The organism is Bacillus sp. BACIII (genome assembly GCF_057836745.1).
On record NZ_CM174437.1, the window covers coordinates 2,736,287 to 2,793,957 of the forward strand.

General features: G+C 44.2%; 51 protein-coding genes, 5 tRNA genes and 3 pseudogenes (2 of these 59 running past the window's edge). 21 read left to right on the top strand and 38 right to left on the bottom strand.

Going from position 1 to position 57,671, the window contains the following annotated elements; translation table 11 throughout:
- The 6 genes from ACXN9U_RS13240 to ACXN9U_RS13265 form a co-directional block, all read right to left on the bottom strand.
- Positions 1 to 746 carry the 5' portion of a phosphatidylserine decarboxylase gene (locus tag ACXN9U_RS13240; RefSeq protein ID WP_489201772.1) on the bottom strand. 70 nt of this gene lie to the left of the window's left edge, so 746 of the gene's 816 nt are visible here — the first part of the coding sequence; its start codon is at positions 744 to 746; the stop codon falls past the left edge of the window.
- A complete protein-coding gene (locus ACXN9U_RS13245; protein ID WP_489201773.1) occupies positions 739 to 1,227 on the bottom strand; it encodes a DedA family protein in 489 nt (162 codons plus the stop codon). The genes ACXN9U_RS13240 and ACXN9U_RS13245 overlap by 8 nt, the downstream gene beginning before the upstream one ends.
- Positions 1,218 to 1,751 carry a CDP-diacylglycerol--serine O-phosphatidyltransferase gene (gene pssA / locus ACXN9U_RS13250; protein ID WP_060963694.1) on the bottom strand — a complete coding sequence of 178 codons (534 nt, stop codon included), beginning with the start codon at positions 1,749 to 1,751 and terminating at the stop codon, positions 1,218 to 1,220. The genes ACXN9U_RS13245 and pssA overlap by 10 nt, the downstream gene beginning before the upstream one ends.
- Positions 1,752 to 2,229: 478 nt before the next feature.
- Complete coding sequence (purT, locus tag ACXN9U_RS13255; protein WP_489201774.1) at positions 2,230 to 3,384, bottom strand: phosphoribosylglycinamide formyltransferase 2; 1,155 nt, start codon at positions 3,382 to 3,384, stop codon at positions 2,230 to 2,232.
- An 82-nt stretch (positions 3,385 to 3,466) separates the two neighbouring features.
- A complete protein-coding gene (locus ACXN9U_RS13260; protein WP_489201775.1) occupies positions 3,467 to 4,534 on the bottom strand; it encodes an iron-containing alcohol dehydrogenase family protein in 1,068 nt (355 codons plus the stop codon).
- Positions 4,535 to 4,606: 72 nt separating this feature from the next.
- A complete protein-coding gene (locus tag ACXN9U_RS13265) occupies positions 4,607 to 5,077 on the bottom strand; it encodes a helix-turn-helix transcriptional regulator (protein ID WP_016936884.1) in 471 nt (156 codons plus the stop codon).
- 191 nt (positions 5,078 to 5,268) lie between these two features.
- On the opposite strand from ACXN9U_RS13265, the gene ACXN9U_RS13270 reads away from it, so the two are divergent.
- From ACXN9U_RS13270 to hpaB, 6 genes and pseudogenes are all read left to right on the top strand, one after another.
- Positions 5,269 to 7,305 (top strand): T7SS effector LXG polymorphic toxin, encoded by a 2,037-nt coding sequence (locus ACXN9U_RS13270; RefSeq protein ID WP_489201776.1) that lies wholly within the window; start codon positions 5,269 to 5,271, stop codon positions 7,303 to 7,305.
- 13 nt (positions 7,306 to 7,318) lie between these two features.
- Positions 7,319 to 7,702 carry a hypothetical protein gene (locus ACXN9U_RS13275; protein ID WP_060963698.1) on the top strand — a complete coding sequence of 128 codons (384 nt, stop codon included), beginning with the start codon at positions 7,319 to 7,321 and terminating at the stop codon, positions 7,700 to 7,702.
- Positions 7,703 to 7,759: 57 nt separating this feature from the next.
- Positions 7,760 to 8,035, top strand: a pseudogene (locus tag ACXN9U_RS13280) (AraC family ligand binding domain-containing protein); the annotation flags it as partial.
- Positions 8,036 to 8,295: 260 nt separating this feature from the next.
- Complete coding sequence (locus ACXN9U_RS13285) at positions 8,296 to 10,470, top strand: glycoside hydrolase domain-containing protein (protein ID WP_060963699.1); 2,175 nt, start codon at positions 8,296 to 8,298, stop codon at positions 10,468 to 10,470.
- Between the two features lie 72 nt (positions 10,471 to 10,542).
- On the top strand, positions 10,543 to 10,968 hold the full coding sequence (locus ACXN9U_RS13290; RefSeq protein ID WP_045926326.1) for a hypothetical protein: 426 nt from the start codon (positions 10,543 to 10,545) through the stop codon (positions 10,966 to 10,968).
- A 149-nt stretch (positions 10,969 to 11,117) separates the two neighbouring features.
- Entirely contained in the window at positions 11,118 to 12,563 is a 1,446-nt protein-coding gene (gene hpaB / locus ACXN9U_RS13295) for a 4-hydroxyphenylacetate 3-monooxygenase, oxygenase component (protein ID WP_489201777.1), read from the top strand.
- A gap of 54 nt (positions 12,564 to 12,617) precedes the next feature.
- Here the strand turns inward: hpaB and ACXN9U_RS13300 are convergent, their stop codons facing one another.
- Complete coding sequence (locus ACXN9U_RS13300) at positions 12,618 to 12,860, bottom strand: DUF2651 family protein (RefSeq protein WP_060963701.1); 243 nt, start codon at positions 12,858 to 12,860, stop codon at positions 12,618 to 12,620.
- Between the two features lie 335 nt (positions 12,861 to 13,195).
- Between ACXN9U_RS13300 and glpT the strand changes: the two genes are divergently transcribed.
- A complete protein-coding gene (glpT, locus tag ACXN9U_RS13305) occupies positions 13,196 to 14,530 on the top strand; it encodes a glycerol-3-phosphate transporter (protein ID WP_016936892.1) in 1,335 nt (444 codons plus the stop codon).
- A 96-nt stretch (positions 14,531 to 14,626) separates the two neighbouring features.
- Positions 14,627 to 15,514 carry a glycerophosphodiester phosphodiesterase gene (locus ACXN9U_RS13310; RefSeq protein ID WP_489201778.1) on the top strand — a complete coding sequence of 296 codons (888 nt, stop codon included), beginning with the start codon at positions 14,627 to 14,629 and terminating at the stop codon, positions 15,512 to 15,514.
- A 179-nt stretch (positions 15,515 to 15,693) separates the two neighbouring features.
- Here ACXN9U_RS13310 and ACXN9U_RS13315 read toward each other — a convergent pair whose 3' ends face one another.
- The 4 genes from ACXN9U_RS13315 to aimA form a co-directional block, all read right to left on the bottom strand.
- Positions 15,694 to 15,942, bottom strand: a complete 249-nt coding sequence (locus ACXN9U_RS13315) for a DUF2651 family protein (RefSeq protein ID WP_060963703.1) — start codon at positions 15,940 to 15,942, stop codon at positions 15,694 to 15,696.
- A 71-nt stretch (positions 15,943 to 16,013) separates the two neighbouring features.
- Complete coding sequence (locus ACXN9U_RS13320; RefSeq protein WP_060963704.1) at positions 16,014 to 17,216, bottom strand: hypothetical protein; 1,203 nt, start codon at positions 17,214 to 17,216, stop codon at positions 16,014 to 16,016.
- 64 nt (positions 17,217 to 17,280) lie between these two features.
- On the bottom strand, positions 17,281 to 18,021 hold the full coding sequence (locus ACXN9U_RS13325; RefSeq protein ID WP_060963705.1) for a hypothetical protein: 741 nt from the start codon (positions 18,019 to 18,021) through the stop codon (positions 17,281 to 17,283).
- Positions 18,022 to 18,445: 424 nt separating this feature from the next.
- Positions 18,446 to 20,065 carry a glutamate/serine transporter AimA gene (gene aimA, locus ACXN9U_RS13330; protein ID WP_045926328.1) on the bottom strand — a complete coding sequence of 540 codons (1,620 nt, stop codon included), beginning with the start codon at positions 20,063 to 20,065 and terminating at the stop codon, positions 18,446 to 18,448.
- 185 nt (positions 20,066 to 20,250) lie between these two features.
- On the opposite strand from aimA, the gene ACXN9U_RS13335 reads away from it, so the two are divergent.
- Complete coding sequence (locus ACXN9U_RS13335) at positions 20,251 to 20,511, top strand: hypothetical protein (protein ID WP_016936895.1); 261 nt, start codon at positions 20,251 to 20,253, stop codon at positions 20,509 to 20,511.
- A 43-nt stretch (positions 20,512 to 20,554) separates the two neighbouring features.
- On the opposite strand, the pseudogene ACXN9U_RS13340 reads toward ACXN9U_RS13335, so the two are convergent.
- The 12 genes and pseudogenes from ACXN9U_RS13340 to ACXN9U_RS13395 form a co-directional block, all read right to left on the bottom strand.
- A pseudogene (locus ACXN9U_RS13340) lies at positions 20,555 to 21,254 on the bottom strand (YqeB family protein).
- 106 nt (positions 21,255 to 21,360) lie between these two features.
- Complete coding sequence (locus ACXN9U_RS13345) at positions 21,361 to 21,609, bottom strand: sigma-G-dependent sporulation-specific acid-soluble spore protein CsgA (protein WP_029575245.1); 249 nt, start codon at positions 21,607 to 21,609, stop codon at positions 21,361 to 21,363.
- Between the two features lie 75 nt (positions 21,610 to 21,684).
- Positions 21,685 to 22,161 carry a DUF4879 domain-containing protein gene (locus tag ACXN9U_RS13350; RefSeq protein ID WP_060963707.1) on the bottom strand — a complete coding sequence of 159 codons (477 nt, stop codon included), beginning with the start codon at positions 22,159 to 22,161 and terminating at the stop codon, positions 21,685 to 21,687.
- 105 nt (positions 22,162 to 22,266) lie between these two features.
- A complete protein-coding gene (locus tag ACXN9U_RS13355) occupies positions 22,267 to 22,446 on the bottom strand; it encodes a hypothetical protein (protein WP_060963708.1) in 180 nt (59 codons plus the stop codon).
- A 13-nt stretch (positions 22,447 to 22,459) separates the two neighbouring features.
- Positions 22,460 to 23,602, bottom strand: coding sequence for an ABC transporter permease (locus tag ACXN9U_RS13360; RefSeq protein ID WP_489201779.1), 1,143 nt, complete (start codon positions 23,600 to 23,602; stop codon positions 22,460 to 22,462).
- Positions 23,599 to 24,786: an ABC transporter permease gene (locus tag ACXN9U_RS13365; protein WP_489201780.1), complete on the bottom strand. Its 1,188-nt coding sequence runs from the start codon at positions 24,784 to 24,786 to the stop codon at positions 23,599 to 23,601. The genes ACXN9U_RS13360 and ACXN9U_RS13365 overlap by 4 nt, the downstream gene beginning before the upstream one ends.
- On the bottom strand, positions 24,783 to 25,730 hold the full coding sequence (locus tag ACXN9U_RS13370) for an ABC transporter ATP-binding protein (RefSeq protein ID WP_489201781.1): 948 nt from the start codon (positions 25,728 to 25,730) through the stop codon (positions 24,783 to 24,785). The genes ACXN9U_RS13365 and ACXN9U_RS13370 overlap by 4 nt, the downstream gene beginning before the upstream one ends.
- A gap of 138 nt (positions 25,731 to 25,868) precedes the next feature.
- Complete coding sequence (locus ACXN9U_RS13375) at positions 25,869 to 26,513, bottom strand: response regulator transcription factor (RefSeq protein WP_438421114.1); 645 nt, start codon at positions 26,511 to 26,513, stop codon at positions 25,869 to 25,871.
- Positions 26,514 to 26,517: 4 nt separating this feature from the next.
- Positions 26,518 to 27,648 (bottom strand): sensor histidine kinase, encoded by a 1,131-nt coding sequence (locus tag ACXN9U_RS13380; protein WP_489201782.1) that lies wholly within the window; start codon positions 27,646 to 27,648, stop codon positions 26,518 to 26,520.
- A gap of 10 nt (positions 27,649 to 27,658) precedes the next feature.
- Positions 27,659 to 28,372, bottom strand: coding sequence for a YjjG family noncanonical pyrimidine nucleotidase (locus ACXN9U_RS13385; protein ID WP_489201783.1), 714 nt, complete (start codon positions 28,370 to 28,372; stop codon positions 27,659 to 27,661).
- Between the two features lie 92 nt (positions 28,373 to 28,464).
- Positions 28,465 to 29,850, bottom strand: coding sequence for an amino acid permease (locus ACXN9U_RS13390; protein WP_016936906.1), 1,386 nt, complete (start codon positions 29,848 to 29,850; stop codon positions 28,465 to 28,467).
- 422 nt (positions 29,851 to 30,272) lie between these two features.
- Positions 30,273 to 30,704 (bottom strand): MarR family winged helix-turn-helix transcriptional regulator, encoded by a 432-nt coding sequence (locus tag ACXN9U_RS13395; RefSeq protein WP_016936907.1) that lies wholly within the window; start codon positions 30,702 to 30,704, stop codon positions 30,273 to 30,275.
- Between the two features lie 194 nt (positions 30,705 to 30,898).
- Here ACXN9U_RS13395 and ACXN9U_RS13400 point away from each other — a divergent pair, with 194 nt between their 5' ends.
- The 3 genes from ACXN9U_RS13400 (at position 30,899) to ACXN9U_RS13410 (ending at position 32,920) form a co-directional block, all read left to right on the top strand.
- Positions 30,899 to 31,303 (top strand): CidA/LrgA family holin-like protein, encoded by a 405-nt coding sequence (locus tag ACXN9U_RS13400; protein WP_060963715.1) that lies wholly within the window; start codon positions 30,899 to 30,901, stop codon positions 31,301 to 31,303.
- Entirely contained in the window at positions 31,273 to 31,965 is a 693-nt protein-coding gene (locus ACXN9U_RS13405) for an LrgB family protein (protein ID WP_016936909.1), read from the top strand. The genes ACXN9U_RS13400 and ACXN9U_RS13405 overlap by 31 nt, the downstream gene beginning before the upstream one ends.
- A 112-nt stretch (positions 31,966 to 32,077) precedes the next feature.
- Positions 32,078 to 32,920, top strand: coding sequence for an aldo/keto reductase (locus ACXN9U_RS13410; protein WP_489201784.1), 843 nt, complete (start codon positions 32,078 to 32,080; stop codon positions 32,918 to 32,920).
- A 51-nt stretch (positions 32,921 to 32,971) separates the two neighbouring features.
- On the opposite strand, the gene ACXN9U_RS13415 is transcribed toward ACXN9U_RS13410, so the two are convergent.
- Complete coding sequence (locus ACXN9U_RS13415; protein WP_489201785.1) at positions 32,972 to 34,138, bottom strand: DUF4885 family protein; 1,167 nt, start codon at positions 34,136 to 34,138, stop codon at positions 32,972 to 32,974.
- Positions 34,139 to 34,271: 133 nt separating this feature from the next.
- Here ACXN9U_RS13415 and ACXN9U_RS13420 point away from each other — a divergent pair, with 133 nt between their 5' ends.
- Entirely contained in the window at positions 34,272 to 35,138 is an 867-nt protein-coding gene (locus tag ACXN9U_RS13420; protein WP_060963718.1) for a hypothetical protein, read from the top strand.
- A gap of 76 nt (positions 35,139 to 35,214) precedes the next feature.
- Here ACXN9U_RS13420 and ACXN9U_RS13425 read toward each other — a convergent pair whose 3' ends face one another.
- From ACXN9U_RS13425 to ACXN9U_RS13490, 14 genes are all read right to left on the bottom strand, one after another.
- Entirely contained in the window at positions 35,215 to 35,877 is a 663-nt protein-coding gene (locus ACXN9U_RS13425; RefSeq protein WP_489201786.1) for an ABC-2 transporter permease, read from the bottom strand.
- Positions 35,855 to 36,727 (bottom strand): ABC transporter ATP-binding protein, encoded by an 873-nt coding sequence (locus tag ACXN9U_RS13430; protein ID WP_489201787.1) that lies wholly within the window; start codon positions 36,725 to 36,727, stop codon positions 35,855 to 35,857. The genes ACXN9U_RS13425 and ACXN9U_RS13430 overlap by 23 nt, the downstream gene beginning before the upstream one ends.
- Before the next feature lie 472 nt (positions 36,728 to 37,199).
- Positions 37,200 to 40,163: an SIR2 family protein gene (locus ACXN9U_RS13435; protein WP_489201788.1), complete on the bottom strand. Its 2,964-nt coding sequence runs from the start codon at positions 40,161 to 40,163 to the stop codon at positions 37,200 to 37,202.
- A gap of 751 nt (positions 40,164 to 40,914) precedes the next feature.
- On the bottom strand, positions 40,915 to 42,717 hold the full coding sequence (glmS, locus tag ACXN9U_RS13440; protein ID WP_316100973.1) for a glutamine--fructose-6-phosphate transaminase (isomerizing): 1,803 nt from the start codon (positions 42,715 to 42,717) through the stop codon (positions 40,915 to 40,917).
- A 431-nt stretch (positions 42,718 to 43,148) separates the two neighbouring features.
- The gene (glmM, locus tag ACXN9U_RS13445) at positions 43,149 to 44,495 is read right to left on the bottom strand and encodes a phosphoglucosamine mutase (protein WP_016936920.1); all 1,347 of its coding nucleotides are present in this window, start codon (positions 44,493 to 44,495) and stop codon (positions 43,149 to 43,151) included.
- Positions 44,496 to 44,512: 17 nt separating this feature from the next.
- Positions 44,513 to 45,952 carry a CdaA regulatory protein CdaR gene (gene cdaR / locus ACXN9U_RS13450; RefSeq protein ID WP_489201789.1) on the bottom strand — a complete coding sequence of 480 codons (1,440 nt, stop codon included), beginning with the start codon at positions 45,950 to 45,952 and terminating at the stop codon, positions 44,513 to 44,515.
- Positions 45,945 to 46,766, bottom strand: coding sequence for a diadenylate cyclase CdaA (cdaA, locus tag ACXN9U_RS13455; RefSeq protein WP_003156763.1), 822 nt, complete (start codon positions 46,764 to 46,766; stop codon positions 45,945 to 45,947). The genes cdaR and cdaA overlap by 8 nt, the downstream gene beginning before the upstream one ends.
- 174 nt (positions 46,767 to 46,940) lie before the next feature.
- Complete coding sequence (rsiW, locus tag ACXN9U_RS13460; protein ID WP_489201790.1) at positions 46,941 to 47,558, bottom strand: anti-sigma-W factor RsiW; 618 nt, start codon at positions 47,556 to 47,558, stop codon at positions 46,941 to 46,943.
- Between the two features lie 13 nt (positions 47,559 to 47,571).
- The gene (sigW, locus tag ACXN9U_RS13465; RefSeq protein ID WP_003156766.1) at positions 47,572 to 48,135 is read right to left on the bottom strand and encodes an RNA polymerase sigma factor SigW; all 564 of its coding nucleotides are present in this window, start codon (positions 48,133 to 48,135) and stop codon (positions 47,572 to 47,574) included.
- Positions 48,136 to 48,365: 230 nt separating this feature from the next.
- Positions 48,366 to 48,437, bottom strand: a tRNA-Gln gene (locus ACXN9U_RS13470).
- A gap of 4 nt (positions 48,438 to 48,441) precedes the next feature.
- Positions 48,442 to 48,526, bottom strand: a tRNA-Tyr gene (locus tag ACXN9U_RS13475).
- Between the two features lie 18 nt (positions 48,527 to 48,544).
- Positions 48,545 to 48,617: transfer RNA gene (locus ACXN9U_RS13480), tRNA-Thr, on the bottom strand.
- 5 nt (positions 48,618 to 48,622) lie between these two features.
- A tRNA-Val gene (locus ACXN9U_RS13485) sits at positions 48,623 to 48,698 on the bottom strand.
- Positions 48,699 to 48,701: 3 nt separating this feature from the next.
- Positions 48,702 to 48,773: transfer RNA gene (locus tag ACXN9U_RS13490), tRNA-Glu, on the bottom strand.
- A gap of 180 nt (positions 48,774 to 48,953) precedes the next feature.
- Here ACXN9U_RS13490 and ACXN9U_RS13495 point away from each other — a divergent pair.
- The 8 genes and pseudogenes from ACXN9U_RS13495 to btr form a co-directional block, all read left to right on the top strand.
- Positions 48,954 to 49,406, top strand: a complete 453-nt coding sequence (locus ACXN9U_RS13495) for a 2-thiouracil desulfurase family protein (protein ID WP_045926346.1) — start codon at positions 48,954 to 48,956, stop codon at positions 49,404 to 49,406.
- Between the two features lie 17 nt (positions 49,407 to 49,423).
- Entirely contained in the window at positions 49,424 to 49,900 is a 477-nt protein-coding gene (locus tag ACXN9U_RS13500; protein WP_016936924.1) for a GNAT family N-acetyltransferase, read from the top strand.
- Between the two features lie 79 nt (positions 49,901 to 49,979).
- Positions 49,980 to 50,909 carry an N-acetylmuramic acid 6-phosphate etherase gene (murQ, locus tag ACXN9U_RS13505; RefSeq protein WP_489201791.1) on the top strand — a complete coding sequence of 310 codons (930 nt, stop codon included), beginning with the start codon at positions 49,980 to 49,982 and terminating at the stop codon, positions 50,907 to 50,909.
- 138 nt (positions 50,910 to 51,047) lie between these two features.
- Positions 51,048 to 52,415, top strand: a complete 1,368-nt coding sequence (locus tag ACXN9U_RS13510; RefSeq protein ID WP_489201792.1) for a PTS transporter subunit EIIC — start codon at positions 51,048 to 51,050, stop codon at positions 52,413 to 52,415.
- 18 nt (positions 52,416 to 52,433) lie between these two features.
- Entirely contained in the window at positions 52,434 to 53,717 is a 1,284-nt protein-coding gene (gene pbp4b, locus ACXN9U_RS13515) for a penicillin binding protein PBP4B (protein WP_489201793.1), read from the top strand.
- A gap of 46 nt (positions 53,718 to 53,763) precedes the next feature.
- Positions 53,764 to 55,677, top strand: coding sequence for a glycoside hydrolase family 3 protein (locus ACXN9U_RS13520; RefSeq protein ID WP_489201794.1), 1,914 nt, complete (start codon positions 53,764 to 53,766; stop codon positions 55,675 to 55,677).
- Between the two features lie 15 nt (positions 55,678 to 55,692).
- Complete coding sequence (locus tag ACXN9U_RS13525; protein WP_489201795.1) at positions 55,693 to 56,937, top strand: exo-beta-N-acetylmuramidase NamZ family protein; 1,245 nt, start codon at positions 55,693 to 55,695, stop codon at positions 56,935 to 56,937.
- A gap of 137 nt (positions 56,938 to 57,074) precedes the next feature.
- Positions 57,075 to 57,671 (top strand): annotated as a pseudogene (btr, locus tag ACXN9U_RS13530) (bacillibactin transport transcriptional regulator Btr); it runs 1,000 nt beyond the window's last position.

The following is a 57,671-nucleotide window of genomic DNA, read 5'->3' on the forward strand; positions in this document are numbered from 1 at the left end:
TCAATGAGGTTATCCGAAGGGGTAAACATATCCTTCTCGAATACTAAAATAACGGTCGATCCAAATGAAAAATAGCCCAGCTCTTCACCCGTTTCAAGCCTGTTTCCGGTGTTTGTCTGAACGATGGAATTAATATTCATCGCACCTACCGGAATCATGAGCATCTGCCGGTCACCACGGGTGAGCTCGTACACATAACGGTAATTTTTTGAGAGCACGTCTTTCCCGTACTTCAATCCCATCGTATTGACAGGATACGAGCGTTTCCCCAGCTCGGCCAGCTTCTCATACGTGCAGCTGATGGGGGAATGGAAGCGGTGGTAATGTCTCGGGCTCAGATAAAGCACGGCAAAACGGCCGCCGTTGTATTTGTGATCGGCGTTTTTAAACCCCGTCAGTTCAGCGAACGAATAATCCTTCCCTTTTACCATGAAGGTTTGATTCGGATTAATCATGCCTACCGTCTGAACGACGCCGTCAACAGGACTGACGATGGCGTTCTTCTCTGTTGCCACGGGGCGGAGATTCAAATTAATATCACGAATGAAAAATGATGCCAGTGAATCAAAGTCAGAGGCTGTGCGTTCCGTTTCATTCCAGTTGATGCGATAGTGTTTGGAAAACAGCGGAATCATCGGCTTGCTCAGTTTCGATTCACAGAAGTTTTTAATGAGATGGGACGTCAATGGATTATTAGTCAGTTCAATCAATGAACGATAAAGAACTTTAGCTGCAGTATTAAACATTGATTACTCCTATGAATTTTCCTATAGTAATAAAAATAAAACACCATAAAAACGCTCCGATGGCGGCGAAGCATAAGTAGGTTTTGAAATCCATTCTGCCGATTCCGGAAAAGTAGCAGGTCACGTGTCTGATGCCTGGGATGAAATAACCTAAAATAATGGTGTACGGCCCGTACTTTTTCATCCACCTGTCTACTTTCTCCATCCTCTTTTCCTTCAGGCCGACCCATTTCCCGAACTTATTAATAAACGGCCGGCCGGCTTTTCTGCCGATGAAGTAGCTGATAATCATCCCCACGAGAGCTCCGATAAAGCTGATCAGAATGGAGAGCTCGTAATTCAGCACTTTTATATGGGCGAAGTAGCCCACAAGCGTCATCATGACTTCATCCGGAATAGGCAATCCGATAATACCGAGTGTCAGCATGAGAAAAATCGCGATATATCCGTAATCGGAAATTAATTGCTGAACTAATTCCATCTTCTGCTCTCCAGGTTTTCAGGCGCCTGTTTTTTAAAGTGGGGAAATTTAAGATTGCTGACCATTAAATAACTGAGCGCTATCGTTCCCGCCCCCAGAAGAAAAGCGTTATTGATGAAGCTCAAAATGACAAGACACATCCCCGCAAACGGAATCGGCATCCCGATAAACGTCGGCAGCTTGCTTTGTCCGATATTAAATCTCGAGAGCCGGATCATCCCACAGATGCTGTAGGAAAGCGCGATTAAAATTCCGACGAACGGAATCGTATATAGTGAAACACTGTAAGCGAGCATGGACGGCGCTACGCCGAACGTCACGAGATCTGCAAAAGAGTCAAGCTCCCTTCCCATCTCCGATACCGCGTTCAGCTTACGGGCGGCCAAACCGTCAAAAAAATCAAGAAACATCCCGGTGAAAATAAAGATCACCGCGGAGTGAATATTATGATACAAAAGGGAATGAATCGATAGAAGCCCGCAAATAAAATTTCCAATTGTAATCATACTAGGTATATAATTCACAGTTTACACAAACCTCCAATTAAAACCATATCAAATCGGACTGCGTATGCATAAAGACTCCATTTTACGGAAACATAAAATGAAATTCTTTCAATGCTATCATTCAAATTCTTTTATTATACAGCATTTGGTGTTATTTGAACAATCTAATCTGGTGATTTTTGTTTTTTCGCCGTTCATATTAAGGTAAGCAATCGGGGTTATCTCTATTCTGGATTACCCTGTTTAAATATTTCATGCTGATGATACGGTCTGTCCGCGCTTCACGAATGAAAAGCCGTATGATGTATAGTTATTTCCTTCTCCGTTAAATGAGAACATGACATATAACGATTGCGGACATAAAAAGTTTCATGAATTGAAAAGCCGGCACAAAACGGCCTCATACATTATCTCACAACCCCGTTTTCCAGTATATAGTCTGCCCACACAAAAAAGGCGCCTTACCATTACGGTAAAAACGCCTCTTAAGATAGGTTTATGTAACAGATAAATAACTGAGTGCTTCGGCCGCTCTTTCTCTCGCCTCTTCAGCCGTCTCGGCTGCAGAAAGCGCAACCGCCATACGGCGTCCGGCTTTCGTGACGGGTTTTCCGAATATGCGGACCTGAGTGCTTTTTACCGCCAACGCCTTCTCCACACCTTCAACCGCGTAATCAGCAAGCTCTTTGGGCGCCTTCAGCGGATGGCTTGCCCCCGGCGACAGCTGTGTGATTTCCGGAATCGGGAACCCCATTATCGCACGGACATGCAGCGCGAACTCTGACAAATTTTGCGTCACAAGTGTGACGAGCCCCGTATCATGCGGACGGGGAGACACTTCGCTGAAATATACCTTATCTCCAGTAAGGAAAAGCTCAACTCCGAACAAACCGTATCCGCCGAGCTCGTCCGTGATGCTTTTCGCAATATGTTTCGCCTCTTCAATCTGCTGTTCTGTCATATGATGAGGCTGCCACGATTCAATATAGTCACCGTCTTTTTGTTCATGTCCGATCGGTGCGCAAAAGGATGTACCGTTCGCCGCGCGCACTGTCAAAAGAGTGATTTCGGATTCAAACGGAATGAATTCCTCAACGATGACCCGGCCGTTTTTCACCCGGCCGCCTTCCATCGCCATATTCCAGCAGCTTTCCAGCCCGGAAGCCGAGCGGCACACGCTTTGCCCTTTTCCGGAAGAGCTCATCAGCGGCTTCACCACGCACGGAAAGCCGATTGTTTCCGCCGCTTCTTTAAATTCTTCATATGTATTCGCAAATTCATAGCCGGCAGTCGGAAGGTGCAGCTTCTCTGCCGCAAGCCGTCTGATGCCTTCACGGTCCATCGTCAGCTTCGCCGCACGCGCATTCGGGATGACGTGAAAGCCTTCTTCCTCAAGCTTCAGCAGCTCATCCGTCGCAATGGCTTCCACTTCCGGTACGATCAAGTCCGGTTTTTCTTTTTCAATGACTTCTCTGACCTGCGCTTTATCGAGCATATCGATGACATAGCTTTTGTGCGCGGTCTGCATGGCAGGGGCATGCTCATAGCTGTCAACGGCTACAGTGACAACCCCGAGCCGTTGCGCTTCAATGACGACTTCTTTCCCCAGCTCGCCTGATCCCAATAACAACACCTTTTTCGCCTGATACATGTCCTTTGGCCCCTCCCTTTCTATACCTCCCTCATTATAACGGAAATATTCAAAAAATAAAGACAAGACAGATAACCAAGCTCTATCCTGTCTTTTGCGCTGATTCGAGCGATTCAATCGCCGCTGACACGTCCTTCTCGCCATATTGCCCCATTAAGCATAACGATTCTTCCGCCCGGCAGGCGTGAGAAGAGATGCGGCGCTTGGCTTCCTCATGCATGTCACGGATGCCGAGATCTTGGAGACTGACGGGAAATCCGAGCCGGCGGTAAAACGGAAGCAGCTCTTCAATCTCATGTCTCCGATTCTCAAGCGCAAGCTGCACCAATATGCCGTAAGCAACCTTCTGGCCGTGCAGCACCTGATGTGTCTCCTGAATAAAGCTGAGTCCGTTGTGCACCGCATGCGCCCCTGCCATCCTGCACAAACGGCCCCCATAGCCGCCGACCGTTCCCGCGAGCATAATAATCGTTTCCGCCGTCTGGATGAACGGTACTGACAGCTCGCCTTTCTCCATGCTTCCGACGGCTGCTTCACTGTAACGCAATAACAGATCACGGATATATTCCGCCTGTCTCAGCCCCGCCTGAGCCATCAGCGGCGCCGTCCCCGTATTTCTGATGACCGCTTCGGCCTCATACCATTTCGCCAGCGTATCACCGATCCCGCTTTTCATATATTCAATGGGAGAGGAAAGCAAAAACAGCGGATCAACAATCGTCAAGTAGCTTGAACGCTTATGATAATCCACTCTGATAAAATTGCCGCTCTCATCATATATGACACTTAACGGCGTACTTGCCGCACACGTTCCCGCGATGGAAGGAACCATCACAGCCTCAATATCAAGCCGGTCTGCCGCCGCTTTTGCCAAATCCAACATCGTGCCGCCTCCGATACCGATGATCACATCCGCATTTTTCGCCTGCTCACAGACCTTACGCACCGCCTCAGGTGAACAGTATCCTTTATGCTGAATCACATCCCAGGAAGAACCGCCGCCGTAATCGGAGAACGCCTGATAGGATTTAATTCCGGTCACAATCACGGGTTTTCTGAATGTCTCCAGCAGCCCCGGAAGCTCTTTTGCAATTCCTTCCTTACATATATATTGATTCGGGCCGCTTCGCACGATATCTTCAGGCTTCATTCGAATCTCTCCTCTGGCTGGAATTTATATATATTTTCTCACTTGTCAGAAAATACATCAACCGGAGGTGCGTCAGCGCTTCGCTTCCTCCGCCTCCAAAAACAGCTCATCAAGCCGCTCCAAAGCCTCTGCCTTTTCAAAACTGCTGAACCACAGATCATCATAAGAATCCAGGATGCGGTAATGGTGGGAAATCAAATGCTGCTGCAAGCGGAACTCACCTTTTTTCTCGATGGTTTTCCACCACACCTTGCCGCCCATCGTCTTCCCCTTCGGCCTGTCAATTGTGCGATGGGCAACCGCTTCAATGACCTCCAGCGGATCATCTCCTAATACGGATTGCAGTGTTTCACTTGATCTAAAAAGCGCGCAAACCGCCACAACATGCGGCCATTCCGCAAGCGCCCGCCCTTTCTCAATCTGCACCAGCGCCTTTTTGGAAAGACCGATCACATCCGCCATTTTCTCTTGCGTATAGCCTCTCTCCGACCGGATTTTCTTCAGCTGGACCGAGACAAGCTCAGTCATATAATCTTGATCCATCTCAACCTCCATATTTATCAATATAGCCATTTTACACCGCGTGACGCCATTTTTATATCGGAACATTTTTAAATGAATCAAAAGAATCGGTAAAAAAGTACCATTTTCCTCTTTTTCTCAATTCACGAACAGAAATTGGCATCTTCATGGTAAAATACGGTCGGAGAAAATCAGGCGAAAGGACACTGTAGATGAAATTACTCGAAACCAATACCCTCATTCAATCAGCAAACAGCCGTCTGAAAGCTTATCAAAAAACGAAGGATGACATGATTGCTTTAAAACAGCAGTTTCACGGCATTGCAAATACGGACGCCATGTCAGGGAAAGGCGCGGACGCCATTCAAGCCTTCTATACTGAACAGGCCGCCGGAACAGAGCTTTGGCTTGATCTCTGCGACATGAAAATTACTTTTTTCAAAAGCATCCCAAGAGAAATAGAACAGGCGGGCTTCGGCCGGCATGACTTGCTGGAAGAATCGTTCCTTGATAGTGAGCTTAAGCATGCCGGGCAAAGAGCTTACCATATCATTGATGGCCAGCACGATGAGATCAGCCGAATTTTAGGATCAATTGACGACATTTTGTCCTTATCACCGTTTGACAAATCTTCGGTTACCGGCAAACTTGATGCCGCCGATCACAAAAAACGGCAAACGGCAGAACACTTACATAAACTCGACGCAAAACTGGTTCACGAGTACGCTCAATCTGAAGCGCTTGAACACGAAGTTGAAGCCTTCTTCCGGACGCTGGCCGACTTAACAAGTAAAGCAGGCGGTCCGCAATCTTTTAACGCCAAAGCATTTCACGATACTGACGTATATAAAAGAAAAGACAGCATACAAAAACAAGCCCATCAATACATCAAAATGAAACAGCAGGAAGAAACCGCCTTTTTACAGAAAAAACTGGACCGTATTTCTGACCCGGATGAATATGTAAACATTGCAGAAAAACTCGGGGCTGACAACATGAGCGCCGAACAATTACAATATTACTCAAGCCTCGTCCAGCTAAAAGCCATGCGCCAAGCCGGACAAATGCTCGTCGACGGGGCAAAAGGCATTACGCTGGGGATATGGGATGCAGGAAAAGACGCCGTCATCGGCGCTTACGATTTCGCAATCTGGCTGCAAAGAGCACAAGGACACGCAGGAACAATAGAACAGGCCAAAGCCGGACAAGAACTCATCGGCGCCATTTACAATGCACCGGAAACATTCGATTATATGGTTCAATCCTTCAAAACTTCATGGAATGAAAACATCATTCACGGTGACACCTACAGCCGCACCCACTATATCGCTTACGCTGCTGTCTCCCTCTTAGGAGCAAAAGGCGCCGGAGAAGTCACCGGGGTGACAAGGGCCGGGAGATTTGTGACGAAGGAAGCGAAGACGTTTATTGCGGATCAGAAAAAAGCAGCAGCTGGAATTTACGCAAAAGGAAAAAGCTCGATTTCTCAACCCTGGAAGCCTGCGATTGATGTGAAGCAGGAAAATGTTGTGAGGATTGATCGCGGCGATACTGTCAAAAGAGTTATCCAAACGGACAAGGAAACTAAAATTAAAAAAGGGAACTTTAGTTTTGAGCAAACAAAAGAGTTAACTGGTTTTAGCGATAATATATCAAAACATTTAGAGAAGCATGGCCTTGATCTTGAGAACTTTCATGAATTACGGTTAAAACCAGTATCTGAATTATCAAGTACAGAAATAAAAGTAATGAAAGAGATACGCGATGCCGTGCCTCTGATTAACAAAGATACATTGTTACAAAAAACAATTCCGATACAAGATGTTGAAAACTATTTATCTGGGAAGTACACAGAAATCGGCGGTTATGTTGCTAAGGCAGAGGATGTAGCAAATATACGGATGTATGATGATGTAGTTGAGTCTTCACGTTTAGATTATGCTTTTCCTGACGGGACAAGACCTTATCCTGAAGGCGGAGATTCCTACGCTATGATACGCTTTAAAACTTCTAATCCTGAAGAAATTGAAATTCCATACGGCAAGCAATTCGGAGGAAGCAATAATGATGGTCCTCCTTGTACACAAAATGGATTTACTGGAGCCAGAAATGGAAAAATCATTCCCGAGTGGGTGTTTACTAGGAGAATGAAACCGAAAGCGGGATCTGAGCTATACAAAGTAATAAATGGGCAAGAACAATTAGTAGGTATATTTGACGGGAAAAAATTTATTAAATTATCCAATTAAAAAGGTGATTAAATTGATAAAAAACGGAAATTACTGCATTTTCAAAGGCGAAGAATACGAAATGACAGAAGATATGGATGGTAATCTATTAATCTTAACGGACAATCCTTTATCAATTAAAGAAGGTTTTATAGATAGATTTAATTCAAAAGTTTTTAGTAAAATAGTGACTCCTCATGAAATAACCAATTGTTATAGTATAAGGACCAAGGGAAAATTAGATGGAAAGGTTGTGAATATTTCCAAAGAAACGACCGATCAATATTATATAGGGACTTCAGATTCAATAATTGCTCAAGAATTAGGATTAGAGCAAACTGATAAATATTATTATGATAAATGGATTCCTAAGGATCAAGTAGAAGTTTTCGAGGAAAAAATTGATATTAAGTTTTAAAAAATATCCCTCATGTTACACGTATCACATCAACCACCATTCGACAGAAGGCGCCCGATGCAAAACGAAACACGCTCACTATGTTTAAAGCCTTAATATTAAGGTATATCGCTTTAAAGGTATTAGGCAAAACCGAATCATTTTCATAACCATTAAGTCATCGTTTTTTTGAAAAGAGTCAGCGCCTGCTGTTTTGCCAAGGTTAGAAGTTTATCATCAGCCTCGGTGATCTTTTGCTTATTAAGCCTAGGGACACGCATTGCTGTGAGCAAATTGACGGGGCGGACGCTGGATTATCAGTGCATTAATGTAATACCGGAAAAAATGAAAGAACGATGAAGGAAATGACGAGGCAAACAATATGCTGAACTTCACTCAGCATATGTTATAGCAGGTGGGCCTGACACCGAAACAATAACTGAAAACGTGTAAATAAAGTAAGCGATTCCGATTGATGCAGGATCGCTTACTGCCTTTTTTGAAAATGTCTCCTATGCCCGCCCTAACGTTCCGAAGTTTCAGAGGCGCAGACAAGCTGTCATACGTTTGCCATCTATAAATGAACGCACACTACACGTAATGGAGGGATTGCAATGGACGAAATGGTCCTGGAAACACAGCAATGGCTGAATGAGACGTACAAAGGCAGACACGGGTACAACAAAGTGCCGGAAAACGGAAAAACGGGCTGGGATACTATTTACGGACTGACACGGGCGCTTCAAATCGAGCTTGGTATTTCTGAACCTGCCGATAACTTCGGACCGACGACACAAAGATTGTTTAAACCGTTGAAAAAGCAGGCTCCCGATTCTAAGCCGACAAACATGAATTACATTCTGCAAGGGGCGCTTTGGTGTAAAGGATTTAACCCGGGCGGATTTTCTGGCGTTTTCTATGAAAATACCGAAAGTGCTGTAAAAGAGTTTCAAAAAGCGGCCGGGCTCACTAACCAAGACGGCATCGTCACGGCACTCATTATGAAAGCCTTGCTGGATATGAGCGCTTTTCGGTTAGTAGCGGGAGGAGACAAAAGAATCCGCCAAATCCAGCAGAACCTGAACCGGGATTACAATGACTACATCGGCTTGATGCCTTGTGACGGCTTATATGCCCGCGATACAAACAAGGCTCTCATTTATGCCCTCCAAAAAGAAGAAGGCATGAGCACAAGCGTCGCCAATGGATTTTTCGGGAACGGAACGACCAGCTTATGTCCTACCTTGACTCCCGGCGATTCACGGACAGGCTTTGTTTTGATTGTTCAATACGCGCTTTACTGTAATGGGAAATCATTTGACCCCGGTGAATTCGACGGAAAATACGGCGTCAGCGTTGTATCGGCAGTGAAAGCTTTCCAAGAGTTTATGTGCCTGCCGCAAACAGGTTATGCGGACATGCCGACGATTAAAGCTTTATTATCAAGCTCAGGCGACACAACGCGGGCTGCTTCGGCTTGTGACACTGCTGCAATTATAACGGCAGATACGGCTGAAACTTTGCGTGAGAATGGCTATAAAATCGTGGGAAGATATTTGACCGGGAATGTGCGGACAAGCAGCGGACTGACATCGAAGGCCTTGACGTCAAAAGAGCTTTCCACTATTTTCGATGCCGGCTTAAGCGTTTTTCCGATTTATCAGGACGGCGGCTATGAATCTTCTTATTTTGTAAAAGATCAAGGAACGAGAGATGCTTACAGCGCTGCATCAGCCGCCCGAAGATTAGGTTTTCCGTCAGGCACGACCATCTACTTTGCCGTCGATTTCGATGCGTATGATTATGAAGTCACAGATAAAATCATCCCTTACTTTCAAGAAATCAAGTCAGCTTTTATGAAAATGCAGGCGTTTTCAACTGCGCCGAAATATGAAATCGGGGTATACGGACCGAGAAACATTTGTATCCGGACGGCAGAAGCAGGTCTGACCAAATATAGCTTTACAGCTAACATGTCGACCGGATTCAGCGGCAACCTCGGATACCCGATGCCGAAAAACTGGGCTTTTGATCAATTTTATGAAGGAACGATCGGAAGCGGAGCGGGAAAAGTCGCCATTGACAAAGACGGTTACTCCGGAAAAGACTCAGGTGTAAGCAGCGTCCATCCGCCTTCTGATCCTGTGTATGACGCAAGACTGCGTACACTGACGGACATTTTAACAACCATTCCCGCTTTAGAAAATGTACCGAATCTTGCGAATGCCATGTTTGAATTCGACAAGACTGAAACCATTTATGCATCACCTGAAATGGATATTCTATTATCAACTTCACTTTTGGCAACAGTGCCGAGTGAAGGTTCTCCCAACACAGTTACCATTACAAATGGCAAACCGGGAGCTTATATTACCGGTCTGATGGGAGATTCACAAGTCTCTTTTACAGCATCACAAATTGATTCCTATCAAAACCTGCTTAACAGTCTGAGCTTGTCAGTCCGCAACGGTTATTTAGAAGTATACGTCAATCCGGCTGCGGGATCGCTGAATATCCAATTTAAAATCTATACACCTGATATTCCGGTCGGTGACAGTGCTACAACTGGACTAACAACGACCATTACATTTAAAATAAAACAAAAGAGCTTCAGGCTGCCGGATTCCGAAGAGGTTTACTCTCCGGATTGGGATTCTGTCGTGAATACCATGGCCATTGCAGGCGCAGGAATTATTGTTATTGTAGGTATCGGTGCTTTAGTCGTTTTAGCGCCTGAATTAGGGGGAGCTGCAGCCTTGTTCAGCACGGTTTTATCACTATTTCTATAATTGAACAGGCAGCTCCTTGCTCCGGGAATGCTCAATGAGTATTCTTGGAGTTATTTTTTAAGGAGGATTCATATGAAGATTGACATGCAGACATACAAGGAAACCGTTCAAAAAATAGAAAGCGATTTGCTTCCGCGAAGTCAAAATGACAAAGAACTGCTTACATATTTAACGACACAAGATTCGCTCACACTCAATCAAATGAAGATGTGTTTCACTGAACCGCAGCTCACCTTCAACCATACAGTCAAGATTGTATGCACAGTCACTTTCATCACGTTATATATCTTTTTTTTCAGCACTCATTTTAATGATTTGATTGAAATGGCGCTGCAAATGGTTTTTGGTCTGGCCGGCCTTGTTTGGATTTTTGCCGTATTTCCGTTTTCAAGGAAAATCCAAGTGTCTGACCGTTTCAGACAAAAATCTGAAAACACCCGTATTACCGGAATGATAGACTTCGTCCTCGAACAAAGATACAAAGACATGATCAGTTAAAAAACCCCTCCGCTTAAGGGGTTTTTTATTATGCAATCCTTTCATCCCCTTGCCAAAAAAGGCTCTTCCCCACTGGAAATAACCGGAACACCCAATTTCATTCTCAATATAATGTGGTAGTGGATCTGTAAAGAAAGAAGGGCTACATGATGGGTATCATTAATGGCAAAATGTATATTGACCGATTGAACCAGCTTAAAAATGAGATTTGGCTTGACGGCGAAAAGATCGAGGGACTTATTTCTGAACATCCCGCATTTAAGGGCCTTCTGGAAACGAAGCGCTCTCTTTATGATTTGCAAACGAAACCGGGCATGAAAGACGAGATGACATACAGTCTCCCCGGTAAAAAAGAACGGGCCGGGCTTTCATACCTGCAGCCGAAAACGAAAGAAGACGTCAAAAGAAGAAGAAAGATGTTCGAGCATTGGGCCAAGCACACGCACGGAATGATGGGACGAAGCCCGGATTACATGAATACCGTGCTGATGAGCTTCGCCGCCTCTGCCGCGCTTTTGAAAGACCGGGAGCATTGTTTTCCGGAACATGTTCAGGCGCTGTACGAACGCGCTGTCACACAGGATCTTTCTTTTACGCACACGTTTATCACCCCTCAGGTGAATCGTTCACAAATGGACGTAAACGTATCACCAACACCGATCTCCGCAAAAGTGGTCGAAAAAAATGAAAAAGGCCTCGTCATTCACGGCGCCCGGATTTTGGCCACACAAGGCGGCCTGACGGATGAAGTGCTCGTGGTTTCCCTGCCTAAGATGTATTTTGAATCAGATGAAGCGTTCGCTTTTTCCATTCCTTCCAATACAAAGGGCGTAAAATTCATCTGCAGGGAATCTTTCGTACTGGGAAAATCATCATTTGATTATCCGCTCAGCTCAAGATATGAAGAAATGGATTCCATCGTTGTATTCGATAACGTTTTAGTCCCTTGGGAACGCGTATTTTTTTATGATAATTACGAGGCGGCTTATGACTTCAATATGAAAAGCTCTTTTAACGCTTTCGCATTTCATCAAGTCATCACGAGACAAATTGTAAAGACGGAGTTTCTCCTGGGTCTTGCCCAAACGCTTGTCGATGCGATAGATGTCAGCGAGTTTCAGCATATTCAGGCTAAGATGGCTGAAATCATCACCGGTCTGGAAACGATGAAAGCCCTTTTGGAAAAGTCGGAGAATGATGCCGAAACAGATGAATGGGGATATATGCGGCCGAGTGTCACTCCGCTTCGTGTGGTCAGCGCGATTTTCCCTGACATCTACCCGCGCTTCACAGAGATCATTCAGCTGATCGGGGCAAGCGGAATGGTGACTTTGCCGACTGAAAAAGCGTTTCATTCAGACATCAGAGGAGACCTTGACCAATATTTACAGGCAACTGAATTGAATGCCGAGGATCGGGTGAAAGTGTTCCGTCTGGCATGGGATTTGACCATGAGCCCTTTCGGAACAAGACAGACACAATATGAGCGGTACTTCTTCGGTGACCCCGTCCGCTTGGCCAGCCATCTGTACAATAGCTATCCGAAAGAAGAACAGACCGCTGTCATCAAGGACTTCCTGAACATTCATAAATAAAACAAAGCAGAGCCTCATCTCTGCTTATCATAGCTGGATCGGCTGCCGCCGATCCTATTTTTTATTTTGACTGATCACCACCATCGTAATATGCGATAGCGCGAAAGAGACAAGGGTGTACACAAAGGCCCATCCGATAAACGAGAAATTCAATACGGTAAAAGTGCATATAAGGCAAACGGCCAAAGCGGCAGCCGGCATAATAAACGCGTTTTTAAACAGATATGTTCCGGCCACTGACAAGATGATGATACAAAGCGGCAGAACACCGAACGCAAAATCCAATTCATCAATCAACAGAGGCACTCCTTTCCCTTTTCTTAAATCGGCCTACCACATCTTATGCCTGAGTACAAAAACAAGTACTTCAAATCCTTTCGCGCTCACGCTGATATTCCCTTCGGTTATTTATTCAAAAAAATGAAAACTTTTCTTAAAGCGTTTACATTTATGCCAGACTGTGATAATTTAAGAAAGCGCTATCATACACAAGTTAATGATTTTTGGATGGAGATGAGGAGAACCAGGAAACCCCGCCCTTTCACAAGGGTGATTTCTGGTTCTTTTTATCATTTTCAAGGGAAGGGGTCTTACATACATCATGATAGACGTTCAGCAAAGGGGAGGATATGATGTTTCAGTTGTTCAAGCCGGCTCCGCATATTGAGAGATTGGATGATTCAAAGACGGATGCGGCCTATAAACGGCTCAGGCTGCAAGTATTTTTGGGAATTTTCATCGGGTATGCCGGGTATTATTTGCTCCGCAAAAACTTTGCCTTCGCTATTCCTTACTTTCAGGAGCAAGGGTTTTCAAAAGGGGAACTTGGCTTGGTGCTAGCGGCCGTATCAATCGCTTACGGCTTCAGCAAATTTATTATGGGGATGGTGTCTGACCGCTGCAACCCGAGATATTTCCTTGCAACGGGTCTGTTTTTGTCAGGTGTCGTAAACATTTTATTTGTTTCCATGCCATGGGTCACGTCAAGCGTGACGATTATGTTTATTTTTATGTTTATTAACGGGTGGTTTCAAGGGATGGGCTGGCCGCCTTGCGGACGGACGATGGCTCATTGGTTTTCCATCAGTGAACGCGGCACGAAAATGTCGATATGGAATGTCGCCCATAACATCGGCGGAGGTATTCTCGCCCCCCTCGTGACTCTCGGCATCGCCATGTTTGTTACTTGGAAAAGCGTGTTTTTCTTTCCGGCTATTATCGCCATTGTCATTTCATTTGTCATCGTTCTTCTCGTTCGTGACACGCCGCAATCCTGCGGGCTGCCGCCGATTGAAGAATACCGGAATGACTATCCGAAACATGCGTTTAAAGACCAGGAAAAAGAAATGACGACCAAAGAAATTCTTTTTAAATACGTGCTGAATAATAAATTTCTGTGGTATATCGCATTTGCCAATGTGTTTGTTTATTTCGTGCGGTACGGAGTCGTTGACTGGGCGCCGACTTATTTGACGGAAGCGAAAGGATTCTCTCCTGAAGACTCCAGATGGTCTTATTTCCTTTACGAATACGCGGGAATTCCGGGCACGATTTTGTGCGGCTGGATCAGCGACCGGTTTTTCAAAAGCCGCCGCGCGCCAGCTGGCGTACTGTTCATGGCCGGCGTATTTATCGCTGTATTGGTCTACTGGCTTAACCCTGCCGGTCATCCGCTCATCGACAATATCGCGCTGATCAGCATCGGGTTCTTAATCTATGGACCTGTCATGCTGATCGGGCTTCAGGCCATTGACCTCGCGCCTAAAAAAGCGGCGGGAACGGCAGCCGGCTTAACCGGGTTTTTCGGCTACATCGGAGGCTCGGCTTTTGCCAACGCCATCATGGGTTATGTTGTAGACCGCTTTGACTGGAACGGAGGCTTTATTATGCTTGTCACCTCATGCGCGCTGTCCATCGTCTTCTTGGCTATGACGTGGAATACCGGCAAGCGGGCGGAGCATGTATAAGAAAACAACATAAAAGATTAATATTTTTGCAGTACAGAATTTACAACGATTTTCTACGCTAGAGACAGATATTGATTTTTTAAGGGGGAAGAAAACATGCGGAAACATAAGTTGCTTGCTTTGGTATTGCTTTCATTCGGTTTATTGTCATTCATCGTCACGCCTGTATCGGCGGTGGGAAAAGGAAACCTTTTGTCTCCTGACAGAATGTTAACCATTGCCCATCGCGGTGCTTCGGGGTATGTCCCGGAGCACACGATCCTTTCTTATGAAACTGCGCAAAAAATGAAGGCAGACTATATTGAATTGGATTTACAAATGACAAAAGACGGCAAGCTGATCGTCATGCATGATGAAAAACTGGACCGCACCACAAACGGACACGGCTGGGTGAAGGATCATACATCAGCCGAGATTCAAAAGCTCGACGCTGGCTCTTGGTTCAATAAAGCCTATCCGGAAAAAGCTAAACCGCAATACGCCGGACTTCACGTTCCCACACTTGATGACGTATTAAAACGATTCGGCAGACATGCAAATTATTATATTGAAACGAAGGCGCCTGAAACGTATCCGGGTATGGAAGAGAAACTGATCGCTTCACTGAAAAAATACAAATTGGCAGGTAAGCATGCGAAACTTGGACAAGTGATCATTCAGTCTTTCAGCAGGGACAGCCTTCTGAAAATCAAAAAGCTCGATCCGAAACTTCCCGCCGTCCAATTGCTTGAAGCGGATCAGATGACGTCAATGACTGACGCTGATTTAGCGGACATCAAAACCTATGCCGTCGGAATCGGGCCGGATTACAAAGCGCTGAACGCTCAAAACGTCCGGAACATACGCAGCCACGGCCTTTTGCTCCACCCTTATACCGTAAACAGCGAAGCGGACATGCGCCGCCTGCTGGATTGGGGCGTAACCGGTGTGTTCACTAACTATGCGGATATATTCCAAAAGGTTAAAAAAGAATACAAATCATAAAGCCAGCATGGGTTCGGAGATGATGCCGAATCCATGTTTTGCCCGATAAAGCAAACGCCATCATGGGTTATGTAGCGGGCGGAGCATATTATTAAAAGGCTGAAACTCATCTTAATTGTAAAAAGGTATCACTGTAATGATGAATTACTTGTGATACCTTTTTAAACAAAGGAATATAATTATTTATTTCTATTATCTATTTTCTTTCTTATACTATTAGTAATAGACGATAATACAAGTGATACTAAACCATAGACAACCACCCATCCCCAGAAGGATAGATTAAAAACAGTGAACATTAATATGACTGAAACAACTATACTGACAATCGGCATTATATACACTTTTTTGAAAATATAAGTGAATATAATCGATAAAACGATAATGGAAAGTGGTAAGATACCAAAAGCAAGATCTAGCTCATCCATTATTATTCTCCTTTTCTAATTTGATTGTTGGTAACTTAGTTTCCCCTAAGTGTACCAATTTACCTCATGACCTAGCCATTCCACACATCTTTGTTTTTCTTAATCATAAAGAAGTCATATTCAGAAACATGGGTATTGTTAATAATTTTTTCAAGTCCTCTGATAGGAGTAGATTTTAATTTTTCTCCACTTTTATAAGAGTAAGAATTAATCACATATTTCCCATCCTTATTTAGTTCTAACAAGAAAATTTTAGACTCATCAAAATAAGTGAATTTTGCTTGGTTTTCAAATTTTGTCGATCTATGTAATGGAAGTTTTTTCTTCGGCTTCATACTTTTCAGATCAAAAGTATAAAGTATTGAATTAGCTGCCAAATGATATAAAGTGTCATTTTTCACAAAAAAGTTATTAGTGGAAAGAGGAATTGCCAGTTGAGAAATTTCATCAGGGATATGATAACTGCCTAAAGAATATGCCCCTTTGAACTTATTATGCTTTAAATCTATTTCTGCTACTTTGAATTGTACCTTACTTGATTTATCCGTTTGGTTATATAGTATAAAAAAGGCTGAACTCTTTTTAACTATTATCTGTGAATAAACACTCCAATCTTCTTCATTTAATATAGGAATTGTTGTTCCTTTCCCTACTGTAACTTTATCTTTATCTATTTTAACATCCTGGAAAGTCGGTGTTTTGACTGAAGAATCTTCATTTATCACGTAAATATATTCACCGTCATTACCGGTACTTGTATAGAAACCCGGAATAATTTTTTCATGAAATCCATTGCTGTTACCCCATCTGATTAAGCTATTATAATGGTTTTTACCGACTTCTTGATTATTCAAAAAATAAAATATATTCCCTTTTATTAAATGACCCGATGACTGCCCATAACTTGTATGTACTTGATGTTGCATCGGGAATTTCTTAAAGCTATCGCCTATCATATAAACTTCTTTTTTGTCCTGTCTAACTATGTTTTTTTCATCTTGTGCAATAGTTCCAACTTCAATAGCATCTCCTTTCACAGCTGTTGCTGCTCCTTTTTCATCAATATATACAGTATAACTTCCATCTTTAGGGTAATCTATTGTAGCTGAATAATATACAGCTGCAATTTTATCATTCAAGAAATTCTTTTCCTTTTCTGTTTTAGTTTGTTTAACATTAGAAACTGTATTAGTATATTTAAAAGCTCCGATACATATAAATGTACCTATTAATAGTATGACAGCAATTATAATTAACCACTTAATTTTGTTCAAATATAATCTCACTCCTTAAAATAATATGACTCCCTAAATAAACTTAGGGAGTGAAAATAATTCATCAAAATGTTTTAATAGTTTTTGTATAATTGGAATCTCTGATGTCTCTTGGATAGACACCCAGACCTTTATCTTTATCCATATCTATACCAGCCTTTAGCTTAAAAGCTGACCATAATAGTTTTGAACAGTTTTTATCACCATAATGACTCGATTTTCTATTTGTTGCAAAATTATATGAATAACCATCCTTCCCAACCCTGCTGTAACCCCAATTTACTGAATTATTTTTTTTAGAACTAGAAACTTTCACATTTTGAATTACAGCATTTTTTTCGACCTTACGTTTCGAGGAAGCTATTGCACGAACACCTTTTTTAGGGACCGATTCGACAATTTGATTTCCCTTATAGTACATACCGACATGTCCATGAGGAAGCCCAAAAGTAGATGCAGGTGTATAGTAAACATTACCTTTAGAGCTTGATCCTATAATTTTCGGCCCGCTATTCTTGCCCATTGTGCTCATTCTATTACTTTTATCTTCTTCTTTATCTAGCTTTTCTTGCTTCTTTAATTCAGTTTTAATTTCCTCTAAGATCTCATTAGATGTTTTATTATCTTGTTTAACTAGATCATTAACAGATTCAATTAATTCTTTTTTCGACAGATTCGGATTCATTTTCAATATGTAGTTTACTGTTTCTGAATTATACGAGTCTACAGCCTTAACACTCGTAAAACCTCCAAACACTAAGGGAGTAACGATGCATAATGTTGCAAAAAATTTTCGCATTTCCATACTTATTACCTCCAACTATTTGTTTATTCTCCTATATTTTAATTTATTATACAATTATTGTAAACACAACTTACGTACTGTATTTTCTCTGCGGTTAATAATTTGCTTTGTCTTAAAAACTTTGACTTGGAGTAAAGGAAAACGGATAAAGTTACGGAGAAGAAAGAAATATAAAAGATTAATAGTTGATAGTTGCCCAACATATCTTTACATTCATTGTTTAGTATGGAAGACAGTTATTGATAAGACGGAGAAATTATGAGGAAAAAAGAATACTGGCCTTGCTTGTTCTGTCGTTAGGCTTGCTCATTCATCGTCACGTCTGTATCGAGCCAGCATGGGTTCGGAGATGACGCCGAGTCCATGTTTTTTTACGCGATCAAAAAACCCTTGCGGGAAATGTCCGCAAGGGTTGTATCAATCATTATTCTTTTCCGGCAGCAGCTTCGGCCTGTCCGCCTTTTAGTTGATCGTTGATTGCTTTGGCGTCTTTCAAATACTCAGTCTTGAATCCGCTCTTCAGCGCCCACGCATAGAAGACAAGGGCAACGATTGCGATCAGCCCCATATCCCAGCCGTACGGAATGATGTTCAGACCGCCGAATTTTTCACTTCCGAGCCATGAAATGGTCATCATGCTGAGCAGATAGACAACCATCCAGACGCCGCCTTTAAAGTTTCTGCGGAATCCTTTCCACTTCGCTTTCGCTTGGTAGTAAAAGTAAATCGGCAGGCCGATCAAAATGATAAACAGCACCTGCCCCGTTAGCGGCCAGCGCGCCCAATACAGCACGAGAGACGCGAACACGAAGCCGAGCGGAGCAACCACGCTGAGGCCTTTCAGACGGAGAGGCCTGTACAAATCCGCCGCCGTCCGCCGCAGCGTCATCACCGTCACAGGACCCGTGATATAAGAAATCAGTGTCGCAACGGAAATGATTTCAGCAAGCACGCCCCATCCTCTGAATAAAAACAGAAAGATAAACGATACGATCAGGTTAAAAATCATCGCTTGGCGCGGCACGCCGTACAGCGGATGAAGCTTTCCGAAAATGCTCGGCATATATTTATTTTTTTCCATGCCGTAAATCATGCGGGACGTCGTAGCGGTATAAGTGATACCGGTTCCTGACGGAGATACGAACGCATCCGCATAAAGAATAATGACAAGCCAGTTGATATTCAAGGCGATCGCCAAATCGGCAAATGGAGAGTTAAAGTTCAGGTGACTCCAGCCGTGAACGATCATAGAAGGTTCAACCGCACCGATAAACGCGATTTGCAGCAGGACGTAAATGACGGTTGCGACCAACAGCGAACCGACAACCGCAATCGGAATCGATTTACCGGGATTTTTTGCTTCTCCGGCCATGTTAATCGGGCTTTGAAACCCGTTAAACGCAAAGACGATACCTGATGTCGCCACTGCCGTCAGCACGCTCGCCCAGCCATTCGGCGCAATGCTTGACCCGGATGTGAAATTTCCGCCGTGAAAACCGGTAAACAGCAGCGCTCCGATTGTCAGCCCCGGAATAATGATTTTAAAGATAGTAATCAATGAATTCGCTTTTGAAAATAAGTTAACTGTCCAATAATTCAGTAAAAAGTAAATAATCAGCAATACGGACGCAAAGCCGAGACCCTCTCCCGTAAGTGTGCCGTTGTGAACGAGATTGCCTGTCCATTTCGCCCACTCCCACGGCCATGAGCTCATATATTGAACGGACGCGACCGCTTCCACAGGAATAACGGAAACAATCGCAATCCAGTTTGCCCATCCTGCGATAAATCCAATAAATGATCCGTGAGAATATTGAGTATATTTTACCATTCCCCCGGCTTCCGGGAACATTGAACCTAATTCACTGTAAGAAAGTGCGATAAACAGAATAACGATCATACCGATAATCCAGGAAATAATTGCGGCAGGTCCCGCAATCTGAGCCGCCCGCCATGCCCCGAATAACCAGCCAGAGCCAATCATTGACCCAAGTCCGACCATCATGAGTGCAAACGTTCCCATTCTGCGATGTAATTGATTCATAAAGTTAACACCTTTCAATTAAAATATGACTCCAGCGCTATCATATATTTATAATATTATTCTGAAAATAGTTTTGTCAATCTTTATCGCATTAAAGCAGGAATCCAAAAATTACCCTTTGATGTTTAAACAGCCGTCAAGCGGGAATAACTACTGCAAGCCAGAAATAGAAAGGAGTTTTTATCATGAAACAAAAACTGCTCATTTCAGGACTTGCCGTGTCGACTGTCGGAGTGACTTCCTACCTGCTCAAAGATAAATCAAACCGCCAAAAGGTGAAGGACTTTATCCGCAATATGAAAACATCGCTTTCAGGGAAGCACGATATTGAATCATTTCCCGTCCACAAAGCAGGCAACCCGCATCCCGAAGATATTGAAGATAACAAAATGGTATCCGAAGGCTCCATGTATCCGGTTCAATACTACGATGACAAGAAGAAATAATCTGTTCCCATGCTGCCCGGCCGTATAAACGGCGGCAGCTTTTTTATGCAGACGGCTTTTTATAGATCCGCCAATATTGGCGCGGCCCTTGATCCCGCACGGTAATGCCCAGTTTGGATATTTCCGCTTTCAGTTCTTTCGCATCTTCGGTTTCATCCTGCTTCAGCGCCTTTTCCCTCGCTTTTAAGAGAGCGTTTGCCCCAGGCTCCAAATCCGGCATGTCCGGCACCCACCGTTTGTATTCTTCTTTAAAAGGATCTTCCGTCCCCAGCCAGAACATACCCATGCCTGCGAAACGCATCAGCCGCTTTTTCAGCCGCCGGCTCAAGCTTTTCCCGAAAAAGCTCCTGCCCTTCAGTGCCTAATAAGACAAGATACTTCCCATCCGTAAACACACCGGAAATGCTGTCTTTCGAAAACACGCTTTCTTCATTATATATGGTTAAGGACACCTCACTGTCCGTTACGACTGCCACAAGACTTTCTTTAAAAGCTGCCCGCGTCAGCCACACTCCCCCAATTAAGCCGATAACGGCGGTTGTTGCCGCAGCCTTCCATCCGTGAAAAGATGCGATGATTTCTAGCACCCCGTGAAAAGGCAGCCAATCCAATGTAACGGCCCATTTCGCAATGACCGGCAGAAACCAGCCGATGACCAGACCCAATAATGGCGGCACAAGGAAAACCAAAGCTTTCTCAGCCGATGACAACTCAAGAACCGTCTGTTTTTTTGTTTCGTTCATTTTTCTCCTCCATTTGTATTTGTTACAGCAATCCATTATACAAAGGTTTGGATGATACCGTAAACTGTTTCCGGCACAAAAAAAGCCTCCGTCAGCGGGAGGCTTTTTAAAACAGCAGTTCATACACTTCATTCAATTCCATTGTCCGCTTTTCATCCTGCTCGTTCTCAGCATATTTGATCTCCTTCTCAAGCACCTGATTCAGCGCATCCATTTCCAGATCATTAAGATCCTTCACGAACTCGCCCTCATTTGCATAATGCTTCACCTGCAGCTTTTTATAAATCCCGCGGCAAACATCATGCTCCAAGTGGTTCGAAAGCGACTCGCGCAAATACCCGAGTGTCGTGTCCATCATGTAAGCCCTCCCTTTTCTTTAGGAATAGCTTCCCGGAAAGAGAGAAAAACTATACATGAAAGCGCGGCTGTTTTAACTCTGTACCTGAATGGAGAAAAATCCGCTGCTTAACGGTGTGTACGGCCCATTCAGCCCCGTTGCGGAGAAAGAGAACGTTCCTGAACTGACATAAGAAAGAGGAACGCTGTAATATTTAATGTAGCCTGTAATGATATTGCCGTTTTTCGTATATTCATCTTCCAGCGCTTTTGCCGTGAGATTTGTAATATTCGTTCCGTTGTTAAACGCCTGAATCGTGTTATTGTTCGGATACCCTTGGAAATATACAGCTAAATACCCGGTTGTGCCCTTCATCGGTTTTGATGCGCTGATTTGGTTCGGTCCGATATTTTCCCATTGATAATTCTGTCCGTCAGACGTCACACCGATAATACGGATTTGTGTTAAAGCAGGAGCGGGCGCCGCAGACGCTGACGGCATCCACAACCCGCTCACAAGCAACAAAACAGCGGCGGCCGCGGCGAATAATATCACGATTCTCTTTTTCATGTTTCTTCCTCCTCTTGTCATATTTTCATAGAACTCTATTCTATTTTACATGATTCCAAAGGAAAAAGATTACATTCCAAAAAAGAGTCTGGAAAACTTTGTGAACTAGATATGAAACGCTCTGGAAACACCATTGATGATCAGAAAGATGCCGCAGATTCTTAACACGACTCTCGAACTTCTGTCATCTTTACCGAAAAAGGTTTTTCCGAGCCAGCCGATCCATACGTTCATTGCGGCTCCAGCGAGTAATTCTATCATTCCGATGATTTCTGCCATATACAAAGCAGCCATCCTCCTAACTGTGTTTTTTCATATTGCGGTTTATCAAATAGAGTGATAAGGCCAGTGCCGCTGCGCCGGCGGCAAGAAACAGGCTCAAGGGGGCAATCTGTGCGCTGTCTCCGCCATTGTTTTGAAATGCGCCGATCACCCATTTTTCAGGGGTAAGCAACGACAGCGTCCGCATATACTCCGGAGCCGCATCTAAAGTGAAGAAAGCCCCTCCCAATAAACCCGTGACAGCGATAAAAACAGAAGCAAGCGATGTGAATTGCTTTTGGCTCTTCATAAACGGGATCACCGCCATCGTTACAGCAGTCAGCGCAAATACACAGGCCGCAAGCATTGCTCCCGCAGCAAGAACGTGATCGGCAAAACGGATATGCAGCATGAATGTTCCGGCACCGAGAATCACTATAATATGGAGAAGTCCGAAAAGATACGCCGCCGCAAATTTAGAGATTGCATATGCCGTATAGGACACGGGCGTGCTCAGCAATCTGGCATATGTATGATTTTCTTTTTCGTCTATAAATGATCGCAAGCTTTGAACCGCAACGAACCAGATAAACATCACTAGAAATCCGATAAGCCTGTCAGCCGCTTGTCCGCCTGCATAAATGTGCTGGCGGTCAACGGTTACGGCAGAATGGCTTTGGATATCCTTCAACAGGTCAGCCGCCGCCTGCTTAGCGTCAGTGTGCAGCGTGCGGGACATCACTGCCGCATCGCGGACGATCTTTTTCAGCGTGCCCGCCTGCTGCGCAATCAGCTGCTCTGTCAAAACAGCATCACCCTTTTCTTCATTCTGTATAAATGAAACGTTCAATTCATCTCCGGAAAATAATGTCTCTTCAAAATGAGTTCCGATCAGCACTCCGAAGGAAATATCCTGATGATTAACCTTTGTTTTTAAAACATCCTCCGTGACCTTCGTGACTTTTACATGGCCGGCTGTCTGAATCATGTTCATCAATTGTGCTGAAAAGACACTCTGATCCTTATCAGCCACATAGACTTCCTTCTGCTGACTGTCATCGGCAGAAAAGGAAAAGAGATAAGTCAGAAGGAGCGGGACGGAAATAGTCGCAAAGATCGCAACCCGATTCTGTAACATCAGTTTCAGCTGATGTCTGATCATAAATAACAGCTGCGTCATGAAACAGCCTCCTTCCGCTTAAACACCCATATGGTCAAACATAAAAACACGGCGCCGATGGCGGAAAGCTCTGCCAAATCCGCCGAAATACCGCTCAGACCGGCATGCTGCGTGACACTTACGTAGCTGTTGATCGCTTTGCCGTTCGGTATCAGCTCCTGCACGATTTTCAAACCGGCAGGCAGGCTGTCTTTTGCGATAAAACTTCCGCCTAAAAAACTGAAGCCATACAGAATAGGAGCCGCCATGCTTGAGACGGTCTCGTGGTTTTTTGCAGTAAACCCCCAAAGAAGCACGATACTGCCGACCGCAAATGAATAAACGATCGTAACCAGCAATATTTCAAATAAATTGCCCCATTTCACATGGTACAAGATGCTGCTTGCGATGATGACGGCAGCCATTTGTATAAGGATGGCAAACATGATCCCCAAAAGCTTTCCAGCCACGTACTGGATATGTAATACAGGCATTGATTTGATTCTGAACAATGTGTGCTGCTGCCTTTCTTCCACTATGCCGTGAATGAGCGCAAAAGCGGTCATGATAGAGAACATGACAACCATCGCGATTGAATAATACTGCATCGCATCAATCGGAGCCGCGTGATGGCCGGCCGACTGTTTCGGAATGGACACAGCCTGTCCGCGCTCAGCGGAAAGTCCGCTCATTATGCTGCCGACTTCCTCCTTTGACAGATGTCCCGACTGTTTCAGCACCGTTTTTTCTTCGCTGCTTTCCATCTTTACTCTGGTGACAAACGAATCGGCCATCATCTCAACAATGTCTCCGTTTACAGAGCCTTGTTGGTCTGAAATGACGTTGATACTTGTTTTTTCATTGTGTTCCGCCGCTCTTGCAAAGCCTTTCGGCACGTATACAAAAACCGAGACTTTGCCGCTTTCGACAAGCTGTTTCCCTGCTTGGTAACCGCTTATGTCTTTTACACGGATGAGACCATTTTGTTTCAGAACGTCATTCTTTAATGTGTCTCCCAAAGCACTCTCCGCGTGATCCGCATTATAAAACGCGATTTTAAATGACTTCGCTTTCGAATCGCCGTGAAAAACCGTTCCTAAAATAAAAATCATCAGCGCCGGAAATAGAATCAGTTTTATATAGAAGGACTTTTCTCCGGCCATTAACCGAAAATCTAATAAAATCAGCCTGAGCAATGTTTTCATGACGCCCCCTGTGAATCCCGCAGCGTTTTGCCGGTAAGCCGGAGGAAAATGCTTTCCAGATTGGCTTCCTCGAAATGAATACCCTTAATGGTGATACCGGTTCTTCTGATATCATCCGCAATATCAAGGATATTCCGCTCTGCCGCGGAAACGAGCATCGAAATGGTCTGATGGCTGACGGCGGCTTCGGAAACACCGGGAATGCGGCGGATTTTTTGTACGGCATCATCATTCAGACCCTCTGCATTCACAATCAGGGTATCAGAGGCTTCCGCTGACTGTTTCAATTCGTCTTTCGTTCCGCAGGCAATGATTGAGCCGCGGTCCATGATCGCCGCTCTTTCACATAGATATTCGACTTCTTCCATGTAATGGCTCGTGTAGATGACGGTCATTCCTTTTTCTTGATTTAACGTCTTAACGGTTTCAAGAATATGGTGTCTGGATTGCGGATCAATTCCGACGGTCGGTTCATCTAAAATGAATAGTTTCGGTTCGTTCATCAGGGCAGCACCGATATTCACCCGTCTTTTCATACCGCCTGAAAATTCAGACACCCTTTGGTTTCGCTGTTCCTTTAATTCGATGATGTCCAGCACTTCATCGATCCGCTTATCGAGCTCCTTACCGGAAAGTCCGTACAGGCTCCCGAAAAAAGCCAAATTATCCTTTGCGCTTAGCGCTTGATACAAGGCTATTTCCTGCGGGACGATACCCATCACTTTTTTTATGGCCGCTGGCTGTTTTTGTAATGACATTCCATTAATGCAAATGGTTCCGTCCGTCGGTGAGAGCACGGTGCTGATCATTGACACCGTTGTTGATTTACCGGCGCCGTTTGGTCCCAGCAGACCGAATATCTCTCCTTTTTCGACGTGCAGCGATATATGATTGACAGCGGTAAAATCGCCGTACTTCTTTGTCAAATCGGTTAATTCAAGCATTCGTGCAGCACTCCTTGTGTCATGTCTGCACTTATTCTACTCTTGGCGATCCTTGTTTTCTATTCACTTTTGTACTCGATATGAGTATTACTTTCGTCATATGTTTGGTGATGAAAAGAGAGAGGGGGTGAAGCGGGGTTATATCATGTTTTGCAAATATAATGTAAGCTCAGTCCTGTTTGTCACTTCAAGTTTATCGAGGATTCTGGATACATAGTTTTTCACAGTGCCTTCAGTCAGGAATAAGTCTGCGGCAATGCGTTTATTGCTTTTGCCTTCCATAATGTGTTTTGCGACATCAAGCTCTCTCGGCGTGAGAATCTCCGTCAGCTTTGGCTGCGGCTCCTCCTGAACGGCCGGGATCCCGATATGATTCAGCGCTTTTACGACTTGAACTGTAACCTTGGGATTCAGCATCATATTCCCTTCATAAACGGCCTGAAGAGAGGCAATGATTTCTTCTGAATCAGCATCTTTCAAGATATAGCCGTCAGCCCCGCTTTTCAGCCCGGCAAAAATATAGTGATCATCCTCAAACGTTGTGAGAATGATGACTTTTACGGACGGATAGCTGGCTTTTACCGCTTTTGTCGCTTCGATTCCGTCCATGCCGGGCATTCTGATATCCATCAAAATCACATCGGTTTCGGTTTGCGGAAGCAGCTGCAGAACTTCTTCGCCGGAAGAAGCTTCTCCCGATACTTGAATTCCTTCGTGAAGGCTCAGAATCATTTTGAGCCCCTCCCTGACAATGGATTGGTCGTCTGCGATCATGACATTCACTAGATCATTCCTCCTTACACGGTATCCTTATTTTCACGTCAAAACCCGTTTCATTTCCGGAAGAGAAAACAGCTTCTCCGCCAAGCGCGGCCGCTCTTTTTTCAATTCCTTTCAGACCATTTGATTTTATGATCGTTCTGCACGCTGAGCCGTTATTGTGAATATGCGCCAATATCATGTTCAGGTCCTTTTGAATCCGGACAGAAACATATGACGCATGTCCGTGCTTCACCGCGTTCGTAATCGTTTCCTGGACGGTTTGATAAAGACAGTGCTTCACATCAGGCTGCGCCGCTTCTATGGCCCCGTCCATCTCCAGCTCGAAGCGTATCCCTCCCGCCTCTTGAAAATGGCTGAAAATGTCACGGAGCGCTTGTTCAAATCCCTGCCCCGGCAAAGAGCCCTGCAGCAGCATCACGGCCTGGCGAAGCTTTAAAATCGATTCTTTCGTAAGATCATGCGCCTTATGAATGATCTGCTTTACTTTTTCCGGCTGATGCCCGGCTGTCTTCCCGGCAAATTCTAAATTCATTTTCAGAGCAGCGAGATAATGACCTAAAGAATCATGCAGCTCCTGCGCAATTCTTGTTCTTTCTTTCGTAACCGCCAGTTCTTCAATGCGTTCTGAGTATTCCTTCAGTGTGGCGTTGGCCGTCTTCAGCTCTCGATTCAGCGATTCAACCTTTGACTTCTCCTGCAGATTCTTCCGATATAAATAAATCACCGCAAACATGATGAAGTAAGGGAGCACGATATCACTGACACCCGCTCCGGAGGCGTATAAAGCTGCGGCAAATGCGGCGGCATTCATCGTTAACAAAACAGCCGAAATCTGCTTATCAGTAATAAGCACCTCCACCAATAAAAGCACCATTATGGCCTGTGCCCCAATGCAATAGACATTGTACAGCAGAACTCCCGCCATGACGCTGCTCAGGAGAAAAGATCCGTGATAGATGGCGGACTGTCTCTTCATATATATCGGCCGCAGACAGTCATTCGCCGTCAGCAGCATCACGAGTACAGACAAAAAAACCTTCAGCTCCCCCCGGCCGGGAGGAAGCTGAATAATCGTATGAAAAATTGATAGTAACGCAAAGCCCCTGATCAGTAACTTTGTATGTGCAATCTTCATCGTATTCTCCTTACAGATGAGCGGCGGCTTTTCGCTCCACGTTCAGCAGATCATACAGCTCATCAAGCGAATGAATTTCATATGTCGGGATGATCCCGGACTTATTTATTTTCTTTCCGGGATTAAACCAGCACGTATCAATTCCCGCCATCTGACCGCCTTTTATGTCCGCGCTCAGTGAATCGCCGATAATAAGCCCGCGCTCGGCAGAAAAACCGGGAATTCTCGCAAATACATAATCAAAGTATTCCTTCATCGGCTTTTGAAAACCCGTATCCTCAGATACAAACACATCTTTAAAAAACGGATACAGACCGGAATCACCCAGCCGCTTATATTGCGATCTTGATACACCGTTCGTCACGATGTATAAATCAAATAAAGGACTCAGCCTTTTAATCAGCTCATAAGCTCCGTCTATCATCTGGTGCCCTTCTTCTAAGTATCGGCGGTACGCCTCATTCATCAGCACGCCGTCCGCTTCGAGGCCGTATTCTTTAAACAAAAGGGCAAACCGTGTATTCACCACTTCATCGCGGGTCATGTCCCCCTCTTCAAACGCCTTCCACAACCCTTGATTTAACGCTTTATAACGGGCTTCCACCTCTGCGGTCAGTTCCAGCTTTGAACTTTGAAACAATTTTTGAAGAGCATCGGTTTCTGAAGCGGTAAAATCCAGCAGCGTATTGTCTATATCAAATAATAACGTACGGTAGTGACTCATCGATGTTTCCCCCGGTTCTGCTTTTTTTAACCAGTATACCACTCGCGGACAAGCCGAAAAAGACACCCCTTTAAGAGAGGTGTCTTGTTGAGTTATACAGCGTCTTCTATTTTCGAGTCTTCATCAGACATGCGCTTGCCGATGCCGAACGCATAATAGCTGATCGTCACAATCGCCATAAAAATCACCCCGACGACCAAAGATATCCGCGTCTCTTTGTTAAACCACATGCCGGCCAATACCATGATTAAGAAAGCAATCGTCAAATAGTTTGTAAACGGCGCAAAAGGCATTTTAAACGGGTGCTGATCAAGCTCAGCGCCCTTCGCCCGTCTGAAACCGAGATGGCTGATTAAGATAACAAACCACGGAATCATTCCCGGCAGCACACTCGCGCTGTAGACATAGACAAATATTTTCGGAGGCGCGATGTAGTTCAGCACGACACCGATCACAAGGCCGATTAATACTGCGAGCGTACCGAATATCGGCACACCGCTCGATGAAACTTTCTTAAAGAATTTCGGCGCCTGTCCGTTCACGCCCAATGTATAAAGCATGCGTCCCGCACTGAAAATCCCGCTGTTGCAGCCGGACATCGCAGCGGTAATCACAACAAAGTTAATCAAACCGGCCGCCGCCGTAATCCCGACTTTCGCAAATGTCGAAACAAACGGACTGCCGAGGGAGTGAAGCTCATTCCACGGATACACAGTCACGATTACGAAAATCGCACCGATGTAGAAAATCAAAATCCGCCAGATAATGCTCTGAATCGCGCTTCGCAGCGTTTTTTGCGGATCTTTCGCTTCTCCTGCCGTAATTCCGATCAGCTCAACCCCTTGATAGGCCGCAACAACCAAAGACAAAGCAAAGAAAAATCCGGAAAAACCATTTGTAAAGAAACCGCCGTGCGACCATAAATTAGATAATCCGATCGCATGACCCCCGTTGCCGAAACCGAAGAAAATAATGCCGATACCCGCAACAATCATCAGAATAATGGTGACGATTTTGATCATGGCAAACCAAAATTCAAACTCACCGAAAGATTTTACCGAAATCAAATTCGCCGCACCGAGAATGGCCATGGCGATAAGGCCGGGAATCCATGCCGGCAGATCAGGAAACCAATATTTCATATACGAACCGACGGCAATAATTTCAGACATCCCGACGATCACCCATTGAAACCAGTTGCTCCACGCCGTCATATAGCCGGCTAACGGATGTATATACTTATGGCCGAATGTCGCAAACGACCCTGTACTCGGCTCTACATAAAGCATTTCGCCCATCGCACGCATGATAAAAAAGATAAAGATACCCGAGATCGCATAAGCCAGCAGAACAGACGGCCCTGTCCATCCAATCGTGCTGGATGACCCCATGAATAAACCGACACCGATCGTGCCGCCCAGCGCAATCATCTGGATATGACGCGCGCCTAAGCCTCTCTTTAATTCCTTGTTTGCCACTTCGCTTCCTCCTCTTAACAGCTCTGATATATGTGAAATAATGAAGCAGAAGGTGCACCTGTTGAACCTAACTCAATCTTCATTTCCCGCAATATTAGAAATATTCTATCTTCCTATTGTTATATAGTCTCCAATTTCCTTATTCCATCATAATAAATTTTCGTGGAAAACACAATTGTTTTTTTCAGGTAAACACCCTGCACCCTAGACCGAGAGACTCAAAATAAAGCGCTTTTATTTTTATTAAATTAAGAATATTGAGATAATAATTGCCACAGCTTCCGAGAAACAGTATTTCCCGGGAGAAAAAGTTCCACCCCCTATTCTATAAATGTTGCTAAGCAGAATGGCGTAAAGCCTTACTCTCTATCATTCTCCCTCTCATACGCCATCATCCTGCTTACCCCGGCAAAAATCATTCACTAATCGATAAATGCCTCATTCAGCCGCAGCAAAAGCCTGCCGAACATTTCTTTCTCCTCGCCGGACCAATCGTCAAGCATGCGATGATACCGCTCAAGACGCATCTTTTTATCAGCTTTTAGCCTCTGTTTGCCAAGCTTCGTAATCGCAAACAGACTGACCCGCCCGTCAGAAGGATCGGAGAAGCGCTGGATCAGCTCCTTCGTTTCCAAGGCCGCGGCCTGTCGAGACAACGTAGATATATCCAGTTTAAAGGATTCGGCCAATTCCTTCACACGCGCCGGCCCGAATTCATCAAGCTGCCGTAATAACAAATACGCAGCTCTTTCCAGATGTCCGATTTTGCGGTCGGAGTTATCAAGATAAACAGCCCTCCTGATAAAAGTGGTGAGCTCATATTCAATTAATTCAATCGGATCTTGTTTTGACAAACGCCTCACTCCTTACATTGACAACAGCAATATTAGTTGTATAATACAAACATATGCACATTTACTCAGAAAACATATAGAAAGATTTTGCATACATATATTTGTATAGTACAAATATATGTGCCGAAAGTAAAGAAACTTATCGAAGCAACAAGAAAGGGGGAAGCTGCTCTTCTCCAAAGAACAGCATCGTTGTGAAAATCATACGCATCATACTGCAAATCATTATTTTATTCGCATTTTCCTTTATCGGGGGAGCCGTTCAGCAGCTCTTCCACCTGCCCATTCCCGGCAGTATCATCGGTTTAATCCTGCTCATCATATGTTTATCGGTTAAGATCATTCCCGCCAAAATGATTGAAGACGGAGCTGGATTTTTGCTGTCTTTTCTTCCGCTGCTATTCATTCCGGCCATGACGGGCGTCATCAATTATCCGTCACTGTTTTCCGCCAGCGGGGCGGCCCTGTTTTTAATCGTCGTGCTGAGCACCATCGTCACAATGATCGCCGCAGGGTACGCGAGCCAGCTGTTAGAGCATAAAGCCAATCAGAGAAAGGAGAAAAAGAAGTGCAGCAAGCATGTATCGCAATCCTTATAATTTTGTTCACGGCCGCCGCCTATCTGGCCATGGTGAAATTATATGTACGCTTTCCATATCCCTTTCTCATACCTGTGTTGACGACTACGATTTTCATTATTGCCGTGCTGCTTGTTTTTCATATTCCGTATAAAGAGTATATGGTCGGCGGACAATGGATCAATTCACTGCTCGGCCCCGCCGTGGTGGCTTTGGCATACCCGCTTTATAAGCAGCGCCGGATGTTGATCAAGTATATGTTTCCGATTATCGGCGGCGTATTGGCCGGTTTATTCTCCGGAATGGTCAGCGGCCTGTTATTTGCAGAGCTGTTCGGCATCAGCCGGAGTTTGATTTTGTCTATCATCCCAAAATCAATCACGACTCCCGTCGCCATTCAGATCGCGTCCGGTATCGGCGGTGTTCCTTCCATGACAGTCGTGTTCGTCATGATCGCAGGGTTTTCCGGCGTCATCTTAGGGCCGCTGCTTCTCAAGTGGATCCGCATCCGCAGCTCACTCGGGAAAGGAATTGCATTCGGGAGCGCCTCCCATGCGCTCGGCACCTCAAAAGCAATGGAATACGGAGAATTAACGGTCTCCATGAGTTCTGTCTCCATGACGCTCTGCGCCGTGTTAGGGTCGGTCTTCGGACCTGTCGTAGCATGGATGTTTCAAATTTAAAGCTGGCGGTTCTCCGTCAGCTTTTTTATATGCAGATTATCTCATTTTCTTCCAATATTGATGTTTCATTTGTAAAAAGAATGGTAAAGTAGAAAACAAGGAGGGATTTAAGATGACTGCAGCAATTCCGCAAAAGAAACTGCTGGATGGGACAAGCATTCCCGCGATCGGCTTCGGTACATACGCTCTTCATGGAAACAACGGCGTTCATGCCGTTACCAGCGCCATTGATATCGGCTATCGTCTGATTGACACCGCTTATAACTATGAAAATGAAGGGGCGGTCGGAGAAGCCATCAAGAGAAGCTCTGTTCCGAGAGAGCAGCTATACGTGACGTCCAAGCTTCCGGGACGCTACCATGAATATGACAAAGCTGTACAAACCATTCAAGAATCTTTATACCGCGCCGGTCTGGATTACTATGACCTGTATCTCGTCCATTGGCCGAATCCGAAACAAGACCGCTACAAAGAAGCATGGCAGGCACTGATCGATGCGAAAAAATGGGGCCTGATCCGCTCCATCGGCGTCTGCAATTTCCTGCCTGAGCATATCGAACGGCTCGAACGTGAAACCGGCGTAAAGCCAGGCATCAACCAAATTGAACTGCATCCCGCCTTTAATCAGCAGCAACAGCGCCAATGGCACGAAGAACAGGGCATCGTGACAGAATCATGGAGTCCGTTAGCCCGCGCCGGCGAAGTATTGAACGATCAAAAACTCGGACAGATTGCGGACAAATACGGAAAAACCATTTCTCAAGTCATTTTACGCTGGCATATCCAGCTGGGCGCCATCCCGATTCCAAAATCAGCATCCCCAGAGCGCCAGCTTGAAAACATCTCTGTTTTTGATTTCTCCCTTGATGAAAACGACATGAAACTTATCGATTCGCTTACCCGCCCGGACGGACGCATAAACGGCCAAGACCCGGCGGAGTATGAGGAGTTTTAAGCAAACGCATAAAGAAAGCTGACGGCATCATTCGTCAGCTTTTTTCTCATTTTATATACGCACACCCAGCTCCCGTTTCCATTCAGAAAGCCAATCCGTATCCCCAGATCCGTATTGCCTGCTTTGGCCGGCATCACGCAGAGATCCGTCTTTGTAATCAATGGACAGCACCAAATCAGGAATGGCATCATAACCCGTTCTCGCCAGCTTCGTAAGCGCCTGTCCGTAATGGGCAGCCGCTTCTGCCGCCGTATGTTTCAGTAAAGGATCGTGCTGTAGCACTTCCTTATAAACGTCTAAAAGGTCGCGGCCGTCTTCTGTGACGAACTTCCCGTCCACAGTCTGCAAGTCTTTCAGATGATAGCCGGTCACCTCATACATTTCCCGAACGACTTGATATTTCTCATACGCTTCCGGCGTAAACTGCGAGGAGTCATCACTCCGGCTGCGAATGATGTGCGCAAACAGCTCTTTGCTGTTTTCTCCGGAGTTTAAGACGGCTTCGATCTGCTGAGTGAGCTCTTTATCGTCAGTCCCGCTCACTTTTAACAGATAATCAATCGGTGATATCGTAAATGTAAGATTCGCACCCTCCGGAATCTGAATATGATTCCGATGAAAAAGCACACCGATTTGCTGATTGACCTGTCCTCTCTGAAACACCTTTTCATTTTCTCCTTGAATCTCTCCATTGAGTGTTTCACCCCGAAACGCAGCATCACGGAAATCATAGCTTTGGGCTTTCCCCTTAAACAGCCATTCCGTTTCATTATGATAAGCGGCCTGACGCTCTGATTCGGATAAATCACTCCTGAAATAAGGTGAATCGGGACGCTGGTATTTGTCCTTAATAAAACGTAAAGGATCTGATTTTCGTTTATTGATTTCATTGATACGGCTGTATTTCTCATCAAGAATCCTGCTTGCAATATCACTCTCAGACTCATACGGATTATCAGCGGCTATTACTGTCTCATTCCCATTATCCGTAATCGTTTTCTGATTTGCGGATTGATATAAACGGGACAGGCTGCTCCCTTTCTCAGTGACACCGCTCCTTGAATAATTCACCTGGCTCAGATCGCGGGTCCCGCCTGATTGAATCAATAAGCTGTCCGGCCTTTTTGCCGCATCTTTCACATTTGTTTTAGAAGAATTTTGCTGAAGCATTTGCTGAGCCATTATTTGATTTTTTATATAACGAGCGTTTAGGCGCATGTTTTTAACCTCCGCTTGAGATGATGTTCTAGTGTTTTTATCGGCTGTTTCCCAGTTGATTTTAACCTTAAATAACAAATGTTTACATAATGGTCGTTTTTATATATGATGAAGTAAAAAGGGGGATTTTTCCATGAAAAAGTATATATCTATTCTATTTGTCACTGCAATCGTATTATCAGGCGTATTGTTTGCACCTTCAGCTTCAGCCTCTGCGTTTCAAGTAAGCACTATTACAGGAAATCACTCATTTGAAACTGCCAATCCAGTAGGCTACTGGAAATATAAAAATATTGATACAGCCGTATTGCCGGAAAGGGAAAAAGAATCGTACTTCACTTTCACTGCCAATAAGGGAGAAAGACTCTATGTCAGGAGCTCAACAAGGAGTGAATACAAGGGAATGAGCATTGAAATTTACAATAAAAATAAAGTGCTGGTCAGTAAAGGCACAGAAGTGATAAACCCTGATACGCTGCTTCCTTTTATCTATGCCATTACAGATGCGAAAGAAAATAACGAGACGTTCTACGTGAAAGTGTCCCGCGGCTCATACACTGACGATATATACTTTACACTCTCCATTTACGATCGAATCAAAGCCGGAAGCGAAACCTTCGCATTCAGCGGCACAGCTGAAAATAAAGGAAATACAAGCCTCAGTCCGAACGGATCGGATTCAACCGTTCTCAGGCTCGACTTAACCAAACAGACAAGCATTCCAAAAGACGCCATAGTGAAAAGAATCAGCACCACCGCGACTCAAATACCAAGTCAAGGAAACACAAAACACAGCATAATGTCTGAAGAAAATAAAGTATGGCACCGTGCACTCGCAAACAGCTCCACTCAAGGAAATTACGGTATCACACTGGATGATAACCTCTCAGTCTCAAGCATCTGGAATTTTAAATACAACACACTTGCAACAGCAAAATCGACTATGAAAAATGTGAAATTGAAGATAGATTATGAGTACGATGTGACATCACAATATTAATGAGAAGAAAAGCCGCCCATTGTGCGGGCGGCTTTCTGCTTGGAGTTTAAGTAAATTTATGAGCCCGTTCCATGCCTTATCCTGTTGTAAATTCTTTTTTATGATAGATAGCTGCGGCAATGAAAAATGAAATGAGATATAAGATAACGCCGATCATGAGATATATAATCGGGACATATAAAGAAGGATCTATGTGCAAAAATGACGGCGATAATTGTTCTGCTACATAACCAACGACACTTTGCAATCCAAAGGTAGCAAAAAGTCCCCCCATTGCACCTCCAATTACAATAGCATCAGACTTTTCCGGGCCTATCATGTAGAGAAGAGGATAAACGATTGCACCGGCAAAGAGCACGATGAACGTTCCAAAAGAGACAATATTCAATATGCCGTCAATTCGATCATCAGAACCCAGGCAGTATACAAAGAAGACACCATAAGATATCACAGCTCCGATCACAACAACTAAAAGATAGAAGACATAGTGGCTTTGAACAATATTTGTTCTGCTGACCGGTAAAGTCAGCACATACTTGTCATAGCCAGACTTACTCTCATACTTTATAACCTCAAGTGCGGGCATGACGACAAACAAAATAATCAGCATAGCAACAAAACGATGCATTGAAGCCTCTCCAAAATAAAAGATGACTGCTGATACCAATATGGCCAACCCCGTGTATGCAAAGAAACTTCGATAAACTAAGTAATAGTTAGTCAATAACAGACCTCTCATGTTTTTCACTCCTCGTTAAAAAGACACTGATTTCTTCTATTGAAATGGTTTTGGCCGTTACGCCATTCGGCAATTTCTGTCGATCCGATACAAGCACACTCCAATAAGATCCATGGCTCCTTTTTGCAAGAATGATATCTTCGTTGAGCTCAGCCAATTGACCTTCATCAACATCTATAACAGTATAGCTTTCAAGAACCTTATCTTTCTCTTCATTTAATAAAATCTCGCCATCTTTCATAATAATGATATGGCTTGCTATCTTCTCAACATCAGACATAATATGTGATGAAAGTAAAATACCGCCGTTGCATTTACTCACAAAGCTTTTTAATTCATTTAACAGATCATCTCTTGAAGAGGGATCAAGCCCTCCCGTTGCTTCATCCAGGATTAATAATTTCGCGTTATGCGACAAAGCAACAGCTACGGATAACTTCATTGACATGCCGCGCGAGAATGTATTTACTTTTTTATCCATAGGTAAAGAGAAAGATTGAACCAACCGGTAAAAATTGTCTTGGTCCCAAGCACCGAATAGCTTTTTAAATACATGATTCAGCTGCTTTATTGTAAGATGCGCGGGCAGATTCATCGCATCAAATGCGACCCCTATATCTTCTTTGAACTTTATATGTTTATCCAGATTCTCCTCACCAAAGATTTTCACTTTTCCTCTATCTTGAGAGATTAACCCTAATATCGTTTTAAATGTTGTTGATTTGCCTGCGCCGTTATCACCGATAAAACCGACAATGGACCCGGCAGGCACATTGAATGTAATACCCTTTAAAACAGCTTTATGACCAAAAGATTTGCTGAGGTTTCTGACTTCTAAAAGATTTGACATCATTCCACTCCTATCACTGTTGTCAGGACTTTTTTAAGAATTGAACCGGATTATTGCAAAAATATTGTGATTTTTATATCTGGTCGAGGAATTCATAATGAAGCAAGAGTCGGCAAACACAAAAGAGATTTTAAAGTCTTAAGCATAATGTGGAAGTGCAATCGATTGATTACGTTTATATAATGGATATTCATGATGAAAAATTGCTGGAGGTGATGACTTTCCGATGAGGTATACACAAAAACGATTTACTAATTATTACATTTATGGATTTTTACCAGAATGCATCTCGTATTATAAAGCAGGTGTTATTCCTTTTCAATATTAAACCGGGATTTCTTTATAAATATAAAAATCTTCCGGTCAATCGAAAAGGTGTCCTCTTCTAATCTTCATAAAAAACCCCTCTGGTTTATCTCAATAAGAGGGGCTGATTTTCAACTTATAGTAAATACAATGCATTATAAATCATTTAAAATTTCTTTGCATAAAGCTTACCAAAAATATCTTCGTATTTTTCAAATGGCAGATTCCTTAGTTTTTTTTCAAATAAGCTATATATACATTCTTTCATTCCTTTATTATTCATTAAAGATTCTATCTCTTCTTCCTTTAGATATGAAAGTAAATCTATATCAGTTAATTTAAGATTCTTCGTATTAAAAACTAAATCAAAATACTCTGAGTAACCACCAAAAACATCTACAAACTCTTCTAACTCCTCTTTTTTTAGTTTATTTACCCTGTATAAATCTGTTAATATATTCAGGTTTCTTTCAATAGGATCCGGATGTATTTTAACAGCTTTATTTTCATTCTTTATTTTAAAAACTGTATCTTCTATTATTTTTTTATTAATATCTTTGTCCTCAGTAATAACATCGTTAATTGAAATCATATAATAAAAATTTAACTCATTAAATTGTAATAATCCTTCTTTGCTTTTAATTTTTTCTACTAAACTTTCAATTACTTTAATTATTATATTCTTGTATTCTTCAGATATAGCCTTTAGTATCGGAACTATTAAATTTTCAAAAACAGTATACAAAATATCATATTCTTTTTCTTCATAGGATTTCTTTATTAAAATCACATAACTAGAGATTATATCGTTATTTATAGGCTGCTCATTGTAATCTACATATATATTAGTTAAATTATTATACAGTCCGTTATTATCAAATTCAATTATTCTGCTATTTCTCATGTATATTTCTAAATACTTTTCTAAATAGTCCAATACTGTTTTTTGAGCTAAAATTTCTTTGTTTGCTACTGCCACTATAAATTTATTTATATATTTTAATTCATTTAAATTTATTTTTTCATTGAGGAGTAATAACAGCTTACCTGCAATAAGATTTGCCTGTTCAAAGTCTAGATTTGTTTTTGAAGTTAGTACTAATACATTATAAAAATAGCGCTTACTTTTTTTATCATTACAATTTTTCACAATGTTCTTAATCACTTTGTCCAAAACTTTCATAATGTACTCAAAAGCAGAATTTTTAAGTTTTAATTCTCTAATATTATACTCTATCAAAACATCTTCAAAATCACTATTTTTTAATTTTGTTATTATTATATATACTTCATATAGGTCTAGTTCTTCTATTTTATTTAAGGATACTTTGTTAAAAAAACTCTTCGAATTATTTGATTGGGTACTGTAGCTCGCAAAAATGCCCTCTACAAAATTTAAATACAGGCTTTGAATCTCTTTGTATTTATTTATACATAGATAATTCGCTTCTATAAAAAGCCAAATATTGCTAATCATATGAAAATTTTTATTGAGTGAGCTATTAAAAGAAAATCCTCCATTTTCCACAGTACGTTTTGTTTCCTTTAATGTGTCCACTTCTTTATTCAATTTATTTTGCACTTTATATATTAAATTAAAATCTTGAAGCTCTTTTAAAAATTCTATGCTTTTTCTTTCTTCATTGGGGAGATTTGCATAAATATTTTCAAGATCTAGTTCTTTAAGTTCCATTTCAATATTGTTATTCACATTATAATATCCTTTTACTAAGAACTTCCCTACATGCTTCCTGTTAAATTCCGAAATATAATAAATCAAAAACTCCTTATCTTGAAAAGCTTTCAATGAAATCGTTTTATAATATTTATAGGCATCGTAAAACTTATTACATTCACAATAAGCAAATGCCTGTTTTAACATGAGAAAATAATCTTCTCCCTCTATAAGGCTTGTAAAACTATTTATATCTATAGGATCTATTAAACTATCTTTATCTATTATTTTAGCCCTCAATTTATCTAAGTAATTATCTTGATTATCAATACTAAATATTATTTGTTTTTCCCTAGACACGCCCTGTATATTTGCTTTTTTAAATACCATTATAATTTTCTCAAACATCCAATTATCTTTATATGCGTCAAGGTTAGAAAATACCCTTGATAAACTATTCTCTCCATTGAGAATAGTTAAAGTTCTATCACCAAATAAATCATATCCTACTGATTTTAACCCTAAGTTATTTACAATTTGCTCAGGCATTATAAAATTTAACTTTTCAAAACAACTAATTTTTTTATAAACAATTTCTAAGTCACTCATTTTTGTCATCTTATCAAAAGAATTAAAATAACTTAATACATCAAATAATCTATTGCCTCTCCAATTAGATATATCAAAAATATTATTATTCGGCATATTACTTATTTCATCATAATATAAAATGTTAATCCCGCGATTTTTATAGTATGCATGTTCCATCCGCGAGTACTTCTTACTACTCTCAATTAAGTATGCTGGTTGAAAATGATTTCTTAAAATATTTTTAACCCATTGAAAAATTAAATTGAAATTTGAATCATTTATTGAGTATCCTATAAATAAAACTGTATTTGTGGCAATCAAAGCTTTAATATAACTTTCAATCAACGTGAAATTAGAAGAATAATTCAAATAGTCATCTTCCTTTAGTACAATGTTTCTGTTTTCAAAATCGCCATGCATCTTAATAATAGTTTTATTAAAATTATCATATGGAAGATCTAAATCGTGCTTTACAGTATGAAAAAACTGTCCTTCTTCAATAGCTGCTTCTTCTAGCAAAGTATCATAGTTAGTTGTAATAATATGAGTTGGTTTAAGTTTGAAAATCTCCTTATGTATAGGATTTGGTTTATATTTCTTTTTCAAAAAAACTTCATTCATTTTTTCGAAATATTCTTTTTCTCCTCTTTCATTAAAATAATATTGAGGAATTTTCATATATAAGTCTGGAGATCTGTCTACATCAAATTCCCCCAAATCTTGTGCAAATTCTTTAATTAATTCATTCCAAGTTGGAATTCCTGAATTTGCTGAAACCCCCGCACCTACGAATACCACTAATTTATTGTTTTCGCTTGCCTCTTGGATTTTTGTTATACTCGTATCTAAAAAATAGTCACTCAATTTATCTTCCTCCTTAAACTTAAAATTCGATTTCCTTTCATATGAATCTCAATCTACATATTTTAAATTTTTAAAATTACATTTCTACATAACCGAAATGTAATGACTTCGGTTCTTTCAAATTAATACGATTGATATGAATCTACTTTTTCAATTAAATTTCAAGGCACTAACCACTCAGCAATTTTTCATATTTTCCTTATTGGCTCCTGCCAAATAGGATTGTCCAGTACTGTGACTATTCCCCAAAGGTCAGGGTTCTTTATATCTCCAAACCTTGCAATGGCAGTTATACCCAGGCTTTTCAAAAGCTTCAAATGTCTAACATTACACAATTTTCGCATATTTACATGAACAAAACCATTCTTATAAGCAAGCTACTGTTACCTTATCACTCATCTCAAATCATTAGCATTTTTAATAGTGAAAGGGGAGCTTATACTATAAAAGTAAGCATAGTAGAGATTTTCCTCGCTAAAAGTACTGTACTTAGGTTAAGATGTGCTTTTGGGGTTAAACCTACAGTTATAGCGCCTTTTATTTTTAGCGCAAGCTTATTAGCACAAAAAATTCGACTGGACCATTGCCACAATTCGAATAATTATTATATTCAAGCCCCGTTGATATTCTCCTAAACAAAAACATCCGTTCGCTTATTCAAATTATAAGCGAACGGATGTAAATCATTCAAATATTTAAACAACCATATTATCCGCTAAAGCTGTTTACCATGAATTAAAATTATTTATTCCTACTCCACAGTCACACTCTTCGCAAGGTTGCGCGGTTTATCAACATCACAGCCGCGGTGCAGTGCCGCGTAGTAAGCGATCAGCTGCAATGGCACAACAGAAACCAGCGGAGCAAGCGCAGGGTTGACTTCCGGCAGGATGAATCTGTCGTCTGCGTCATCTAAGCCTTTCAGCGAGATGATGCAAGTGTTGGCGCCGCGGGCTGCGACTTCCTTCACGTTTCCGCGGATGCTCAGGTTGACATGTTCTTGTGTCGCCAGTGCGAAGACCGGTGTTCCTTCTTCGATCAGTGCGATTGTTCCGTGCTTCAGCTCGCCGCCGGCGAAGCCTTCCGCCTGAATGTAAGAAATCTCTTTCAGCTTCAGGGCGCCTTCGACACATACGAAGTAGTCGAGGCCGCGGCCGATGAAGAAAGCGTTTCTTGAAACAGTCAGGTACTCACGCGCGATCATTTCCATTTCGTCCTTCTGGTCGCAGAGAGCTTCCATGGCATTTGCCGCGATACCTAATTCTTTGACTAAATCAAAGCCGATATCAACGCCGTTGCGTTCTGCCGCAACTGATGCAAGGATCGCAAGCACGGCAATCTGAGCCGTATACGCTTTTGTTGATGCAACCGCGATTTCAGGGCCGGCATGCAGAAGCAATGTGTAATCCGCTTCACGGGAAAGCGTGGATCCCGGAACGTTTGTAATTGTCAGCGCTTTGTGGCCCAGCGCTTTGACTTGAACAAGCACGGCGCGGCTGTCCGCTGTTTCTCCGCTTTGAGAAAGGAAGATAAAGAGCGGTTTCTTAGACAGAAGCGGCATGTTGTAAGAGAATTCACTCGCTACATGCACTTCAACCGGGACGTTTGCCCACATTTCAATATATTGTTTTCCGACAAGACCGGCATGGTAGCTCGTTCCGCAAGCCACGATATAAATGCGGTCAGCTTCCGCCACAGCGTCAGCGACATCGCCGGCCACAGCCAGTCTGCCATTTTCGTCTTGATACGTTTGGATGATTTTTCGCATAACAAGCGGCTGCTCATCCGTTTCTTTTAACATGTAGTGAGGGTATGTGCCTTTTTCGATATCACTGGCGTCAAGCTCAGCGATATAAGACGCACGTGTCATGACTTCACCGTCAAGGTTTTTAATCACGGTTTCGTCTTTTGTCACGATCACCATTTCTTTATCCAAAAGCTCAACGTATTCATTCGTTACTTGAAGCATAGCCATCGCGTCAGATGCCACGACGTTAAACGTATCTCCAAGACCGATTAACAGAGGGCTTTTGTTTTTTGCAACGAAAATGGTGTCTGTGTTTTCGCCGTCAAATAATGCAATCGCGTAAGAGCCTTTTAACAGAGTGAGTGTTTTTCGGAACGCTTCTTCTGTATTAAGACCTCCCGCCACAAATTGCTCGATCATTTGAACGATGACTTCAGTGTCCGTGTCGCTTTTCAGTTCAACATTTTCAAGGTATTCGCGCTTCAGCTGAACATAGTTCTCGATCACACCGTTGTGAACAAGTGTAAAGCGGCCAAGTGCGCTTTGATGCGGGTGAGCGTTCAGGAAGCTTGGTTCGCCGTGAGTCGCCCAGCGTGTATGGCCGATTCCCGCTTGAGATTCAACCGCAGGATCCACCACTTCACGAAGGTCGGCGATGCGGCCTTTCTCTTTGTACACATGCACGCCCTGCTCGTTCGCCACAGCGATACCGGCAGAGTCATAGCCGCGGTACTCAAGCTTCTCTAATCCTTTTAACAAAATCTCTTTCGCATCAAGCTGACCGATATAACCTACAATTCCACACATTTTTTCTTCCTCCTAAAGGTGTAAAAGGAGACGAAGAAAGCCGAATTACAAGGGGACTTTCAATCGTCCCCTCCCACATGTTTTTTTGGAAGATCATGTGATTTCCCTTTGTTCGGAGAGTCGCCCCTCCGGTTTGAAGAAATCCTTACGGCTGTGATCTAAATGAATCAGCCGGGAGGCATCCGCCGAAAATTCGATAACCTCCATCCTCGTCAACTAAGCCTTTTTTCGGGCGCTTAGTTCGGGCGCTGTAATTATAAAAGATGCAAACAATTCCGCCTTCCCTGCAAGTGAAAAACAAAGGCCGGACAAGCTTGATTTTACAGCATGTGCCAAGGACGGTCAATTATTTTTTGCCGCCCCGGCATCATGTTTACTATCATATTATGCTGGTCGCACTTGTCTTGTTCGCTCTCTGTTTATAAACTTCGTTACTCCGCTCCCATTTCTGTCCGCACGACATCCACGATTTTTGTGACATATTCGTCACAAAGCTCTTTTGTTCTCGCTTCCGCCATCACGCGGACGAGCGGCTCGGTGCCTGACGGACGCACTAATATCCGGCCGTCTCCGTTCATTTCTTTTTCCACTTCAGAAATAACCGCCTTCACCTTAGCGTTTTCTTCCACCTTATATTTATCCGTCACTTTCACATTTACTAAAAGCTGCGGGAATTTTTTCATTTCAGCCGCAAGCTCTGAAAGGGTTTTGCCGGACGCCTTCAGCGTATTCACAAGCATGATCGCGGACAAGAGCCCGTCACCGGTAGTGTTGTAATCAAGGAAAATAAGGTGCCCTGACTGCTCTCCGCCGACATTATAGCCGTCTTTTTTCATCGCTTCTACGACATAGCGGTCTCCGACTGCCGTTTGAACGCTTTTGATTTCTTCTTTTTCAAGCGCTTTGTAGAAACCGAGATTGCTCATCACGGTTGATACGACGGTATCATCTTTGAGACGGCCCTCTGATTTCAAATACTTCGCGCATATGTACATGATCTGATCGCCATCGACAATGTTTCCTTTTTCATCAACGGCAATGAGGCGGTCACCGTCGCCGTCAAATGCAAGGCCGATGTCGGCGTTTTTTTCTTTGACGAAAGCACTCAGCGCTTCCGGATGTGTAGAACCGACGCCGTCATTAATATTTAATCCGTTCGGAGACGTTCCCATTGTAGACACGTCAGCATCAAGATCGGCAAAAAGGTGAGTCGCAATGGAAGATGTCGCACCATGGGCGCAGTCAAGCGCTACATGAATGCCCGTGAAATCTTCGTCCGCCGTCTGCTTTAAAAATTGCAGATATTTTTGAACACCTTCGAAATAATCGTTCACAAGCCCGAGGTCCGCGCCTGTCGGTCTCGGCAGCTTATCTTCCGGTTCATCCATGAGACGTTCAATCTCGGCCTCCTGCTCATCGGAAAGCTTAAAGCCGTCTCCTCCGAAAAATTTAATTCCGTTATCCTGTACGGGATTGTGAGAAGCGGAAATCATGACGCCCGCCTCAGCATCCATGGCTTTCGTTAAATAGGATACCCCCGGTGTAGAAATGACGCCGAGGCGCATCACTTCAGCTCCGATCGATAAAAGTCCGGCGACAAGGGCTCCCTCCAGCATATGTCCGGAGATGCGTGTATCACGGCCGATCAGCACTTTCGGGCGCTGTTTATCTTTGGTCAGGACATAACCGCCAAAACGCCCCACTTTAAAGGCCAGCTCTGGCGTAAGCTCGCTGTTGGCAACACCTCTTACACCATCTGTTCCAAAATACTTGCCCATTTTGTATCGCTCCTTTTTCATTCTGTTGAAGATGAATCAGCGCTTGATCCGCCTTCATCCTGGTCTTGATTTTGATCCTGGTTTTGACTTTTATTCTGATCGCTGTCAGTGTCGTCTTCCCGGTTCTTGTTCTTGTCTTTGTCTGCGTCTCCGCTTGTGCCGTCATTATTGCCGGAATCGGCGGAGCCGCCGTTATTTTTATTTGAACTTGTGTTTTTCTTAGAAGTCAGCTTGATTTTAGCCGTGTCTTTGGACAGGGACCATGTGATGTTTTGCGGTCCGTTTACTGCAAGCTTTACAGAATGCTCTCCGTCCTCTAAGTCTGAGACATTGGCGTACAGTTCAATGTCCGACTTTTTCAGCGCCTTAATGTTGGCCGGGGAGCCTTTGGCCGTAATATTTATCGCCCGCGATTCTGGGTCGAGAAACTCAATCTGCTGCGAGCCTCCCAATCCGACCGTCTTGATTGCGACATTGTCAAAATCCTTTTTGTCTTCACTGTCCACCTTAACATGAAGCGTAATTTTCCCCGGTGACACCTTTGTCACACCCTTAGGAAGCGGGATGTCGGCATCTATATCCGTATCTTTATCAATTTTGCCTAAATCAAGAGATACGCCGTCGATAAACTCAAGTGAATCCAGTACGTCCTGCGGGCCGTAAACCGTCACCTCACTCGGATTCGAGTCAATGCTTGCAATGCTCACCCCGTCAGGAAGACTTCCCTTCCTTTCGATTTTGAAAGGGAGCTTTTTGCTCGGACTGGCCACGGGAACCGTCACTTTGATGACTGACGGTTCAACATCAACAGGAAGTGCGTTGCCGTCTTTGTCATAGACGGTCACCTTCACTTCCTTATCAATGGTTTCATTTGCATTTTCAAGGTTCACGGATGCTTTGACAAGCGAAATGTTGTCAATCACATTTTTCGAACCCGTAATCTGTACGTTTTTCGGGCTGATGATCGGCTGCTGGGGCGTATACCCCTTTTTCATTTTGCTTTTATTGTAGTATTCAACTTCAACCGGAAAACTCTCAGCCGTTTTTTCCTGAATCGTAACCGTCGTGACTGACGGGTTAATGGATATCGTCAGTCCGTCCGATACATTTTTCGCCTTCAATTCGACCTTATGAGTCCCGGTCTTCAGCTTGTTCATATCGGCGTATATCTCAAAATTCTTCGTCTGTCTCGCCTTTTTCACCGCGCTTGTCGATCCTTTAATCGTGACATTTACGGTCTGAGGCACGCCGGTGACCACGTAATTCGCTTCATCATAATATGCTTTTACAGGAATATCAGTAAGCGTAGCCTCGTCAGTCGTTGATGTCGGAAAAAAGGATTCCCCCGGCTTTTTCGGAGTCGGCGCCTGGTTGTTGTTAACCGCAACATAAAGCAGGAGCGCAAAGAGCAATGCAATGATCTTTACAGCCCAGCGGTTGTTTAAGAATTTATCCATTTTTCTTGCCCCTCCAGTACCAGCGGTTAGAAGAAGTATCTCTGGCGTTTTTCTTAAACTCAGCTTCAAGCATTTCTTTCAGTGCTTCTTCCGTCAATTCTCTGTGAAGGTCTCCGTTTTTGGCCACGCTGATGGCGCCCGTCTCTTCAGATACGATAATGGTTAAGCTGTCCGTCACTTCACTGATGCCGACAGCCGCTCTGTGCCGCGTCCCCAGCTCCTTTGAAATAAACGGGCTTTCAGAAAGCGGCAGATAACAGGCAGCCGCCGCGATCTCGTTATTTTTCATAATGACCGCTCCATCGTGCAGCGGCGTATTCGGAATGAAGATATTAATCAAAAGCTCCGAGCTGACCTGCGCATTAAGCGGGATGCCCGTCTCAATATAATCGCCCATTCCCGTGTCGCGCTCAATGGCGATGAGGGCGCCGATGCGGCGTTTCGCCATGTAGCTGATTGATTTTGTAATCGCTTCAATTGTCTTATGCTGCGCTTCCTCCACGGGGGTGCCGCTCCTTGAAAAGAACCGGCCCCGTCCGAGCTGTTCAAGCGCCCGTCTCAGCTCAGGCTGGAATATAATAATGATCGCTAAAAATCCCCATGTTATCGCTTGGTCCATCAGCCACTGAAGCGTACTGAGTCCCAAATATGAACTGGCCATCCGGACCAACACGATGACGACGATCCCTTTTAAAAGCTGAACCGCCTTCGTTCCGCGTATGACCATGATTAATTTATATATCACATACCAAACAAGGAGAATATCAACGGCATTGCCGAGGTATTGCAAAAATGGGATGTCCTCAAAAGCCATTTCCTCGTCCTCCAAGAATTCAGTCATTTCGTTTTTTGTTATGAATTGTGCTGCATGAGCAATATGTACATCATATAGCGTGCTCATTATACCACATTTTGATTTATCAAGTGAAATCAGCCAGCGCGGTGCTGCGTAAAAAAAGAGTAAAGCGATTATACGCTTTACTCATCTTTAATCGGAGTCTAAAGCACTCACGACGCCCTGACCCGCTGTTTTCAGTTCGTACCAGACCCAGTCAAACAATTCGTTAATTTCTTCAATCTGCCCGGTGACTTGTCCGGCTGAGGCCATGTATTTTTCTCCGTTAACCACGGTCACGTTGCCGTCGACTTTCCCTTTAATGACCAGCTTGCCGTTTTTTACTGTGACATCGCCCTTTACGGTCTCGCCTTCAGGGACGGTGACCGTGTGATTCTGCACGACAAGGTTCGGCTGCTTTGACACACTGAAATTGTGGTCGTTATGCCAGCTGTTGAAAAAACCGCCGCCCATTAAAATCACAAAAACCGCCGCGGCTGCAATTATCGGATGAGTTTTGATCCATCGTTTTACAGAAGCGCGTTTTTTCTCTTTTGGAAGATTCGCCATAACTTTGACAGTAAAATCAGCAGGGGCTGTGACATGCGATGTGCTCCGGACGAGCGCTACGGATTTCTCCATTTCATGAAAATGCCGTTTGCAATTCCCGCATGACCGCAAATGTTGTTTTAATACGTCTTCATCTTCAGGAAGGATATCTCCATCAAGATGCTTATGCATAAGCTGCACGATCTGTTCAGGACAGCTCATTTCATCACCCCACTTAAAGATCCCTTAATTGTTTTCTAAGAGCCTCTCTGCCTCTGTGTATCCTTGTCTTGACGGTGCCGACAGGGATATTCAGAATCTCCCCGATTTCAATTAAAGAGAGTTCATCAATATACTTTAATACAATAACCGTTCTGTACTTGTCAGGCAGCTTTAAAATCTTTTTCTGAATTGTGTCCGACAGCTCCAATGACAATACGGCGTCTTCAGGGAGAACCCCGTCCGCAGCGATCTGCGAATACATCGTCAGCCCCTCTGCACCCGCCACTTCTGCGTCCAGATAATAATCAGGCTTTTTCTTGCGGATACGGTCAATAGTCAGGTTGGTCGCAATTCTGTAAAGCCACGTTGAAAACTTTCTGTTGATGTCGAAACTGTCGATATTGACATACGCTCTGATGAAAGCTTCCTGCGCAATATCTTCCGCTTCGTGGACATTGCCGAGCATGCGGTAGCAAAGCTGGTAAATCTTATCTTTATAAAGGTCAACGATTTCCGCAAACGCATTTTGATCGCCTTTTTTGACTTGCTTGATTCTTTTTTTAATCAGGTTTTCCATGTTTTATCTTACCTCTGCCCTTCACCGGTCTGTATCTATACGTTGATTGTTTTAAAAGGTTTCATTTTTTTATTACATTTATTTTACCAAATTTCAGGCAGGGTGTAGATGGAAAATACAGAATATACTGCCTTAACAGCAGCTTAAAAATAGTATATCTGATGAACAATCAGAATTCGAGAAAAAATACCGATAAAAAAAAGACACCCTTATACAAAAGGTGTCTGAGACTGGGCTAGCTGGATTCGAACCAACGCATGACGGAGTCAAAGTCCGTTGCCTTACCGCTTGGCTATAGCCCAAAAATGGTGGAGGGGGGCAGATTCGAACTGCCGAACCCTGAGGGAGCGGATTTACAGTCCGCCGCGTTTAGCCACTTCGCTACCCCTCCGTATTTTTTGGAAAACAGTGCCGGCCAGAGGACTTGAACCCCCAACCTACTGATTACAAGTCAGTTGCTCTACCAATTGAGCTAGGCCGGCAAATATGGTGGAGGATGACGGGCTCGAACCGCCGACCCTCTGCTTGTAAGGCAGATGCTCTCCCAGCTGAGCTAATCCTCCATATGACCCGTACGGGATTCGAACCCGTGTTACCGCCGTGAAAGGGCGGTGTCTTAACCGCTTGACCAACGGGCCGTTGTGTCCGCGTCGAGCTGACAAAAGTTATTATATACAGGTTATACCCCTTTTGTAAAGAGAAAATTTATTTTTTTTATTTTCAAACTTTTTTACCCGTTTTTTAACTGAAAAACTCGTCCCTTCTCTCTTATTTCATTTAAGATGAAAGTATCAAAATATTGAAGGGAATGGACACAGATGATCTTAGTCAGCTCTTGTCTCGGCGGTATCGAATGCAGGTATAACGGCTCCCACGCCGCGTCGGAAAAAATCCGCAGACTCGTAGAGGAAAAGAAAGCTGTTATGGTCTGCCCCGAACTTTTGGGCGGCTTCACCACTCCCCGCGAACCGGCGGAAATCATCGGCGGCACGGGCGAAGACGTGCTGAACGGAACAGCAAGAATTGTAACGGCATCAGGTGAAGACGTTACATCTTTATATATAGACGGAGCGGAAAAAACGTTAGCATACGCAAAAGAAATAGGCGCCGCAACGGTCATCCTTAAAGAAAACAGTCCGTCCTGCGGCAGCAGCTTCATCTATGACGGCACTTTCTCCGGGAAAAAGATAATCGGGGACGGCATCACTTCCGCTCTATTAAAACGGGCAGGCTGCCGCGTGTTATCAGAAAATGAACTGGATCAACTATAAAAAGGAGAGTAGATATCATGGTTGCAGCCCTATCCTTTTATAAACCGGAGCATGCAGACGGCCTGAACGGGTTTGTACTCAGTGAAGAAGATAAAATGTTCACAGCTCTCCCGAAGGATGTACTGCCGCAGGCTCTTGTCATCCGGGAGCGCTATCCTACAGTCGTTTTAAAAGAAGACACCCCCGTCGGTTTTTTCATTTTACATACCTCAAAGGAAACCATAGCTCCATATTCGAACAGCGTGTCTGCCATTTTACTGAGCGCACTGTCCATAGATGCGCGGCAGCAAGGAAAAGGTTATGCCAAACAAGCGATGCTGCAGCTCCCCGCTTTTGCCGCAAATTATTTTCCTTGGTGTGACGAAATCGTGCTTGCAGTGAACCATCGCAATCATCGCGCAAAGAACCTGTACCAGTCTTCCGGTTTTATTGATAAAGGGCGTCGCAGGATCGGCCCCATCGGCGAACAGCACATTCTGCATCTTTTTTTGTGAAAGCGTTTGATTTTTTTCTTGAAACATATATTCAGAAGCCCATATACTTCAAGTAATAACGACTTGGGAGGGTACATTCATGACAGACCGGCTTAACATTCACAGATTGACCACAGAAACAAGAAACCCGCAGGCCGCTTCAATCCATCAAGCAGACACGATGGAAATCCTCCGCATCATTAACCAAGAGGACTTCAAAGTGGCGGACGCCGTTCAGCAGGTGCTGCCTGACATTGAAATTGCCGTTCAATTTGCCCATCAGTCTTTGCGGCGAAACGGCAGGCTGATTTATGCGGGAGCGGGCACAAGCGGCAGGCTTGGTGTACTTGATGCGGTTGAATGCCCGCCTACATACAGCGTAAGTCCCGGCACCGTCATCGGTCTGATGGCCGGAGGGGCAGACGCCTTTTTGCAAGCGGCTGAAGGTATAGAAGACAGCGAGGAAACCGGCGCTCTCGATCTCAAAACGATCGGCCTTACCGCTGAAGACACCGTGATCGCCATCGCTGCAAGCGGGCGCACACCGTATGCGGCCGGTGCGCTGAAATACGCAAAAACAATCGGCGCCAAAACAGTCGCGCTCACATGCAATAAGCACTCATTGATCAGTACCTTTGCCGATCACAGCATTGAAGTCGTCGTCGGCCCCGAAGTGATTACAGGGTCAACACGAATGAAAGCCGCAACAGCACATAAAATGATTCTGAATATGATTTCCACGGCCGTGATGATCAAAAGCGGCAAAGTGTACGAAAATTTAATGGTGGACGTTCATGTCAGCAACGAAAAATTGAAAGAACGGGCAATCGGCATTATCCAAAGCATTACGGGCGTTCCGTACGATAAAGCAAAAGAGACCCTTGAGGCCGCAGACAGCCATGTCAAAACGGCAATCGTCATGCTGAAGACGAATTCGGACAAAACACACGCGAAAGCACTGCTCGAAGAATCGGAAGGCTTCATTGACAAAGCCATAGAACAGCATGTTTCAAGCGAAACAAATCGCTGATCATTCTTTTGGCTCCGTCACTGATCATCATGTGCCTTTTACCAGCCCGCGCCGTTTTCATGATCGGCGCAGGCGCTTTCAGGACGCGTTTCAGGCACAGCTCCGCGGGAAAAATGGTACGGAAAGAGGAGGGTCTTCATGAGCAAAGAGGCATTTTATCAGTCGCTGGCCAAAGATATTCTGGACAACTGCGGCGGTTCATCGAATATTTCGGGCTTTACCCACTGTATGACACGCCTGAGAATTACGCCTTTAGATCAGGACAAAACGGATATTGAAGCGCTGAAGCGGCTTGACGGAGTAATAGGCGTCGTCGAAGCCGAAACACTGCAGATCATTCTCGGCACGGGTGTCGTCAATCATGTCGCCGACGCTTTCGCAAAACTGGTGTCACCCGGAAAAAACATTGATTTAAAAGAAGCCGCCTCACGGAAAAAAGCCGATCTCAACAGAAAAAACACAACACCCATCACACTGCTTCTAAGAAAAATATCAAGCATCTTCATTCCTCTTATTCCCGCACTCATTGCATCAGGTTTAATCACCGGCATGACGAAAGCCGTCATTCAGGCCGGCTGGCTCCCGAAAGAATCTCAAATCGCACTTATTTTAACGGTTATCGGTTCAGGCTTATTCGCTTACCTCGGCGTCCTTGTCGGTATCAATGCGGCGAAGGAATTCGGCGGAACACCCGCGATGGGCGGCCTTGCAGGCATATTGATCTTAAACCCCGAGATCGCCAATATCAGTTTGTTCGGAGAGAATCTGCTCCCGGGCAGGGGAGGTTTAATCGGCGTTCTTTTCGCTGCGATTTTTATCGCTTATACCGAACGGTTTATCAGAAAGTATGTCCATCAATCCATCGACATTATCGTCACGCCAACTTTGTCTTTGCTCATCACCGGACTGGTGACATATGTCATCTTCATCCCTGCAGGCGGTTTTATTTCTGATTTGATTACATCAGGTTTATTGTCGCTGCTGAATGTCGGGGGAGTGCTGTCGGGATTTGTATTAGGAGCCGCCTTCCTGCCGCTTGTCATCACCGGCCTGCATCAAGGCTTGACTCCCGTGCATTTGGAACTCATCCGATCCATCGGGGATGACCCGCTTCTGCCGATTCTCGCAATGGGAGGCGCAGGTCAAGTAGGCGCGGCCTTCGCCATCTTTATGAAAACAAAAAAAGCCTCATTGAAAAGAGCGATTGGAGGCGGACTTCCATCCGGTCTGCTCGGAATCGGGGAGCCGCTCATCTTCGGCGTCACACTCCCGCTCGGCCGGCCGTTTTTAACAGCGTGTTTAGGGGCGGGTATCGGAGGCGCCTTTCAAGCTCATTTTCAAGTAGCGACTTTTTCAATCGGTGTCTCCGGCCTTCCGCTCTCTTTTCTCGTACAGCCGGCTCAAATCGTTTTGTATATCATCGGTCTCTTCATCTCTTATGCGGCGGGCTTTGTCTTCACCTATGCTTTCGGATTTAAGGATGACATGGCTGCTGAATTTGAATAAGCCGGGAGGGAACAGAATATGAAAACACTGGCAGCCGCCGTACTCACCATGGTCATCAGCCTCTCTTTTCTGCCGCAGCACAAAGCCGGAGCCCAATCTAAATTATACGACACAGCAAAACTCAGAAAGGTTGATCAAATGATTGAAAAAGACATCGCAGCAGGATTCCCGGGAGCCGTCCTCGTCGTCGTAAAGGACGGACGGGTGATCAAAAAGAAAGCATACGGCTACAGCAAAAAATATGACGGGAACAGCCTTTTATCCCGTCCGAAAAAAATGAAAACATCAACCATGTTTGATTTAGCTTCCAACACAAAAATGTTTGCGGCGAATTTTGCATTACAGCGCCTCGTCAGCCAGGGAAAGCTGGATGTGTATCAAAAAGTCTCGGCTTACCTTCCCGATTTCAAAGACAGGAAAAGCGATCCGATAGAAGGAAAAGACCGCATACGCGTCATTGATGTGCTGCAGCATCAATCCGGTCTGCCGGCAAGCTTTTATTTTTATAAGCCGGACACCGCAGGCCCTTTTTATTCACAAGAACGGGACAAAACGATTCGTTTTCTCACCCGGATCCCGCTTGAATACAAATCGGGAACAAAACACGTATACAGCGATATCGGTTACATGCTGCTCGGCTGCATCATTGAAAACATAACCGGAAAAACCCTTGATGCCTATGCGGAACAAGAACTGTACAAACCGCTGAAACTGACGCACACACTGTTTAACCCGCTGCAAAAAGGCTTCAAAGAAAAAGCATTCGCAGCTACTGAACGTTTAGGCAACACACGTGACGGGGTTATCCATTTTCCTCATATCAGGACGTATACGCTGCAAGGGGAGGTTCATGACGAAAAAGCATTTTACTCAATGGGAGGGGTGTCCGGCCATGCAGGACTGTTTTCAAGGGCTGATGACATGGCCGTCCTACTGCAAGTCATGCTGAACGGCGGCAGTTACAAACACGTTTCTCTCTTCACTCGGCAAACGGCCGATCTGTTCACAACAGCGGCATCCTCTGACCCGACTTTCGCTCTTGGCTGGCGGAAAAACGGCAGCCCTGATATGGAGTGGATGTTCGGCCCTTATGCAAGCAGGCAGGCTTACGGCCATACCGGATGGACCGGCACCGTCACGATCATTGACCCCGCTTATCATCTCGGGATCGCGCTTTTGACCAACAAAAAGCATTCCCCCGTCGTCAGCCCCGGTGAAAATCCGAATGTTTTTGAAGGGGACCTTTTCCCGACCGGAAGCTACGGCAGCGTCGTAAAAGCGATTTACGAAGCCATTGAATGACAACCTATGTCTTTTGTCCAAACTATGACGGCAGGAGGGCGCCATTATGAAACTTATCATCTCAGCTGTATTACTGTTGTTTATTGTTTTCGGCACGCATCATGCATCGACAAAACCGGACATTCCGTCACAAGCGGAACAAACGGTATCCCGCATGACATTAGATGAGAAAATAGGGCAGATGCTCATGCCTGACTTCCGCAATTGGCAAAAAAAGGGGCAGTCATCACCTGAGGCTCTTACTCAAATGAATGACGAAGTCGCAGGGCTTATTCAAAAGTACCGATTCGGCGGCGTTATCTTATTTGCAGAAAATGTAAAAAACACTGAACAAACGGTCCGCCTGACAGATGCCTTTCAAAAAGCAAGCCCTGACATTCCGCTATTATTAAGCATTGATCAAGAAGGCGGCATCGTAACAAGACTTGGTGAGGGCACTCATTTCCCAGGCAATATGGCACTCGGAGCCGCAAGAAAAACAGCCTACGCATCCCAAACCGGCGCCATTATCGGGAAAGAATTGAAAGCACTCGGCATTAATACAAATTTCGCTCCCGTTCTCGATATCAATAATAATCCAGGAAATCCGGTCATCGGCGTCAGGTCATTCAGTTCAGACCGTGATCTGACAGCGTCACTCGGCCTTGCCTCAATGAAGGCTCAGCAAAAACAGGATGTCGCTTCCGCCGTCAAACATTTCCCGGGACACGGCGACACGGATGTCGACAGCCACTACGGCCTTCCGCTTGTCACCCACGGTCAAGAAAGGCTGCGGCAGATCGAACTGTATCCGTTCCGTCAGGCCATTCAGGCGGGGGCCGATATGATCATGACAGCCCATGTGCAATTTCCCGCTTTTGACGATACAACCTATAAAAGCAAGCTGGACGGTTCAGACATTCTTGTACCCGCCACACTCTCGAAAAAAGTGATGACTCATCTTCTCCGTGAGGAAATGGGGTTTAACGGCGTCATCGTGACGGATGCATTAAACATGAAAGCCATTGCCGATCATTTCGGCCAGGAAGAGGCGGTCGTCATGGCAATAAAAGCAGGAGTCGACATCGCCCTGATGCCGGCCCAAGTGACATCGCTGCAAACAGAAAACCGCTTTGCCCAAGTTCATTCCGCTTTAAAAAAGGCGGTTCAAAAAGGGGATATTCCTCTTCAGCAAATCAACAAATCGGTGGAGCGCATCATTTCCCTGAAAATAAAACGAGGGATATATCCCGCTCCGAAAGAAACAAGTCTGAAAAAGAAGATGGCAAAAGCACATAAAACTGTCGGCAGCAAAAACCATCTGAAAGCAGAAAAACAAATCGCGGAAAGATCCGTCACCGTCTTACAAAACAAAAACCGCACGCTCCCATTCAAACCGAAAAAGAACAGCCGCATTCTCCTTGCCGCTCCTTATGAAGATCAAACAGCGTCAATGGAACAAACCATTCGGCAGCTCATCAAAAAGAAAAAAATCCGGCCGGTAACCATCAGTAAAATGAACTTCGCCGAGCGCACTTTTCATGATGAGCACAAAAAGCTGGTATCAGACGCTGATTACGTCATTACAGGCTCATATGTCGTAAAAAATGATCCTGTCGTAAACGACGGCGTCATTGACGATTCCGTCACAGATCCCGGCAAATGGACGACCGCGTTTCCGAGGGCCGTCATGAAGGCTGCGCAGTCGAACCAAAAACCCTTTGTGCTGATGAGTCTTCGGAATCCTTACGACGCCGCGAATTTTGAAGAAGCTGACGCCCTTATCGCAGTCTACGGGTTTAAAGGATATGCAGACGGACAATTTCTCCAGCCAAACATTCCGGCAGGCATTGAAGCGATATTCGGGCAGACAAAACCGAAAGGCAGGCTGCCCGCTGCTATTCCTTCCGTCACCCATCCGGGAACGACACTGTATCCTTATGGTTTCGGTATCAACCTGAAGACCGGAAAACCGCTTTAAACAGGAGGGCTGATCATGAAAACACATACGGCTGCACTTCTCGCCGGACTGGTCGTCATCAGTGCTATGACGGCAGTCTCGGCGGCTTCTGACAGAAACACACACACTGCCAAAAAACCAAGCATCCAAACAGGCATTGACCGCCTGCTGAAAGATTATAAACAAGAACTGAAGGGAAAAAGAATCGGACTGATCACTAATCCGACCGGTGTGAACTCAACATTAAAAAGTAGCGTTGACGTGCTTTATGAGGCACAAGACATGCATTTGACGGCATTATTCGGACCCGAGCACGGTGTTCGCGGCGACGCTCAGGCCGGAGACAAAGTCACATCCTATATAGATGAAAAAACAGGGCTTCCCGTCTACAGCCTGTACGGAGAAACGAGGAAACCGACGCCTGACATGCTGAAAGATACCGATGTGCTGATTTTCGATATTCAGGATGTCGGAATGCGATACTACACCTACATTTATACAATGGCCTATGCCATGGAGGCGGCCAAAGAAAAAGGCATTCCTTTTTATGTCTTGGACCGGCCGAATCCGCAAGGCGGACGACATCCGGACGGCCCGGTTCTTGAACCTGACTACGCTTCATTTGTCGGACTGTATCCAATCCCGCTGAAACACGGCATGACCATCGGCGAGCTTGCTCTTTTATTCAATAAAGAGTTTCATATTGGCGCCGACCTCACCGTCGTAAAGATGAAGCGCTGGAAGCGGACAATGACCATTGAAGATACCGGCCTGCCGTTCGTCCTCCCTTCGCCTAACATCCCGACCCCGGACAGCATATTCGCTTATTCGGCGACAGGACTAATCGAAGGCACGAACGTATCTGAAGGAAGGGGCACGACAAAGCCGTTTGAACTTATCGGCGCACCTTATATGAAAAGCACCGAGCTCGAAGAACGCCTTAACAGTCTCAAGCTTCCGGGCGTCACCTTCAGAGCCGCTTCATTTATCCCCAGCTTCTCCAAGCACCAGGGCAAGCTATGCCACGGCGTACAAGTCTACGTAACAAACAGAAACACCTTTGAAGCGGCAAAAACAGGGCTCTCCATTCTGAAAACCATGCATGACTTATATCCGAATGACTTCTCATTTCTGCCGACAGGAGCTTTTGACAAGCTGATCGGCAACGGCTGGGTACGCAAAAAAATAGAACAAGGCGCTTCCATTCAAGACATCACCAGCACCTATCAACGCCGGCTTGACCAATTCAAGCTTGTAAGAAAGCAATACCTCATATACTGACAACATTCGTGTTACACGTGTAACATTTTGACGCATTTCACATTTCCGCTTTTTATAGGAAAACATTCATTTATTTGGTACAATTCAAATGATAACAGTTATCATTTAAATGAATGTTTCCTAAAAGGTGGTTTCTCATGAAAAACACATTATTCTTTCACCCAATTGATATCATCTCCGTAAAAAAAACAGCAGACCTTTTGTCAGAGCATCAGCTCACTGATTCCCCGGTACTGATCTTTCATGTGACAGGCGAGGGACAAATTGATATCGGAACAGACAGCTTCCCGCTGCAGAAGGAGACGCTCTACATCTGTCCTTGTGATGAGACATTCAATATTGACCCTGCACCGTCAGACGGCATCCATTTGTATATCGTCAGACTCCGTATTTTCTCATATTCATCAGATTATAAAGCGATGCTTCCGGATAACGGGGGAGACATCTTCCGCGGACTTCAGCAAATGAATTTGCAAACGGTTGAACACCTGACAAGCCGGCTTCAGTCACTTTCCGAAAACGCGCGATCGGCAGATGAATTGCAGAAAATGAAATCAACAGCCGACTTTCAGCAGCTGATGTACGACCTTTATGCCGCAAAAGTGTGCCATCAAAACAATACAAAAGCGGCGATCGAACAGACTAAACAATTCATACATGCACAATCCGACACAAAAATCACACTCACCCAGCTTGCTCAAATGGCGGGAATCAGTCCTAAGCATTACAGTGAA

Excerpts from the sequence above, each read along its gene's own strand:
- ACXN9U_RS13245 (WP_489201773.1), bottom strand. The coding sequence starts at position 1,227 with ATGGAATTAGTTCAGCAATTAATTTCCGATTACGGATATATCGCGATT.
- purT (WP_489201774.1), bottom strand. The coding sequence starts at position 3,384 with ATGTATCAGGCGAAAAAGGTGTTGTTATTGGGATCAGGCGAGCTGGGG.
- ACXN9U_RS13260 (WP_489201775.1), bottom strand. The coding sequence starts at position 4,534 with ATGAAGCCTGAAGATATCGTGCGAAGCGGCCCGAATCAATATATATGT.
- ACXN9U_RS13265 (WP_016936884.1), bottom strand. The coding sequence starts at position 5,077 with ATGGATCAAGATTATATGACTGAGCTTGTCTCGGTCCAGCTGAAGAAA.
- ACXN9U_RS13270 (WP_489201776.1), top strand. The coding sequence starts at position 5,269 with ATGAAATTACTCGAAACCAATACCCTCATTCAATCAGCAAACAGCCGT.
- ACXN9U_RS13285 (WP_060963699.1), top strand. The coding sequence starts at position 8,296 with ATGGACGAAATGGTCCTGGAAACACAGCAATGGCTGAATGAGACGTAC.
- ACXN9U_RS13290 (WP_045926326.1), top strand. The coding sequence starts at position 10,543 with ATGAAGATTGACATGCAGACATACAAGGAAACCGTTCAAAAAATAGAA.
- hpaB (WP_489201777.1), top strand. The coding sequence starts at position 11,118 with ATGGGTATCATTAATGGCAAAATGTATATTGACCGATTGAACCAGCTT.
- glpT (WP_016936892.1), top strand. The coding sequence starts at position 13,196 with ATGTTTCAGTTGTTCAAGCCGGCTCCGCATATTGAGAGATTGGATGAT.
- ACXN9U_RS13310 (WP_489201778.1), top strand. The coding sequence starts at position 14,627 with ATGCGGAAACATAAGTTGCTTGCTTTGGTATTGCTTTCATTCGGTTTA.
- ACXN9U_RS13315 (WP_060963703.1), bottom strand. The coding sequence starts at position 15,942 with ATGGATGAGCTAGATCTTGCTTTTGGTATCTTACCACTTTCCATTATC.
- ACXN9U_RS13325 (WP_060963705.1), bottom strand. The coding sequence starts at position 18,021 with ATGGAAATGCGAAAATTTTTTGCAACATTATGCATCGTTACTCCCTTA.
- aimA (WP_045926328.1), bottom strand. The coding sequence starts at position 20,065 with ATGAATCAATTACATCGCAGAATGGGAACGTTTGCACTCATGATGGTC.
- ACXN9U_RS13335 (WP_016936895.1), top strand. The coding sequence starts at position 20,251 with ATGAAACAAAAACTGCTCATTTCAGGACTTGCCGTGTCGACTGTCGGA.
- ACXN9U_RS13345 (WP_029575245.1), bottom strand. The coding sequence starts at position 21,609 with ATGGACACGACACTCGGGTATTTGCGCGAGTCGCTTTCGAACCACTTG.
- ACXN9U_RS13350 (WP_060963707.1), bottom strand. The coding sequence starts at position 22,161 with ATGAAAAAGAGAATCGTGATATTATTCGCCGCGGCCGCCGCTGTTTTG.
- ACXN9U_RS13360 (WP_489201779.1), bottom strand. The coding sequence starts at position 23,602 with ATGACGCAGCTGTTATTTATGATCAGACATCAGCTGAAACTGATGTTA.
- ACXN9U_RS13365 (WP_489201780.1), bottom strand. The coding sequence starts at position 24,786 with ATGAAAACATTGCTCAGGCTGATTTTATTAGATTTTCGGTTAATGGCC.
- ACXN9U_RS13370 (WP_489201781.1), bottom strand. The coding sequence starts at position 25,730 with ATGCTTGAATTAACCGATTTGACAAAGAAGTACGGCGATTTTACCGCT.
- ACXN9U_RS13380 (WP_489201782.1), bottom strand. The coding sequence starts at position 27,648 with ATGAAGATTGCACATACAAAGTTACTGATCAGGGGCTTTGCGTTACTA.
- ACXN9U_RS13385 (WP_489201783.1), bottom strand. The coding sequence starts at position 28,372 with ATGAGTCACTACCGTACGTTATTATTTGATATAGACAATACGCTGCTG.
- ACXN9U_RS13410 (WP_489201784.1), top strand. The coding sequence starts at position 32,078 with ATGACTGCAGCAATTCCGCAAAAGAAACTGCTGGATGGGACAAGCATT.
- ACXN9U_RS13415 (WP_489201785.1), bottom strand. The coding sequence starts at position 34,138 with ATGCGCCTAAACGCTCGTTATATAAAAAATCAAATAATGGCTCAGCAA.
- ACXN9U_RS13420 (WP_060963718.1), top strand. The coding sequence starts at position 34,272 with ATGAAAAAGTATATATCTATTCTATTTGTCACTGCAATCGTATTATCA.
- ACXN9U_RS13425 (WP_489201786.1), bottom strand. The coding sequence starts at position 35,877 with ATGAGAGGTCTGTTATTGACTAACTATTACTTAGTTTATCGAAGTTTC.
- ACXN9U_RS13430 (WP_489201787.1), bottom strand. The coding sequence starts at position 36,727 with ATGTCAAATCTTTTAGAAGTCAGAAACCTCAGCAAATCTTTTGGTCAT.
- glmS (WP_316100973.1), bottom strand. The coding sequence starts at position 42,717 with ATGTGTGGAATTGTAGGTTATATCGGTCAGCTTGATGCGAAAGAGATT.
- glmM (WP_016936920.1), bottom strand. The coding sequence starts at position 44,495 with ATGGGCAAGTATTTTGGAACAGATGGTGTAAGAGGTGTTGCCAACAGC.
- cdaR (WP_489201789.1), bottom strand. The coding sequence starts at position 45,952 with ATGGATAAATTCTTAAACAACCGCTGGGCTGTAAAGATCATTGCATTG.
- cdaA (WP_003156763.1), bottom strand. The coding sequence starts at position 46,766 with ATGGCTTTTGAGGACATCCCATTTTTGCAATACCTCGGCAATGCCGTT.
- rsiW (WP_489201790.1), bottom strand. The coding sequence starts at position 47,558 with ATGAGCTGTCCTGAACAGATCGTGCAGCTTATGCATAAGCATCTTGAT.
- sigW (WP_003156766.1), bottom strand. The coding sequence starts at position 48,135 with ATGGAAAACCTGATTAAAAAAAGAATCAAGCAAGTCAAAAAAGGCGAT.
- ACXN9U_RS13495 (WP_045926346.1), top strand. The coding sequence starts at position 48,954 with ATGATCTTAGTCAGCTCTTGTCTCGGCGGTATCGAATGCAGGTATAAC.
- ACXN9U_RS13500 (WP_016936924.1), top strand. The coding sequence starts at position 49,424 with ATGGTTGCAGCCCTATCCTTTTATAAACCGGAGCATGCAGACGGCCTG.
- murQ (WP_489201791.1), top strand. The coding sequence starts at position 49,980 with ATGACAGACCGGCTTAACATTCACAGATTGACCACAGAAACAAGAAAC.
- ACXN9U_RS13510 (WP_489201792.1), top strand. The coding sequence starts at position 51,048 with ATGAGCAAAGAGGCATTTTATCAGTCGCTGGCCAAAGATATTCTGGAC.
- pbp4b (WP_489201793.1), top strand. The coding sequence starts at position 52,434 with ATGAAAACACTGGCAGCCGCCGTACTCACCATGGTCATCAGCCTCTCT.
- ACXN9U_RS13520 (WP_489201794.1), top strand. The coding sequence starts at position 53,764 with ATGAAACTTATCATCTCAGCTGTATTACTGTTGTTTATTGTTTTCGGC.
- ACXN9U_RS13525 (WP_489201795.1), top strand. The coding sequence starts at position 55,693 with ATGAAAACACATACGGCTGCACTTCTCGCCGGACTGGTCGTCATCAGT.